Below are 55,314 nucleotides of genomic sequence, written 5' to 3'. Positions count from 1 at the left end.
TCCAGATCGGCGCCGTGATCGCCTGCCGCGCCATCGGCGTGCTGAACATGGACGACGAAGCGGGCGGCGACGCCAAGCTGCTGGCCGTGCCCACGGACAAGCTGTATCCCCTGTACCGCCATATCCAGTCCCCCGACGACCTGCAGCCTGAAGAGCTCGAGCGCATCAAGCACTTCTTCGAGCACTACAAGGACATCGAGAAGGGCAAGTGGGTCAAGGTCAAGGGCTGGGACGGCGTGGAAGCCGCCAAGAAAGAGATCATCGACGGCGCCAAACGCTTCACAGACAGCCAATCCAAATGAATACCGTCATCCCCACGCCACCCCTCGCGGCGCTGAACGTCCAGGACAGCGACCAGCTCTTTCCCGTGCGCCGCATCTACTGCGTAGGCCGCAACTACGTGGAGCATGCCCAGGAAATGGGCTTCACCGGCCGCGAAGATCCTTTCTTCTTCTGCAAGCCGGCCGACGCCATCCTGAACGTGCAGCCGGGCCAGGTCTGCGACATGCCGTATCCTTCCCGCACCCAGGACCTGCACCACGAGATCGAGCTCGTCGTGGCGCTGTCCAAGGGCGGGCGTGATCTGTCGGTGCAGCAGGCCGCGGAATGCGTGTGGGGATACGCGGTAGGTCTGGACATGACCCGTCGCGATCTGCAGGCCCAGGCCAAGAAAGCCGGCCGCCCTTGGGAAGTCGGCAAGGCCTTCGACCACTCGGCGCCCACCGGCCCACTGGTGCCGCGCAGTCGCGTCGGCGAACTGACCGCCGGCGCCATCACTCTGGACGTCAACGGCGAGCGCCGCCAGAGCGGAGACCTTTCGCAACTGATCTGGAATGTGGCCGAGTCCATCGCCTATCTGTCGGGCCTGTTCGAGTTGCAGCCCGGCGACATCATCTTCACAGGCACGCCCGCAGGCGTCGGCGCGGTCGAGCGCGGCGATGTCATGCATGGCGCCATTGAAGGGGTGGGCAGCATAGGCGTGCGCCTGGTCTGATCGCCAGTCCTCGCGCAGGTTTCGCCGTTTGTGGCGAAGCGGAGCTGCGACAAAAGCATGCTTGTATCGTGACGAGGGAACTCCGGCCGGACGGTCGGAGCTCCTTCATTCCATTCATTGGGGAAGAACCCGCCTGCCATATGGTTGCAGGCGGTTTTTTTTATGACGGCGCCAGCCCGACTCTTCGAGTCGACCATCCAGTTGCTTGATACGGTGCGTCAGGCTTTCGGCGAGCAGGCTATCGACCGCCTGATCGACATGCGCGAGCAGAAAAGCCGGGAGTGGTACTTGCGTGAGCTGAGCGACGCACCTGATCTGAAAACCCGCGTTGCGCGGCGGCCACCGCATGCCAAGGCTTCTGCCGAGCAGAGTTGGCGGTGTTTGAGCAAGTTCCGCAGGCGCGTGTGGAACGCGTCGAACACATTCTCAAACGGGCACGACGTTGCGCCTACAAGGTCACTCCTATCCTGGATCGATGAGGATGAGCGCTCACCATGCAGGAATGGTGCAAGCGCTTTTCCATCGGCCTTGGCCTATGCAAATGATCTGTGCTCGGCCTGGCGTGCAGGCAGCCTGACGAGCAGAAGCAAAGCGGCAATGGCGAGCGCCCAGGCACTATGGATGCGTCAACGGCGCATGTGTACGAAAGCCGGAAGAAGAAGGCGTCATAGCGCTTCGTCAGTTCCGTATTTCTTCCCGCGCCATGTTATTCCCTGCGGAAAATGCGTCGACCATGAAGTCGATGAATACGCGCAGCTTCGGAGCCAGGTGTTTGCTCGACGGCCACAGCAGCCGGAAGGTGCCCTGATGCTCAATGTACGCATCCAGCACCGTGACCAGCTCGCCCCGCATTATGGCCTGCCGCACCATGAAATCCGGCAGACAGGCGATGCCCAGGCCCGCCATGGCCACATCCATCAAAGCCGCCGATGTGTTGCACGCCATTGTGGCGGGCAGCGTCCATGCGGGCACCTTTTCGTCGCGCTTCAATGGCCACGGCTCGAACTTGCCCGTGCTGGGAAACTTGTGCTGCAGACAAGCGTGCTGCGCCAGGTCGGCGGGAACCTCGGGCATCCCTCGCCTGGCCAAGTAGTCCGGCGAGGCGACCAGTTGCAGCCGGTAGTTGCCGAGCGGGCGCGACATGAGGCGTGAATCGCTCGGTTCTCCGGTGCGCATCACCACATCAAAACCTTCTTCTATCACGTCTACCAGGCGATCCGAGATATCCACGTCCAGTTCGATGGCCGGATAGCGGTGCATGAAGGCGGTCAACGCGGGCATGACCAGCATCCCGACCAGGGGCAGGCTGATGCGCAGCCGGCCCCGTGGGGCCTGCAGGGTTTCGGACAGTTCCAGCTCGGCCGCCTCGACTTCGCACAGGATGCGTCGGCAGCGCTCAAGGAACAGTGCACCCTCGGCGGTCAGCGTGATGCTGCGCGTGCTTCGGTGGAACAGACGCACGCCTAGCCGTTCTTCCAGTCGAGACACGCTTTTACCCACGGCTGATGACGATACGCCAAGGTTGCGCCCAGCCTCGGAGAAGCTGCGTGTCTCCGCCGCCTGCACAAAGAACGCGATGCCGCTGAGGGATTCCATGGTGTCACCAATTAAAGAAAATTTGTCTTATATGTTCAGAACATTAGCATTATTGTCTTATATAGAGGATAAGCGCACCATGACTTCCTACGTTCAATTCGTGCCGATTCCGTGCCATATGTGCTCGCCATCGGCACCTGAAAAGGCAGATACATGGAAATTTCGACAACAACGACACTCGGAACCGGCACAAAGTCGGCGCGCCTTCCCATTGCTTCGCTTCTGGCCCTGGCGCTTGCCGGCTTCGTCACGATCCTGACTGAAGCCCTGCCAGCGGGCCTGCTGCCGCAGATCAGCGCGGGGCTGGAGGTTTCCGAGGCACTGGCCGGGCAGCTCGTTACGGTCTACGCCATTGGATCGCTGGCGGCTGCGATCCCGATGACTGCCGCCACGCAGGGGGTGCGCCGTCGCCCGCTATTGCTTGCGGCTATTGCGGGTTTCGTCCTTGCCAATACCGTGACCACGTTTTCCAGCAGCTATGGCCTGACGATGATGGCGCGTTTCCTCGCGGGCGTGTCGGCCGGTCTGCTGTGGGCGCTGCTGGCCGGCTACGCCGCGCGGATGGTGTCCGCTCACCAGAAGGGCCGGGCCATCGCCATTGCGATGGTCGGCACGCCGCTGGCGCTGTCGCTGGGCGTGCCGGCGGGCACGTTCCTTGGCAAGCTGGTCGGCTGGCGGATGTGCTTCGGCATCATGAGCGGGCTCGCGCTGCTGCTCATGGTGTGGGTGCGCGTCAAGGTTCCGGACTTTGCTGGACAGTCAGCGGGCAAGCGGCGGTCGCTGGGGCATATCTTTACCGTGGCTGGTGTGCGTCCGGTGTTGTTCGTGGTGCTGGTCTTCGTGTTGGCACACAACATTCTTTATACCTACATCACGCCGTTCCTGGCGGCGGCGGGCATGGTTGAACGGACGGATTTGGTATTGCTGGTCTTCGGCGCTACCTCGCTGATGGGTATCTGGATCATCGGCGTGCTGATCGATCGCCATCTGCGTGGGCTGACGCTTGCCAGCACGGCCTTGTTCGGCCTGTCGGCGCTGGCGCTCGGCGCGGCGGGCGACGTGCCTGCGGCGGTCTATGCGGCGGTAGCCGCCTGGGGACTGGCTTTTGGCGGCGCGGCGACGCTGTTTCAGACCGCCATCGCCAAGACGGCCGGGGATGCGGCCGATGTGGCGCAGTCGATGCTGGTCACGGCCTGGAACATGGCTATCGCGGGCGGCGGCATCATCGGCGGCGTACTGCTGGATTACTTGGGCGTCGCTGCGTTCTCCCCTGCGCTGCTGGTGCTGTTGATGGTCACGTTCGTCGTGGTATGGGCCGCGAGACAGCACGGCTTTCCAGCGGCAGGGAGCTAAGACGCGATGAAACTTGGCATTCGATGTCGCCGAAGGATCGCGCTGCGCCTTCAAGGTGGGTTGGCGCAGTCCTTCGTGTACCGCCTCATATCACTTTCCGCACCTCGGTGACGGCGGGCGGCAGCGCAGAGCCATCCTTAGCTTGCGGTTCCATATGAAGAACCGGATTGCCCGTGCGCTTGTCGATCAGCACCGAATGGCGCTCGCCGCGCTCGAACAGGTGCCGCTCGCCCCATTGGCGCAGAGCCACCACGACGGGAAACAGGCTCTCGCCCTTGGCGGTCAGGACGTACTCCTGATAAGCCGTGCCATCCGAAGCGTCTTGTGTTTTGAGAACCCCCGCATCGACCAGCTTGCGCAGTCGGTCGGAGAGGATGTTTCGCGCCACCCCCAGGCTTCGTTGGAAATCGCCGAAACGGCGCATGCCATCGAAGGCATCGCGCACGATGAGAAGCGACCATCGATCCCCGATCAGATCGACGGAGCGGGCGACAGGACAAGGTTCGTCGCTGATGGGCTTGCGGCGCGGCATGGAATGTCCTCGCTGAATGACAGGGATAAATCTTCTGGTTGCATTTTAAAACCACATGGCCTAGCATTCAACTAGTTTTCTTTTGAAACTAGATTGGGTGAGCATGGGATCATGAAGGCTTTTCTTGCACCATCGTCACAGCCAGGCGGAAACAGCGCGCCGGCACAAGCTGCGGACATGCCCCGCAGCTTGGTATGGTTGTTCGCCGTTGCCAGCGGCTTGAGCGTGGCGAATGTTTATTACGCCCAACCTTTGCTCGACGCACTGGCGCGGGACTTTGACATCGGCCATGCGGCGGTCGGCGGCGTCATCACGGCCTCGCAGATCGGTTGTGCGCTGGCCTTGCTGCTGCTGGTACCGCTTGGCGATCGCCTGGATCGCCGCCGCCTGATGGCAATGCAGCTGCTGGCGCTGGTGGCAGCGCTGGCAGCAGTGGGCATGGCGCAGTCAGTACCTGGCTTACTGGCCGGAGTGCTTGCCATCGGCTTGCTGGGTACGGCGATGACGCAGGGGCTGATCGCCTATGCGGCCAGTGCCGCCGCGGCCCATGAACAAGGGCGTGTCGTCGGAGCGGCGCAAAGCGGCGTATTCATCGGGCTTTTGCTGGCTCGGGTGTTTGCCGGAAGCATCAGCGACCTAGCCGGCTGGCGCGGCGTTTATCTTTGCGCCGCTGCGCTGATGATGGTGCTCGCGCTGCCGCTTTGGAAGCGGCTGCCAATTCTGGCCGCCATGCCGAATGCGATGAGCTATCCGCGTCTGATCGCATCCATGCTGGCGCTGCTGCGGGAAGAAAAGGCGTTGCAAGTGCGAGGTGTGCTGGCGCTGCTGATGTTCGCGGCGTTCAATATCTTCTGGAGCGCACTTGTGCTTGCGTTGAGTGCGCCGCCCTATGGCTTCTCACATACCGTCATCGGTGCTTTTGGCCTGGTCGGCGTGGTCGGTGCGCTGGCCGCCGCTCGAGCCGGACAATGGGCCGACCGCGGATATGCCCAGCGCACCAGTGCGGCGGCGCTTGTAGCGCTGCTGTTGGCTTGGTGGCCGCTGTCGCTGATGGAACGCTCGCTTGGCGCACTGGTGGTCGGCATCGTGCTGCTCGATCTGGGCGGGCAAGCGCTGCACGTCACCAACCAGAGCATGATTTTTCGCACCCGGCCCGAGTCCCATAGCCGGCTGGTCGGTCTCTACATGCTGTTCTACGCGGTCGGCAGCGGGCTGGGCGCAATCGGCACGACGGCGACCTATGCCTATGCGGGCTGGCAGGGCGTGTGTTTGCTGGGCGCAGCGGTCAGTCTGCTGGCGCTGCTGTTCTGGTGGGCGACGCGGCGAATAAGGTTCCCAGCGGCGGCTCAGGCATGAAGCAGCGATTGGGGGATCTCGAATGAGCGAACTTGAGCTATTGACCCATGCCGGTGCACGCGGCCGTCGCTACACCGAAGTCAATGGTCATCGCCGCGTGTGTTTCTTCCGGACGCAGCGATTGCCGCATTGGCGGCCTATGACGATCCACTGTCCGAGCCTGGGTCGCCCGCTGAAACCAAGTTGACCATTCCTCGAACATGCAGCCCGACGCTGTATGCTCTGCGTTCCAGACGGCAGCTGTGTGTCCGATACCTGATTTTTCTATGCATCCGGCAGTCATTCTGCCTGCATTGTGGCTGGCGTTTCACATGCTCTGGGCCTGCATCTTGCTGGTGCTGGACGGGCGGTATTGAAGCAGGGGCGGCCGCCTGGCCTGCACTAAGACACTATCAGCCAGCTCGGTTTTTGCGAATTGGAGGGGGCGGGCGGGAAGGGCAGACTATGGACTGACTTTGGGGAGATTCCTATGAGGCAGTCCAGCATGCAGCAGCGCGGCCAGGGCATGGTCGAATACCTGGTCATCGTGGCCTTGGTGGCGGTGGCCGCCATCGCGGTGTATCAATCCTTCGGGCAGGTCATACGCAACCAGACAGCGGCCATGGCCAAGGAGCTGGCCGGCGAGGACGGGTCGGAGCAGACCCGCCAGGCTCAGTCGGCTGCTGCCGCGGCCGCCGCGCAGGGCGGCTCCAAGGGGCTCAAGTCCTTCACGGGCAATGCGCAATGACGCCACCGCGCAGGGCTCAGCAGGGCGCGGCGCTGGCTTGGGGGCTGGTGTCCCTGTCTCTTCTGTCCGTGGCATGGCTCGGGTATTTTCACGTCAACCAGATCGCCGAGCAGCAGGGGCGCTTGTCGCTCGTGCTGGATGCGGCCGCCTACAGCGCGGCGACCGAGCAGGCGCGCACCCTGAACCTGCTGGCCTACATCAATCGCGCCCAGCTGGGGCATCAGCTTGCCTTGGCGCACCTGCTGACCCTGGCCACCTGGGACCGGGCGGCGCAAACCCAGTCCGGGCAGATGCGGCGCGGCAATCCGCCCGCCTATCTGATCGCCATGATGTTCGGGCCGGGCCATGGGTCCGCCTACCTGGGCGCCCGTTCAGCCGGCGATGGCCAACGCTCCCTGGAGCAGGCCTTCGAGGGCCACCAGCAGCTGATCCATCAGGTGCTGGCCAAGGCGCAGGACCAACTGGTCCAGGAGCTGCCTCAACGTCGCTCCGCCATCATTCAGGCCATCCTGGACGGCAGCCTGCCGGATTGGCCGGCTCAGAATCGGTCCTGGCAACTGGAAGGGGACGGCTGGCCCGGTTTTCTGCAGCGGCGCAGCGGCCTGGCTCAGTGGCGGCCGGCATTGATGCGCTTGACGGCCTTGTACGGCTTTCTCGGACCGCGTGATCATCTTGCCAGCTCGTTCTGGGTCGTGGACCCTCGCTGTCCGCTGTGGCGGCATCGCTTGCGCCGCTTGGGGCGTACGGACATGGACGGCCATGGCCGCTGGCATTCCAGCGATACGCAATCCTTGCATGCCGTGCGAGCCAATCGTTGGCTGGGCTGCTATTTTCGCGAATATGCCATGGCCTGGGCCTTGCAGACGTCCATGGAAACGTCCGGCATCCAGGCGCCCGCGGATTTTTCCGCGCAGAGCTTCTGGCGTTGGGCCCTGGAACAGGGCAATACATCTCTTTTTTCGGCTGACGATAACGCCGTGGCCAAGGCGTGGGCCCGGCGCGACGTCACGGATTGGAAGCAGGCGGGCTTGCCGGAGGGATATTCGATCGCCATACCGGGCTCACGCCTTGGGCTGTGCTTGCGCATGCGCGGTCAAGGCCATCTTGGGCAGGCCGTTCATGCCCATTCTTGCGCTCAAACCTTCTTTTCTCTACCGCCCGGTTCCCATGACGAGGACTCTGGTTCGTCCAGCTTGTTTCTGCCTTTTTGGCAAGCGCGGCTGAGCGGCGCCGATCAAACAACTATACGCAAGCCTCGCCGTAGCAGGCGGGGCCAGGCAAGGCCGGCTCGCTGCAATGCGCGCAGCGCCCCGGCATCGCGGCAAAGAAGCGCCGGCTGCAAGGCCAGAGTTCTATATGTCGGCGGGGAGCAGTCATGATCAGGCGCCTTTTCGCAAACAGGCAGCAAGGAGCCGTGCTTGTGGAGGCCTGCCTTCTGGGAGTGGTGTTGTGCCTGTTGATCCTGAGCGGGCGCTGGCTGATGAGCCAGCAGAATCGCCTGCAGCAGCTACAACAGTTCAGCCATGCGCAGGTGTTCGCGCATGACTCGCAAGGCGCGCCGATCAGCGAAGGCCACGGGCTGCCGGAGGAGTTCCTCGTGAGCCGACGCTTCAACATATTGCCTGGCCAGGCGGCGGAGCCCTTGAGGATAGAGTTGCTGGGCATGCGAAGCGGCGCCTGGCAGGTCCAGTCCAGCATGGGCATGGACTGGCCGGCATGGATGCCCGGCGTGCAGGCGGCGCTGACGCTGGTGCGGCAATCTCATCTGCTGGCGGGAGCGGGGCAGGCGGACGATACGCAAAGTGCGAAGGCCCGTCTTGCCGGCAGCCGCAGTGCGTGGGGGCGCGCCACCCAGGCCAGCCTGCAGGCGGCGCAGGCAAGCATGCAGGCAGCCGCACCGCTGGATTCGGCCTGGGGGCGGACGCTCCCGGACCTGGATTGGCTGGGCCCTTGGCAGGATGTCGCACCGGATCTGAGCACGCGCTTGTGCGCAGGCGACGCTGCTGATGGCGAAGCCGAGCAAGGCCGCATCAACGCGGCACTGCAGGCGCCTGCGCATTGTGGCGCAGATGCTGCGGCCGGCCTGGCGGGGTTCTCGAGCCGACTGGAGGCGCCGTGAAATCCTGGCTTGTATTTTGTCTGCTGCTCTTGTCTGGATTCTGTTTGGCTGCGGCGGTACCGCCTCCTTTGAACGACCCGGCGGTGAACTGGAGCGGGGGCCAGGGCAGTCGCACGCCTCAAGGGGTGTTGTGGTCCTGGAACATGCGGACAGATTTGCCCGCACAGGATTTGTCGGAGCGGCTCGAATCGGCTTGCGGTGCGTTCCACCGCGCCCTGCGCCTGCACAAACAATGGGTCTTCAGCGCGCAGCACGGGAACAGAAGCTGCGTGCTGTGGCTGGACGGCTTGCACGGGCCGGACTTGTCAGGTTCTTTGAGCATGTCGGAGGCGGGCCGCCCGGAGCCAATGCCGCCAGCGCCCATCCCCGGGCCTGTGTTGTGGCAACACGAACAGCAAGGGGAAGGGCGGGTCTGGCTGGTCCAGGTCCAGGATGGCTGGCGCACCCGTCTAGGCGAAGCGGGCTGGCGCCCGGCCGCCTCAGGGAGCGTCTGGAGGCGGGAGCAGTCCGTGCTTGAAGTCGTCGAGGTGGAGCATGGGCGCCTCATGTATCTGTTGGTGATCTGCAGGGGCTGTACACAGGAGTCGCCATGACTGTTTCCGACTTGTTTCGTGTTGTTCGCCATCCCAGCGTCGGATTGGGTGGAGCGGCTTTGCTGGCGGGCCTGATGGCGGCCGGGTCCATGAGCGAGTATCTTGATCAGCAGGAGCAGGCGCTGCGTCAGGCCGCAGTCCGTCCGCATGTCGAGCGCGTAGTCGCCGCCGTCGCGCTGGAAGCTGGAACGGTGTTGCAGGTTGCGCATCTGGCCGCGCGCGCCTATCCGGCGGAACTGGCGCCCAGCGACAGCCTGGACGCGTCGCGTTTCGAGGATCTGGACGGCATGGTGCTCACCCAGGCTCTGCGGGCGGGGGATCTGATCACCCGAGCGCACGTGCAGGCGCCCTCCGGGCCTTTCTCCGAACAGTTGCTGTCGGGCAGGCGCGCCGTGACGGTGCCGGTCGATGCGCTCAGTTCGGTTTCCGGCCTGATCCGCCCCGGCGACCTGATCGACATCTACGTCAGTTTCGACGATCGCCAGCGGCGCGTCACCGCTCCTTTGCTGCAGTCCGTGGCCGTGCTGGCCACGGGCCACAAGGCGCAGGGAATGGGGGGCGGCCCAGGCGCTGAAACGCAGGACTACAACACGCTGACCCTGGACGTGGGGCCGGACGAGGCCCTGAAGCTGCTGGCGGCTCGCCAGCACGGCCGCATCACGGCCTTGCTGCGCCATCCCGAGGACCAGACGCCCCATCAAGCCGCCGTGCGCGGCGAACTGGCCGATATCCTGGGCCTCGCACCGGATGGCGCTCCCGGCAAGCCCGTGGAGGTCCTGTACGGCAATCGGCCGTCGCACGATGACGGGTCGCCGGAGTTGGAAAGGCTGGGCTGGCTGGACTTGCCTGATGCCCTTCCCGTGCCAAAGGGGCGGCCATGAAAGAGACCAGGCGTCTTTGCCGGTGGCTGGGCCTGTTCATGCTGGGCTGGATGCCCGCACAGCTCTGCGCGCAGGATCTGGCTTTGCAGGTGGGCGAATTGCTGGTCCTGCCAGGCGGCCAGGTCGAACGTGTGGCGGTGGGCGACGGCGATATTGTCCATGCGGTCACCACGGATGCGCGCGAATTGATCTTGTTCGCGCGCAAGGCGGGCGCCACGTCGGTGCAGGTCTGGCGCAGTTCGGGCCAAAGCCGCTCGTACCAGGTGCAGGTCTCGCCCGAGAACCATCGCCAGACCCTGTCCGAATTGCGGGAGCTGTTGGCGCGCATTCCGCAATTGCGTATCAGCGAACTGGGCGGCAAGCTGGTGCTGGAAGGCGAAGGGCTCAGCGACCAGGACAAGGAACGCATCCAGTCCCTCAGCCAGCAGCACCCGCAGCTGCTGGACTTCACCCAGCAGGACGGCTGGGAACCCATGGTGCTGCTGGACGTGCAGGTGGTCGAGGTGCCCCGCAACAGTCTGCGCGAACTGGGCGTACGATGGGAGGGCGCTTCCCAGGGGGATTGAGCATGGGGGGAGGCTGGGACGCCGCCACGCATCAGTTCCTGGAGCGCCCCGGCGAAGCCGTGCTGCCCTTGCCCTATCCGGCGCGGCATGGCGCGGCCTTCTTCGGAGTGGGAGCGCTGATGTCGGCCCGGGTGCAGGCCATGGCTCAGGAGGGCCAGGCCGTGGTGCTGGCCCAGCCTCAGCTTCTGGCGCGCAGCGGCTCGCAGGCCGAGTTCCTTGCCGGCGGCGAATTGCCTTATACCGTGACGGACGCCAAGGGCAACAGCAACACGGCGTTCAAGCCCTACGGCGTGTCATTGCGCATCGTGCCGCGGGTGGAGCGCGGCGGTCTGGTGCGTTCGCGCATCGAGGTCGAAGTCAGCTCGGTGGATGCCAGCCTGTCGCAGCCCGCGGGACCCTCGCTCAAGACCCGCCGCGCCTCGACGGAGTTCAATGTGCGCTCCGGACAGACGCTGGTGCTGGCCGGCTTCATTTCGCGCGAGGAATCCCGCCACGTCGACCGGCTGCCGGGCCTGGCCAGCCTGCCCGTCCTGGGGGCGCTGTTCCGTTCGGAGCGCTTCGCCCGCCAGGAGACGGAGCTGGCGGTGTTCGTCACGCCCACCCTGGTGACCGCGGATCATCCGGATCTGCTCTCGCGTCAGGCGAACTCGGCCCAGTGGCTGGAACAGGCCTTCCCCGATGCGCCCAGGCTGAACACGCCGGTACGCAGCCCCGTCGCCGAGCCCGCGGCAGATTCGTTCTGGCGCGGCAGTGCATCCCAATGGCGCAATTCCGATGCCGAGGTCTACCGTGTTGAGCCTTGAAGTCTGCTCCGAGCGCGACGCTGCGCGCCGCTGTTCTCTGGCCCTGCCCGCGCTGGTGGGACGGGATCCGGGCTGCGACCTGGTCCTGCCGTCCTGGCGTATCGCCCGCCAGCATGCCAGCCTTCTGGACCGGGCGGGCGCCGTGTACGTGCAGGACCATGGCTCCCTGACCGGAGTGCTGCTCAATGGGCGGCGTGTCTACGACGACGGGCCCTTGCGCCAGGGCGACGTGCTGACTCTGGGAGGTTTTACCCTGCGGGTGCTGGGCTTGCTTCATGCGCCATCCGAAGCGGACAGGACGCGGGGAGTCGAGCCCGTCGAGCAGGCGGAACCGCTTGCATCGCCGCCCCCGCAGAGCGCGATGTTCAGGCAGGAACAACAGCGCCTGCATCAGGCCTTGCTCGATGCCCTGGAGCTGGAGCGCCGCGACCTGTCCAGGGTCAGCGATCAGCAGTTGTATCAAGAGGCCTATGAGTGCGTAGGCCGGCTCATCCAGGCCCAATGCGCCTTGCCGCCCGTCGAGCAGGCCGGCCTGCAGGCGGCGGTGTGCGCCGAAGCAGTGGGTCTGGGGCCTCTGGAACCCTTGCTGGCCGACCCCGGCGTATCGGAGATCATGGTCAATCATTACGCCAGCGTCTTCGTGGAGCAGGGCGGGCGCCTTCAGCCGCACCCGGCCTCCTTCAGCAGCGAAGCGGCCCTGAGGGCCGTCATCGATCGCATCCTGGCGCCGATCGGGCGCCGCCTGGATGTCAGCTCGCCGGCCGTGGACGGCCGGCTGTCCGACGGCTCCCGCTTCCATGCCGTGCTGGCCCCGGTCGCGGTCAAAGGCACTTGCGTGACCATACGCAAGTTTCCCGGACGCCGCCTGTCGCTGGACGATCTGCTGCGCTCAGGCAGTCTGTCCGCCGACATGGCTGCCTTCCTGCGCCAGGCCGTGGACCAGCGCTGCAATGTGCTGGTGTCCGGCGGCACCGGTACGGGCAAGACGACCTTGCTCAATGTGCTCAGCACCTGCATCGATCCCGGCGAGCGCATCGTCACGCTGGAAGATGCGGCGGAACTGCAGTTGCAGCATGCGAACTGGGTGGCGTTGGAATCGCGCCCCGCCAATGCGGAGGGGCAGGGCCAGGTGGACATACGCAGCCTGCTGCGCCAGGCCTTGCGCATGAGGCCGGACCGGATCGTGGTGGGGGAGTGCCGCGGGGCGGAGGCTTTCGACATGCTCTCGGCCATGAACACCGGTCACGAAGGATCCATGGGAACCTTGCATGCGAACAGCCCCCGCGACGCCTTGTCCCGCCTGGAGGGCATGGTCCTGATGGCGGGGCTGGACCTGCCCCTGAACGTCGTGCGCGAACATATCGCCCGGGCCCTGCATGTGCTGGTTCAACTGTGCCGCTTGCCGGACGGCCGCCGCCTGATCAGCGAGATCGTTGAAGTGACCGGCATCGAAGGGCACTGCATTCAGATGCAGACCTTGTACAGCTATCGCCCCGAGGGCGGCTTCAGCGGCAGCGGCCTGGTGTCCGAGCGCCTGGGCTTGCTCCGGAGGGAGCGGCCATGAAGCCCGTGGCGCTCATTCTTGTGCTGCTGGGCGCGTGCCTGCTGGCGCTCCTGCTGCTGCGCCTGTCCAGCGGGCTGGCCCGGTCCTATCGCCGGCACCTGCAGGCCAGTTCCAGGGACAGCCTGCAGTCTCATTTTGTCTTCGTACGCAGCCAGTACCTGGTAGCGGCCAGCGTGGCGCTGCCGCCCGTGCTTCTGGCGCTCGTCTGGTGGTTGTGGCAATCGCTCGTGCTGGCGGCGGCTTGCGCCATTGCGGGGCTGGTGCTGCCTATCCTGCTGCTGCGCGGCGTGCGGGCCCGCCGCCTGCAGCGCCTGCGCCGGCAATTGCCGGATTTTGTCCTGTCCCTGGCCCTGGCGCTGCAAGCCGGCCTGGCTCTGCAGGCCGCTTTGCAGCAATTGGCGCAATCTCTCGCGCCGCCTCTGGGGCAGGAGCTGCGCCTGCTCTTGCGTCAACAGCGGCTGGGCCTGGGACGGCAGGCCAGCTATGAGGAACTGCTGGCGCGCGCGCCCCTGGCCGAGCTGGGCATGTTTTTGAGCGTGCTGCACATGGGGCTGGGAACAGGAGCCGGCATGGCCGGCATGCTCAGGATTCTGTCGCAGACCTTGCGAAACCGCCTGGCCATGGAAGAGAAAATCCAGGCTCTGACCGCTCAGGCTCGTCTGCAGGCGCGCATCATGCTGGGATTGCCGGTGCTGCTGGCCGCTGCCCTGTACGCGCTGGATCCGGAAGGCTTTGGCCAGGCCTGGTTCAGCCGGGCCGGCGCCTGGGTGGCGGCAGGCATCCTGGCCATGCTGTCCACCGGCCTGTGGTGGATGCGCCTGATTCTGCGCGGCAAGGAGTAGGCATGCATCGAATTTCCTGGTTGCTGGCCGGTGCGAGCGCAAGCTGTTTGTTGATGGCCTTGCTGTGGGGCTGGCAGGCGCGCTGTCGGCAGTTGATGCGAGCTGGCCGGCGGCCCGCACAAGCAGCCCTGCAGGCCTGGGAGGCCCCATTTCTCAAGTTGCTGGCGATGGCGGGCTCCTTGCCTTTGATCAACGAATGGCTGTATCGCTTCGCCCAGCCGACGGCTCGGGATCCGGTCGGCGCCTTGGCCAGGACCTTGGCGCTGGCCAGTCTGCTTGCACTGGGCAGTGCGGCGGCCTTGTTGCGTCTGGGTTTTCCGTTGCGCGCCACCGCGTGGTCCTGCGCGGCCATCGTGCCGGTCAGCCTGATGCATTGGCTGCAGCAGGTGCGCATCTCCCAGCGCAAGCTGGCCGGCGTCTGTCGTCGCGACCTGCCGTTCTTTCTGGACCTGCTGGTGTTGGCGGTGGAGTCGGGGCTGGGGCTGCAGCAAGCATGGACCCAATCCCTGGAAAGTCTTCCCGATGGCGCCTTGAGGCATGTCCTGTCCATGGCGCTGGCGGACATGCGCACCGGGCGACGGCTCTCGCAGACCATGCGTTCCGCGGGTCGGCGGATCAGGCTGGCGGACCTGGAGGAACTGGCCCTGGCGCTGGAGCTGGCCCAGGAGACGGGCCTGTCCCTGGCAAGCTTGCTGCGCGCCCAATCGGAGCAGTTGCGCAACCGCTTGCACCTGGAAGCCGAGCAGCGGGCCCTGAAGCTGCCTGTCCACCTGCTTCTGCCTTTGGTGGTCTGCATCTTTCCCTGCACCTTCCTGGTCCTGGGCATGACCTTGCTGGGGCCATGGCTGTCAGCGCCTTTCTGAGGCGGCGCTCATGGACGCACGTCTGCTATGCCTGCATGATGCCCGTCACGCCTGGTCGCGGCTCCGTGGCTGGCGTGCGCTTCCGCGCGACGGCGGCCTGCACGGCATGTGGTTGCGGCCTTGCCGAGCCGTTCATACCTGGGGGCTGCGCGAGCCCTTGGATCTGTGTTTTCTGGATCGATGCGACCAAGCCTTGCGTTTTTGCTCTCATGTGCCGGTCGGTACCTGGCGCTGGTGCCCGCAAGCGTATTCCGTGCTGGAGGCGCCGGCGGGGCTCTTGTGCGGTCCCGAGGGATTCGGGCCATGGCGGGATGCCTTGCGGCAACTGCGGCAGGGCGGAGGGCGCGTCTGGGTAAGTCTGGGTAAGTCTGGGTGAAGCCGATGACAGGCTCGGTCCGCAACATCGGACCGAGCCTGTCATCGGGCCGGATCAGACGGTCGGCCTGGGGGTGGAATCCCCGAATACGCTGCGATAGGCCGGGTAGAAGCTGGCGTAGAGCACGGCGGCGATCGCCAGGTTGACGGGAGTCAGCAGCACCGTGAGCGTGCCGGGGCTCAGGCCGGCGCCCAGCATGAGCTGGCCCAGGGTCTGAAGGCCATAGAAGGCGGCGGCCCAGCACAGGCCATAGAGCAGAAAGGCCGCCTTGTTGCGCCAGCAGGCCACCATGGAAAAGAACAAGGCCTGCTTGATGGGCACGGCGTGCCAGCCCACCAGGGCGGGTGCGTGCCAGAACAGGCCCGACAAGCCGATGTACAGGATGAAGAAGGTCAGGATGGGCTTGCGGAAGGCCGACATGATTTCTTCCGGGCTGGCGGCATTGCTGTTGGCCATCAGGTCGGCCAGCTCCTGCACGAAAGGCGCGGTGGCGAGGAACCCCGCAGCCAGGCAGGCCAGCAGATAGACCAGGCCAAGCTGGATCAGGCGGGCGCGTACGTTGGAGGGCTTGACCGGCTCCAGCCACAGGCCCAGCCGCATGGTCTGGCCGGCGTCTATGCGCCGGCAGGCGTTCTGCACGATGAAGGTCATGGAAGGCACGAGCACGATCAGGATCATCTGGCCGAAGATCGGGAAGAGAGTGCTCAGATTGATCAGGATGGATGTCACCAGGCTCCAGAAGAAGAGCGCGGCGGGTTGCAGCCTGAACAGCCGCATGCCTTCCTGGATCCAGTACCAGCCATAGAGAAAGGGGAGCTTGGCAGCCTGCATGGTCGGTATCCGTGATCAGCGCGGCAAGGCGGGCGCGCCGTGGTCGCGGCGCTGGCGCAGCACGCGCTCGAAATGGCGGGGGTCGTGGGGCTTGAGCGTCTGGGCCGGACGCGGCAGGTAGAAGTCGTACAGGCGCGACACCCAGAAGCGCAGGGCGGCCGCCTGGATCAGGCGCGGCCAGGCTTGCCGTTCGGCGTCGGTGAAGGGGCGCACCTGGGCGTAGGCCTGCAGCCAGGCCTGCGCTTTCGCCAGGTCCAGGGCGCCGGTCAGGCGGTCTATGCACCAGTCGTTCACGCCCACGGCCACATCGAACAGCCAAGTGTCGCAGCCTGCGAAGTAGAAGTCGATGATGCCGCCCATCTGCGGAGAATCCGAAGTGCCGGCAAACAGCACATTGTCGCGGAACAGGTCGCAGTGGGCCGGCCCCTTGGGCAGGCTGCGGTAGCAGTCCGTGGCGGCGAAATCGGTCTGTTCCTGCAGCACGGTCTGGATCAGTTCAGCCTGGCCGGCATCCAGGAAAGGCAGCACCTGGGGTACGGTGGCCTGCCACCAGGACAGGCCGCGCAGATTGGGCTGCTCCAGCGGGAAGTCCTGCGCGGCCAGGTGCGCCCGGGCCTGGGTGGCGGCGGTCTGCCGGCAGTGTTCCACGGTGGGATCGGGCTCGTAGCCTCCGCGCAGGCGCGTGACGATGGAGCAGGGCTTGCCGTGCATGACGCCGATGCGCTTGCCGTCGCGGCGCGTCATGGGCTCGGGCACCGGCACGCCCTTGGCGGCCAGGTGATGCATCAGTTCGATGTAGAAGGGCAGTTGTTCCAGCGTCAGCACTTCGAACAGGGTCAGGACATACTCGCCTTGCGTGGTGGTCAGGAAGTAATTGGTGTTTTCAATGCCGGCGGTGATGCCGCGCAGGGAGACCAGCTCCCCGATGTTGTAGTGGTCCAGCAGTGCGCGGGCATCCAGTTCGCTGACAGAGGTAAAAACAGCCATGCTTGATTCAGTGTCCGGTTTGAAGGTGGCGGCGCGCCGGCCGGCGCGCAAAGAAGAGCCAAACGGCCGATTTTAGACCAGTGCGCGGGCTTTTTGGGGCGTGTCGCGGATTTTGGCGCAAGACCGGGCGCGCGGCGCCGGTTTTCCCCGCGGCCCTTAAGCTATTAAAATAACAGCTTGTCTCTTGCGCCCGCCCATTGCCGCGGGCCTTTACCCGAATCCATATGAATACACCCACCCTGCCTGACGGCCAGATGTGGCGCTTGAGCGTGGCGCCCATGATCGATGTGACCGACAGGCACAGCCGCTTCTTTCACCGCCTGCTGGCGCCTCGGGCGCTGCTGTTCACCGAGATGATCACCACCGGTGCGCTGATACACGGCGACCAGGCCCGCCACCTGGATTTCGACCCGGCCGAGCATCCCGTGGCCCTGCAACTGGGCGGCAGCGATCCGCAGGCGCTGGCCGCCAGCGCCCGGCTGGGCGAGCAATGGGGCTACGACGAGATCAACCTGAATTGCGGCTGTCCTTCGGAGCGCGTCCAGAAGGGGGCGTTCGGCGCCTGCCTGATGGCCGAACCGCACTTGGTCGCCGATTGCGTCAAGGCCATGCAGGACGCTGTTTCCGTACCGGTCACGGTCAAGCACCGCCTGGGCCTGGACTACAGCGAATCCTATGATTTCGTGCGCGATTTCGTGGGCATACTGTTCGAGGCCGGCTGCCGCGTGTTCACCGTGCATGCGCGCAATGCGGTGCTCAAGGGCTTGTCCCCCAAGGACAACCGCGAGATTCCTCCCTTGCGCTACGATGCGGCCCGGCAGCTCAAGGCCGATTTCCCGCAGGCGCGGTTCGTGCTCAACGGAGGCATCGTCCAGGCCGACCAGGCCGTGGAGCTGGAGCGGCAGTTCGATGGCGTCATGCTGGGCCGCGCCGCCTGGCATACGCCCGGCGTGCTCACCGACATCCATCGCCGCTTGTGGCCGTCCGAGGCCATCCCGGACGAGGACAGCGTCATCGAACGCATGCAGGCCTATGCCGCCGCGCAGGTGCGGGCGGGCGTGCCGCTGCGCATCGTGGTCAAGAGCCTGCTGGGCTGGCCGCACGGCAAGAAGGGCGCGCGCCAGTGGCGCCGCACCCTGACCGATCCCGCCTTGCTGGCCGGAAACGACGCAGGCCTGCTCGCGCAGGCCTGGCAGGAGCTCAAGCGCCAGAACGGCGCCTGAGAGCGGCGGGATCAGTTGGCCCCGGCCGATTCGGAGTCGGTGGGCCAGTCGCGGATGTAGGCCTTGAGCATCTTGTTCTCGAATTGCTGGGCGTGCACGATGGCGCGCGCCATGTCGTAGAAGGAGATGACGCCCATCAGCGTGGGGCCGTCCATGACGGGCATGTAGCGCGCGTGGTTGTCCAGCATCAGGCGCTGTACTTCATCGGCGCTGGTGTTGGGTGTGACGCTGACCGGCGCATCGTCCATGATGCTGCGCACCGTGAAGCCCGAGGCCTTGTCGCCATGAGCGTGCCAGTGGCGGATGATTTCGCGGAAGGTCAGCATGCCGACCAGCTGGCCGTGCTCCATGATGACCAGCGAGCCTATGTCCAGCTCGCTCATGCTCTGCACGGCTTTTTCGACGGTCATGTCGGGGGTGCCGGTATAAAGCGTGTCACCTTTGACACGCAGGATTTCACTGACTTTTAGCATGCTGGGTCTCCTGGCGGATATCGGAATTCTGTGGGGCTGGGCAGGCTGCAAGTACGCCGTCGGGCGATTCAAACAGGTTTTCCAGATTGGACATTCGCTGGTCGAAGAAGTGGGATAAATAGTTCAGTACATATTCTAGCGGACCCTCGTGGGCGTGGGAGCGGTCCAGGAGAAATGTCTTTATCAGCGTATTCAGGCTGACCTGGCGCAAATCGCTGCTAAGCACCCAGACTTCGTCCTCGTTCTGAAGGGTGTCGGCGATCAGGCCCATGTCCTTGAGCTTGCACATGACCTGGTTCAGCTCGTCCGGATCCCGTTCCAGCCGCAGGCTGAGCGAACTGATGCTCAGCCCGGGCAGGGGATCGAGACGGTTCAGCCAGAGCTGATGCAGGATGTTCACCGCGTCGGTGAAGGCGATGCCCGGCACGTCGAGCTTGACCCAGTTGCGCCGCCGCCAGTCGGGCAGGATGGCGACCATGGATGCGCCCAGCAGCACGATCAGCCAGGATATGTAGATCCACAGCAGGAAGATGGGCAAGGTGGCGAAGGCGCCGTAAATGATGGTGTAGGTCGGGAAACGCGTGAGGTAGAAGGCGAAGCCCGCCTTCATGACTTCAAGGGCGGCGGCGGTCGCCACTCCGCCCACCAGCGCATCGCGCCACCAGACGCGGCGGTTGGGCACGTACATGAAGAGCGCCGTGAAGCCCAGCGCGCTGAACAGGAAGGGAACATAGGACAGGGCGAAGGACACGATGTCCGACAGATCGCCGATATAGCCCAGGGATTCGCGCGCCAGCACGGCGGTGGCCCACAGGCTGGCGCCGGTCAGGATGGGGCCCAGCGAGATGATGGCCCAGTAGACCAGCAGGCGCTGGCCCAGCGGCCGCTTGACGTGAACCTGGAAGATGTCGTTGAAGGTCTCGTCTATGGTCATGATCAGCATGATGGACGTGACGATCAGAAACAGGCTGCCCACGGCGGTCAGGCCCGAGGCCTTGGCGGCAAACTGGTTCAGGTACAGCATCACGTTTTCCGACACCACTTCGGGCATCAGGTTGCGGGTCAGAAAGCCTTCCAGGGCCTGCTCGAACTCCTGGAACAGCGGGAAGGCCGTGAACAGGGCCAGCACGACGGTCAGCATGGGCACCAGGGCGAGAATGGTGGTGTAGGTCAGGCTGGAGGCCACCTTCATCAGGTCTTTCTCGGCGACGCGCTTGAACACGAAGCGCACGATGTCCAGCAGGTGCGCCAGGCCTTTGCGCGGCGGCGCGGACGTCGGCTGGCCTGTCGGAGGGGCGGCAGTGTGCGGGGAATGGGCGTCGCTGGACGGCACAGGGAGCATGTAGGAGTCCTCGTCGTTTTTCGGGGCGTGTTTCGTGCGCCGGGCGCTGCTTTTTCGACATGGTTCAGGTGATAATAACAGCATGCATGCACCATTGAACCCCATACTTCATCGCGTGGCCGCCTCGGCGCTGGTCGCCCTCATCGTCCTTTGCCTGGCCTGGGAGCTGCATTTCGCGCCCCTCAAGCCCGGCGGATCCTGGCTGGTGCTCAAGGTCGTGCCCCTGCTGTTTCCGCTGCGCGGCGTGCTCAAGGGCAATCTGTATACCTTGCAGTGGACCTCCATGATGATCCTGCTGTATTTTGCCGAGGGCGTGGTGCGGGCCTGGTCCGATCCCGTGGCCACCGTCCTGCCCTGGGCGCTGGGCGAAATCGTTCTGGCGCTCATTTTCTACTTCTGCGCCATCTTCTACCTGTGGCCGGCCAAGAAGGCCGCCAAGCAGCGCGCCAAGGCCGAAAAAGCCGCCCGGTCGGCATAACGAACGTGTCCATGATCTAAGGAGGCCTCATGTCCAGCTTGTTCGACGGCCTGACCATACGCCATACCTACGCGGATCTGCCGTCCGCCTTCCATACCGCCGTGCCGCCCCAGCCGCTGGCCAATGCGCGCCTGCTGCACGTCAACGAGGCCCTGGCGGCCCGGTTGGGGCTGGATACGGCGCGTCTGCACGAGCCCGAGTTCCTGGACGTGGTCGCGGGCCGGCAGCCCCTGCCTGGCGGGCGGACGGTGTCGGCGGTCTACAGCGGTCATCAGTTCGGCATCTGGGCCGGCCAGCTCGGCGATGGCCGCGCGCATCTGCTGGGCCAGATCGATACGCCCGACGGACCCCAGGAGCTGCAGCTCAAGGGCGCGGGCAAGACGCCGTATTCGCGCATGGGAGACGGACGCGCGGTGCTGCGCTCGAGCGTGCGCGAATACCTGGCCAGCGAAGCCATGGCCGGCCTGGGCATCGCCACCAGCCGGGCCCTGGCGCTGGTCACTTCCGACACTCCCGTGTATAGGGAAACCGTGGAGACGGGCGCCATCGTGACCCGCGTGGCGCCCAGCTTCGTGCGCTTCGGCTCCTTCGAGCACTGGTCGCACGATGCCGAGCGCCTGCGCATCCTGCTGGACTACGTGCTGCGCGAGTTCTACCCCGAACTGCGCCGGGAGTCCGACAGCGAACAGCAGCGCGTCTGCCGTTTCCTGGAAGAAGTGGCGCGGCGCAGCGCCGAGATGGTGGCGGACTGGCAGACGGTGGGCTTTTGCCACGGCGTCATGAACACCGACAATATGTCCATCCTGGGCCTGACCATAGACTACGGCCCGTACGGATTCATGGATCGTTTCCGCGTCAACCATGTGTGCAATCACAGCGACACGCAGGGACGCTACGCCTGGAACATGCAGCCGTCCATCGTGCACTGGAACCTGTACCGCCTGGCCAGCGCCTTCCTGTCGCTGGACCTGGAGGCCGATGCCCTGAAGGAAAGCCTGCAGGCCTTCGAGGGCGACTTCCTCAAGCGCTATCACGCCAATCTGCAGGCCAAGTTCGGCCTGCGCACCTGGACCGGGGAGGACGCCGGGCTGGTGGATGACTGGTGGCGGCTGCTGCACGTCAGCGGCGCGGACTTCACCCTGTCCTTCCGGGCCCTGGCTCAGGCGCCCGCCATACCCGAGGCTTTCCTGGACTTGTTCGAGCACTCCGAACAGGCCTCGTCCTGGCTGCAACGCTATCGGCAGCGTCTGGCCCAGGACGGATCGGACACGCCGCAGCGCGCCGTCGCCATGAATCGCGTCAATCCGCTCTATGTGCTGCGCAATTACCTGGCCGAGCAGGCCATACGGGCCGCGGCGCAGGATGACGCCGCCGAGATCGAAACCTTGCTGACGCTGCTGCGCGACCCTTATACCGAGCGCGCGGGGTACGAGGCCTACGCCGCAGCGCCGCCCGATTGGGGCTGCCGGCTGGAGGTCAGCTGCTCGTCCTGAACGGGCGGCCTATGGCGGGGATACGGCCGCGGGCATGTCCGGCGCGGCGAACAATGCCATAATCCAGCCTGTCCTTTCTTTATTTTTTCGCATTTCTTCGCAACGAATCCACGTATGTCCGGCAATACACTAGGCAAAAGCTTCTGCGTCACCAATTATGGTGAATCCCACGGACCGGCCATTGGCGCGGTCATCGACGGCTGCCCGCCCGGCCTGGAACTGTCCGAGCAGGACATTCAGGTCGAACTGGACCGCCGCCGCCCCGGGACCTCCCGGCACGTCACGCAGCGCCGCGAGCCTGACCAGGTCGAGATCCTGTCCGGCCTCTACGAGGGCCGCACCACGGGCACGCCCATCAGCCTGCTGATCCGCAACACCGATGCGCGCAGCAAGGACTATGGCAACCTGCTGGATACCTTCCGCCCCGGGCACGCCGACTACACCTACTGGAAAAAATTCGAGAACCGCGATCCGCGCGGGGGCGGCCGATCCTCGGCGCGCCTGACCGCACCTACGGTGGCGGCCGGCGCCATCGCCAAGAAATGGCTGGGGCAGCATTTCGGCATCCAGATCCGCGGCTACATGAGCCAGCTCGGCCCCTTGCAGATTCCTTTCAAGACCTGGGACAGCGTCAGCCAGAATCCCTTCTATGCGCCCGACCCCGACATGGTGCCGGAACTGGAAGCCTATATGGACGAACTGCGCAAGGAAGGCGACTCCATCGGCGCGCGCATCGAAGTGGTGGCCGAAGGCGTGCCGGCCGGCTGGGGCGAACCCATCTACGACCGCCTGGACGCGGCCATCGCCCATGCCATGATGGGCCTGAACGCCGTCAAGGGCGTGTCCATCGGCGCGGGCTTCGAAAGCATCGTGCAAAAGGGTTCCGAGCACGGCGACGCCCTCTACCCGGACGGCTTCAAGACCAATCACGCCGGCGGCATCCTGGGCGGCATTTCTTCCGGCCAGGCCATCACCGTGTCGCTCGCAATCAAGCCCACCTCCAGCATTCGCACCATGCGGCCCTCCGTCACCCGCGCCGGCGACCCGGTGGAGGTGCAGACGCTGGGCCGCCACGATCCCTGCGTGGGAATACGCGCCACGCCCATAGCCGAGGCCCTGCTGGCCATCGTCCTGATGGATCATTGCCTGCGCCATCAGGCGCAATGCTCCATCCGGACCTGATCCGCAAGCCGGGCGTACGTTCCTTACTTCTTCAACAGTCTGTGGAGTCGCTCATGAAACGTTCAGTCTTTGGCAAACGATTCGCCGCCGGCGCGCTGGCGCTGGCGGTGGCGGGCTGCGCCGCCGTCCAGACCACATCCAGCGGGAATGTGGGCGTGGAGCGCAAGCAGTACATGTCGGGCCTGGTCTCGGAGGCCGAGCTCAATCAGGCGGCGGCGCAGAACTACGCTCAGGTGCTGAGCCAGGCGCGGGCGCAGGGCGCGCTGGACACGGATGCGGCGCAGACCCGGCGGGTGCGCGCCATCGCCCAGCGCCTCATCGCCCAGGTCGGGGCCTTCCGGCCCGATGCCGCGGGCTGGAACTGGGAAGTGCACGTCATAGCGCAGGACGAGGTCAACGCCTGGTGCATGCCCGGCGGCAAGATTGCGGTCTACACCGGCCTGATCAAGCGCATTCAGCCCACGGACGCCGAGCTGGCCGCCATCATCGGGCACGAGATGGCGCATGCCTTGCGCGAACATTCGCGCGAGCAGGTGTCGCAGAAAATGGCCACTTCCATCGGCTTGTCCGTGCTCACGGCCATCACCGGCGTGCAGTCCGTCAGCGACCTGGGCAGCTCGCTCAGCGAAGTCATGTTCGAATTGCCCAACAGCCGCACCCATGAGACCGAGGCCGACCTGATCGGAGTCGAGCTGGCAGCGCGCGCCGGCTACGACCCGCGCGCCGCGGTCACGCTGTGGCAGAAGATGGCGGCGCTGGAGCAGGGCAGGGGACAGCCGGAGTTCCTGTCCACCCACCCCTCGTCCTCGACCCGCATCGCCGACCTGCAGGCCATTTCCGAGCGTGTCATGCCGCTCTACGAACAAGCGCGGCGCTAGTCGGCTTTTCCCAGGCGCTTCGACCGGCTGGATGCCTGCAAGGCACCCGGTTTTCTATGCTCGCGCAAGTTCAGGCTGGTACTTTCAATACTAGGATGGAAACTGGTCTTGTCCCAGTTACTGCGCCTGTCATAATGACGTAAATCACAGCAAGCGGCCCGGCTTTTTCCGGGCTCCTGTCCCAACCGGATGTTGAGAACGCAATGGCCAAGACCTTATACGATAAATTGTTCGACGAACATGTCGTGCACCAGGAAACCGACGGCACCTGTCTGATCTATATCGATCGCCACCTGCTGCACGAGGTGACCAGCCCGCAGGCCTTCGAGGGCCTGAGCATGGCCGGGCGCAAACCCTGGCGCGTCAGCGCCAACCTGGCCGTGGCCGACCATAACGTGCCCACCACCTCGCGCCAGAACGGCATCGAAGACCCGATCTCGCGCCTGCAGGTGGATACGCTGGACGCCAATTGCGAACACTTCGGCATTACCGAATTCCGCATGAACGACGTGCGCCAGGGCATCGTGCACATCGTCGGCCCCGAGCAAGGCGCGACGCTGCCCGGCATGACCGTGGTCTGCGGCGATTCGCACACCAGCACCCATGGCGCCGTGGGCGCGCTGGCGTTCGGCATCGGCACCTCGGAAGTGGAGCATACCCTGGCCACCCAGACCCTGCTCATGAAGAAAAGCAAGAGCATGCTGGTGCAGGTGGACGGCAAGCTGCCCTTCGGCTGCACGGCCAAGGACCTGATCCTGTACGTGATCGGCCAGATCGGCACGGCCGGCGGCACGGGCTACGCCATCGAGTTCGGCGGCTCGGCCATTCGCGACCTGAGCATGGAAGGGCGCATGACCATCTGCAACATGGCCATCGAGGCCGGCGCGCGCTCCGGCATGGTCGCGGTCGACGAGCAGACCATCAACTACCTGCGCGGCCGGCCCTACTCGCCCAAGGGGCCGCTGTGGGACCAGGCCGTGGAATACTGGAAGACGCTGCATTCGGACGAGGGCGCCCAGTTCGACCGCGTCGTGCGCATCGACGCCAGCCGGATCATGCCGCAGCTGACCTGGGGCACCTCGCCCGAGATGGTGCTGCCCGTGGACAGCCGCGTGCCCGACCCGGACAAGGAAAAGGACGAAGTCAAGCGCAACGGCATGGAGCGCGCCCTGGAATACATGGGCCTGACGCCCAATATGCCCCTGACCGACATACGCATCGACCGCGTGTTCATCGGCTCCTGTACGAACGCCCGCATCGAGGACCTGCGCGCTGCCGCCGCCGTGGCTCGCGGCCGCAAGGTGGCCGCCAATGTGAAGCAGGCCATGATCGTGCCCGGCTCCGGGCTGGTCAAGCGCCAGGCCGAGCAGGAAGGCCTGGACAAGATCTTCCTTGACGCCGGCTTCGAGTGGCGCGAACCGGGCTGCTCCATGTGCCTGGCCATGAACGCCGACCGCCTCGAACCAGGCGAGCGCTGCGCGTCCACGTCCAACCGCAACTTCGAAGGCCGCCAGGGCCAGGGCGGACGCACGCACCTGGTCAGCCCCGCCATGGCCGCCGCCGCCGCCATTGCCGGTCATTTCGTCGATGTGCGCTCGTTCAACTAAGGAGACCTCGCCATGCAAGCTTTCACCACTCATCAAGGCCTGGTCGCTCCCCTGGACCGGGAAAACGTCGACACCGACCTGATCATCCCCAAGCAGTTCCTGAAATCCATCAAACGCACGGGCTTCGGGCCCAACCTGTTCGACGAGCTGCGCTACCTGGACCATGGCGAGCCGGGCATGGACAATTCCAGGCGGCCGCTCAACCCGGACTTCGTGCTGAACCAGGACCGCTACCAGGGCGCCTCCATCCTGCTGGCGCGCCAGAACTTCGGCTGCGGTTCCAGCCGTGAACACGCGCCCTGGGCCCTGATGCAATACGGTTTTCGCGCCATCATCGCGCCGTCCTTCGCCGACATCTTCTTCAACAACAGCTTCAAGAACGGCCTGCTGCCCATCGTGCTCAATGAGCTGGATGTGGCTCGCCTGTTCGACGAGGTCAAGGCCTTCCCCGGCTACCAGTTGCGCATCGACCTGGAGCAGCAGCGCGTGATCACGCCGGAAGGCCGCGAATTGCCGTTCAACATCGACGCCTTCCGCAAGCACTGTCTGCTCAACGGCCTGGACGAGATCGGCCTGACCTTGCAGAAGGCCGACCTGATCCGGGAATACGAGTCGCAGCGCCTGGCCCGTCATCCCTGGCTGGTCGGCAATCCGTCCGCCTGAACACGCTCATGACAAAAGCGCTCCAGCCTGCCGGCCGGAGCGCTTTTTCCCTATCACCCGACTTTTACGCCTGAATTCATCATGACCTACAAGATTGCAGTATTGCCCGGCGACGGCATCGGCCCCGAAATCACGGAACAGGCGCAGCGCGTGCTGTCCGCCGTGGGCCTGGACCTGGACATGACGGTGGCTCCCGTGGGCGGGGCCGCCTACGACCTGCACGGCCATCCCTTGCCGCCCGAAACCCTCAAGCTGGCGCAGGAGTCCGATGCCGTGCTGTTCGGCGCCGTGGGCGACTGGAAATACGATTCGCTGGAGCGTCATTTGCGCCCCGAACAGGCCATCCTGGGCCTGCGCAAAGCCATGGGCCTGTTCGCCAACCTGCGTCCGGCCATCCTGTATCCGCAGCTGGCCAACGCCTCCACGCTCAAGCCTGAAGTCGTGTCGGGGCTGGACATCCTGATCGTGCGCGAGCTGACCGGCGACATCTATTTCGGCCAGCCGCGCGGCGTGCGCACCGTCCAGGAAGGCGCCTTTGCGGGCGAGCGCCAGGGCTTCGACACCATGCACTACGCCGAAAGCGAAGTGCGCCGCATCGCCCACGTGGGCTTTCAGGCCGCCCGGAAGCGCAACAGGCGCCTGTGCAGCGTGGACAAGTCCAACGTGCTCGAGACCTCGCAGTTCTGGCGCGACATCATGATCGATGTGGCGCGCGAGTATCCCGACGTGGCCCTGAGCCATATGTACGTGGACAATGCCGCCATGCAACTGGTGCGTGCGCCAAAAGAATTCGACGTGATCGTCACAGGCAACCTGTTTGGCGATATCCTATCGGATGAGGCCGCGATGCTGACCGGTTCCATCGGCATGCTGCCTTCGGCATCGCTCAACGCGTCGCAGCAGGGCCTGTACGAGCCCAGCCACGGCTCGGCCCCGGACATCGCCGGCCAGAACAAGGCCAATCCGCTGGCCACTATCCTGTCGGCCGCCATGCTGCTGCGCTATTCGCTCAATGCCGAGGAGCAGGCCAAGCGCATCGAGGCCGCCGTCTCCAGCGTGCTGGAGCAGGGGCTGCGCACCGGCGACATCCATGAAGCGGGCTGCGAACTCGTGTCCACCAGCGCCATGGGCGACGCGGTCCTTCAGGCTCTAAAATAGTATTCTTATAGTTTTTACATTATCGATATCCAGGTGGTATTACCATGACTCAAGCGGTAGGTTTGGTCGGCTGGCGCGGTATGGTGGGCTCCGTGCTCATGCAGCGTATGCGCGACGAAGGCGATTTTTCCCTTTTTCAGCCGGTGTTCTTCTCGACCAGCAACGCCGGCGGCGCAGCTCCCTCGTGGGCTGACGGCGCCGGCCCATTGCAGGACGCTCACGACATTGAAGCACTCAAGAAGCTGCCCATCATCGTGACCGCCCAGGGCGGGGACTACACAAGCCAGATCTATCCCAAGCTGCGCGCCGCCGGCTGGAACGGCCTGTGGATCGACGCGGCCAGCACGCTGCGCATGGACGAGAATTCCGTCATCGTGCTGGACCCCATCAACCGCAACGTCATCGACGCGGCCCTGGCCAAGGGCGGCAAGCAGTTCATCGGCGGCAACTGCACCGTGAGCTGCATGCTGATGGGCCTGGGCGGCCTGTTCAAGCATGACCTGGTCGAATGGATGACCAGCATGACCTACCAGGCCGCATCGGGCGGCGGCGCCCAGCACATGCGCGAGCTGCTCACCCAGTTCGGCCTGCTGAACCAGTCCGTGGGCGCCTTGCTGGCCGACCCCGCCTCGGCCATCCTGGATATCGACCGCGGCGTGCTGCAGGCGCAGAAGGATCCCTCCCTGCCGCAGAAGAATTTCGGCGTGCCGCTGGGCGGCAGCCTGATCCCCTGGATCGACTCCGATCTGGGCAACGGCATGACGCGCGAGGAATGGAAGGGCGGCGTGGAGACCAACAAGATCCTGGGCCGCACGGCGCAGGACAAGCAGATCCCCATCGACGGCCTGTGCGTGCGCATCGGCGCCATGCGCTGCCACAGCCAGGCGCTGACCATCAAGCTGACCCGCGACGTGCCGCTGGACGAGATCAACGACATCATCGCCCAGGGTTCGAAGTGGGCCAAGGTCATCCCCAACGAGCGCCAGGTCACGATGCAGGAACTGACCCCCGTGGCCGTGACCGGCACGCTGGACATCCCGGTGGGCCGCATGCGCAAGCTGAACATGGGGCCTGAGTACCTCAGCGCCTTTACCGTGGGCGACCAGTTGCTGTGGGGCGCGGCCGAGCCGCTGCGCCGCATGCTGCGCATCGCCCTGGGCGAGCTGTAACCATGACAGGCCGCCGGCGCGCACTGCAACTGCTGAGTCCGGCCCTGCTGTCGGCAGGCGTGCTGGCCGGCGCCGATGTCCAGGCCCTGGAGATCGGCCACAGCCGCCTGGTTTCGCGCCCGGACCAGCCCCTGCGGCTGGATGTGGGTATACGGAGCATCACGCCGGCGGAAAGCCTGTCCCTGCAGGCCGCGCCTGCGCCGCTGCCGGCCTGGCGCGCCGCCGGCCTGGTCCCGCCGGTGGACCTGGCTTCCCTGCAGGTCCGGCTGGAGCGCGACGGCCAAGGCCAGGTGCGCCGCATCGTGCTTTCGTCCGACCAGCCCTTTTCGGGCAAGGTGGCCGACATCCTGCTGCAGATCCGCAGCGACAGCGGCCAGGCTACGCATCAGGTCAGCGTGCTCGCGCCCGCGGCGGTGCGCGTGCAGCTCCCTGTGCGGCAGGCGCAGACCAGACGCGCCGCGCCGGTGTCCGTCTTGATTCCGGCGGCGCCCGCCGGCGCCGCGTCCGGACACAGCAGCGTGCAGCGCGTGCCTCAGGGCGCCATCCAGGTTCAGTCCGGCGACACGCTGCACGCCCTGGCGCGTCGCTATGCGGTGGACGGGGTGACGGCCTACCAGTGGATGCTGGCCGTCCAGCGCCTGAATCCGGACGCTTTCATCGGCCATAATCTGCATCGACTGAAGGCAGGGCAATCCCTGCAGGTGCCGGACATGGACCTGATGCTGTCGCTGGACGACGCCCAGGCCCGCCGCCTGTACGTGGACCAGGCCCGCGCCCTGCGCCAGGGCGGCCGGGTGCGCATGGGCCAGGCCGACGCCTCGCAGGGGGCCCTGCAAGTCGGCGCCGCGGTCCAAGCCGATCCCGAACAGGCCCAGGACCGTTTGCGCCTGTCCGCGCCCTCCGCGGCCGCGGACCACAAGCAGGCGGTCCAGCACCAGTTGCGCGATACCGGCGAACGGGTGTCGCAACTCGAAGAAAACGTTTCCAATCTCAGCCGCGCCCTGCAATCGCAAGGGGAGGCGGCCAAGGATCTGATCCTGGAGTCGGCCGGCGAACTGGGCCTTGCCGACACCAGCGCTGACACTCCCGCCGCCGGCCCTGAGCAGGGCGGGCAGGCGGGCGCGGCGGCGCCCCTCGCCGCTTCCGGATCCGCTTCCGTCGCACCCGGCCCTGAACAAGGCAAGATGGCGGGCGCAGTCAACAAGGCAAAGAAAACCGTGTCCTGGATACAAGAACACATGCTGGCCGTCATGGCCGTGGTCCTGGCCCTGATCGTACTGATCGTGACCTGGGTGCTCAAGCGGGCCAATTCCGCCAATCAAGACATCGACGATTCCCCGGCTCCCGTCAGCGAGGCCATGGTTCGCGAGAAGCTGGAAAAAATCAATCTGGACCTGGATCAGCCGCCTTCGGACGAGCCTCCCGTCCGTCCGTAAAGGCGGGCCAATGAGCACTCGCATCGCATTGGGCGTCTGCTACGACGGCGCGCCCTGGCTGGGCTGGCAGAGCCAGCCGGGCGGTCGCACGGTGCAGGATGTGCTGGAACAGGCCTTGAGCCGGTTCGCCGCGCATCCGGTCAGCACCATTTGCGCCGGACGCACCGACACCGGCGTGCATGCCCTGAACCAGACCGTGCATCTGGATACGACGGCCGCGCGCAGCCTGGAGTCCTGGGTGCGCGGGGTGAACGCCTTGCTGCCGGAATCCATCGCCGTCCAATGGGCGCGCGAGGTGCCGGACGATTTTCATGCCCGCTTCTCGGCACAGGGACGCCATTATGCGTATCTGGTACGCCAGCATCGGGTGCGTTCGCCCTTGACGCAGGGCAGGGCGGCCTGGGTGTTCCGGCCGCTCGAGCTGGCCCGCATGCAGGAGGCGGCCGGTCATCTGCTGGGTGAACATGATTTCAGTGCCTTCCGTTCCTCGGAATGCCAGGCGGCCAGCCCGGTGCGCACGCTGACGCGCGCACACATCGAGCAGCAGGGCGATTATTTCCTGTTCAGCTTCAGCGCCAACGCCTTCCTGCATCACATGATACGCAACCTGATGGGGGCGTTGATCTATATAGGCCAAGGCCGTCAGCCGCCATCCTGGGCGGCGCAGCTGCTGCAGCAGCGCGACCGGCGCCTGGCCGCGCCCACATTCGAAGCCAGCGGCCTGTATCTGGCCGGAGTGGATTATCCGCCCGCCTTTGGCCTGCCCGCCGCCGACCCCTATGGGCAACTGCGCGAGCTGACCGGCCTGCGCTTTGGACAAACGGGATGAAGCAAGCGATTCAATGTCCTGTTCCAAAGGGTAATTCCTTGGTTCGAGAGCCGTTCGGGCTTGCTTCAATCGTATAAAATGTGAAGCCTTTTCTTTTTGTAAGCATTCCAATCCATTTTTGGGCCGACTAACTTCCGGGTCCAGCCACAAGCTATTCCGGAACGCGACCATATCCTGAGCAAGGCCATGCAATTTTTATTACGTCTATCTAGCTTTATCGACCGCATCAATACCGCGGTCGGCAAATCGGTGACCTGGCTGACCCTGATCGTGGTCCTGGTCAGCGCCATCAACGCTGTGGTGCGCAAGGTGTTCGGGGTCAGCTCGAACGCCTGGCTGGAACTGCAGTGGTACCTGTTCGGAGCCATCTTCCTGCTGGCGGCCGGCTACACCTTCTTCGTGAACGAACACGTGCGCGTGGATGCCCTGGCCGAACGCTTCCCGCCGCGCCTGCAGGTGTGGATCGACATCATCGGCGTCATCTTCTTCCTCCTGCCCGCCGGCCTGCTGATCTTCTGGCTCTCCATCCCTTTCTTCCAGCAGTCCTACGATCTGCATGAACTGTCCTCGAACACGGGCGGCCTGATACGCTGGCCGGTCAAGCTGCTGATTCCCGTGGGCTTTGCGCTCCTGTGCCTGGCGGGCGTCTCCCACCTGATCAAGTGCATCGGCTTTCTGCGCGGCGCCTGCCCCAATCCGCTCAAGGGCTCGGGCGGCCCCAGCGCCGAAGAACAGCTGGCTGAAGAAATCCGCCAGATGGCGCAGGCCCAGCAAGCCGCAACCCCCGTTTCGAAAGGCCGGTAACGATGGAATTCTTTGTTGATAATCTGGCGCCGATCATGTTCTTCAACCTGATCGCGTTCCTGCTGCTGGGCTTTCCGGTGGCCTTCACCCTGGCCGCGATCGGCATTCTCTACGGCCTGGTGGCCATCGAACTGGGGCTGATGCAGCCCGCCCTGTTCCAGGCCTTGCCGCAGCGCGTGTTCGGCATCGTCGAGAACGATACCTTGCTGGCGGTGCCGTTCTTCACGCTGATGGGCTTGATTCTCGAGCGCTCCGGCATGGCCGAGGACCTGCTGGACACCATAGGCCAGCTGTTCGGCCCGCTGCGCGGGGGCCTGGCCATCGCCGTGGTGCTGGTGGGCGCCATGCTGGCGGCCACCACCGGCGTGGTGTCGGCCTCGGTGATCTCCATGGGCCTGATCTCCCTGCCCATCATGCTGCGCTACGGCTATGACCGCAGGCTGGCGACCGGGGTGATCGCCGCCTCCGGCACGCTGTCGCAGATCATTCCGCCGTCCATCGTGCTGATCATCCTGGCCGACCAGCTGGGCCGCTCCATCGGCGACATGTACCGCGGCGCCATGGTGCCGGGCCTGCTGCTCACCGGCGTGTACATCCTGTACATCGTGGCCATGTCCTACATCAAGCCCAAGTCCGCTCCGGCCCTGCCGCCCGAGGCGCGGGTCTACGTGGAGCCGGACGGCAGCCGCGGCCTGACGTCCCTGATCCTGCTGACGCTGCTGGCCTCGGCCGTGGCCTACTTCGGATCCCAGCATTACTTCGCCACCCACCCCAACATCCCCGTGGACGAGCATATCGTCGTGTTGCTCCTGCTGTGGGGCGTCACGGCCTGGGTCATCGCCCTGGCCAACAAGCTGCTGCGTCTGAAGCTGCTGTCGCGGATCGCCGAGCGCGTGGTGTTCGTCATGATCCCGCCGCTGTTCCTGATCTTCCTGGTCCTGGGCACCATCTTCATCGGCGTGGCCACGCCGACCGAAGGCGGCGCCATGGGCGCGGTGGGCGCCATCATCATGGCCGTCTCGCGCGGCCGGCTGTCCTGGAAGCTGCTGCGCCAGGCCATGGAATCGACGACGCGCCTGTCCTGCTTCGTGGTCTTCATCCTGGTGGGTTCCACGGTGTTCAGCCTGAGCTTTCGCGGCATCAACGGCGATCTGTGGGTGGAGCACCTGCTCATCGATATGCCCGGCGGCCAATGGGGCTTCCTGATCGTGGTCAGCGTGCTGACTTTCCTGCTCGCTTTCTTCCTGGACTTCTTCGAGCTGGCCTTCATCATCGTGCCGCTGCTCGGGCCGATCGCCGACAAGATGGGCATAGACCTGATCTGGTTCGGCGTGCTGCTGGCGGTCAATATGCAGACGTCCTTCATGCACCCGCCATTCGGCTTCGCGCTGTTCTTCCTGCGCTCGGTCGCGCCCAAGGAGGACTATACGGACAAGGTCACCGGCGAGCGCATCAGGCGCGTGGCCACCACGGATATCTATTGGGGCTCGGTTCCGTTTATCATTATCCAGTTGCTGATGGTGGCGGCGGTCATGGTCTTCCCCGGCATGGTCACCCACTACAAGCACGGCGAAGTCCTGCTGGACGATTCCCAGATCCAGTTCGGTACCGAATCCACCTATGGTTCGGACAGCTACGGGCAGGATCCCGCCGCCGTCTTTCAGTAAGACAGCATAGGTTCAACAACGGGGGCGCCAAGCCCCCGTTTTTCATTCAGGAGCAGCCATGATGCCAGCCCGTACCCGGGTCAAGATTTGCGGGTTAACCCGGGAGCAGGACATAGACGCCGCCGTCCGGGCGGGCGCCGACGCCCTTGGCTTTGTGTTCTATCCCAAGAGCCCGCGCATGCTTTCCACGGACCAGGCGGCCCGTCTGCGCAGACGCATCCCCGCCTTCGTGCAGGCCGCCGGCCTGTTCGTGAATGCGCAGGAAGCATTCGTGCGCGAGATACTGGACCAGGTCCGCCCGGACCTGCTGCAGTTCCATGGCGAAGAAAGCCCGGAGCAATGCCGGCTGTATGGCCATCCCTACATCAAGGCCTTCCGGGCCGGCGCGCCCGGCCTGGATACGGTGGAGGGCTTGTATCAGGCCTGCCTGGCGTATCCGGACGCCCGGGGCTGGCTGATGGACGGCTATCACGACGCCTACGGCGGCACCGGCACGGCCTTTGACGCCGAACTGATCCAGGGACTGCAGCAGAGGTTTGCCGGCCAGTCGCCGCTGCCGCCCTTGATTCTGGCCGGCGGCATGCGGATCGACAACGTCGCGCAACGCGTGGCCTTGCATCGGCCCTACGCCATCGATGTGAGCAGCGGCGTCGAGGACGCGCCGGGCGTCAAGAACGCCGACAAGATCGTGCAGTTCATGCAGGCGTTGGCGCAGGCCTGAGCCTGGCGGGAATCTTTACGCTTTCAAGGTGTCCATACTCCTTGACCCGGCCCGCCGTGAGCGGGTCCTGCTTTTCCGGTCTTGCCAGGAGCCGTATTCATGCAAAGCATCCAGCTCGGTCCCTTCACCTTCGCCACGTCCTTGTTCGCCTTCATGGCGGCGGCCATCGCGGCCTTGTTGCTGGCCGCGTGGCTGGACAGGCGAAGCCGGACGCGCGCGGAATCCGCGCTATGGCGCGGCTTGCTGCTGGGCCTGTTGGCCGGGCGCCTGGGCTTTCTCGTCCAGCAATGGGATTACTATCGCCACGCGCCCTTGAGCTGGATGGACCTGCGCGACGGCGGGCTGATGCTGCCGGCCGCCGCCGCGGTAGCGCTGGCCTACTGGCTGTGGCGCGGGCTGCGCGACAAGGCCATGCTGCCGGCGCTGTCGGGAGGCCTTGCGATCGGCCTGGCCGCTTTCGCCCTGATCATGAGCTGGGCGGGCGCCATGCAGACGCAAGAACCCCGGGTTTTGCCGGCGGTGGCCTTGCAACCCGTGCAGGCGCAGGCGGATTCGCCGGCGGGGCTGCAGGGCTATCAGGGCAAGCTGACCGTGGTCAACCTGTGGGCCAGCTGGTGCCCGCCGTGCCGGCGGGAGATGCCGGCCTTCAAGCAGGTGCAGTCCAGCCGCGACGATGTGCATATCGTCTTTGCCAACCAGGGCGAGGAGGCCGACGTCATCCGGCAGTACCTGGACAAGGAAAAGCTGGAGCTGGCCAATATGTGGCGCGATCCGCAGATGCAACTGGGCCAGGCTGTCCGCAGCCGCGGCCTGCCCACCACCTTGTTCCTGGACGCGCAGGGGCGGCTGTTGGACGTGCGTGCCGGGGAACTGTCGGCCGCCACGCTGAATGACCGGATCGATCGTTTGATGTAGGAGTTCAGGCTCTGGCTTGCGTCGTCCGATCGGGCAGGAACCGGCTCAGCATGAAGTCGACAGCGCGCTGATGCGTCATGGCGGTGTCCGGACGCGCGCCGCCCGCGGCCAGGGACGCCTTGCCGGCCGCATGCCGATACAGCGCCATGGGCGTGACGCCCAGTTCGCTTGCCAGACACCTCATGCTTAGCGCCGCCGTTCCTTCGTCATCCAGGATCGCCAGCGCCTGCCGTAGAATTTCGGACTGGGTTGGTCTACGGCCTAGGGCAAAAAAGGTTTTTCGAGCAATTCCGGGGAACTTCTCCGTGTTTGGCGAGCCGTTTGGGCCAAGCAGAAAGAAACTCGGATTCTCGCAAGGCAGGCCGGGGCGGGCCGGCTTGGCTGGGTCCTCCGCCCGCGCTGTGCGCGGGTTCCCTGGTCAGGATACTGGGGCGGGCGGGGCGCGAACTCGCAGGGTGATTCGTCCACTGGACGAATCACAAGCATCCTGCTCGAGCAGCACGCCCCTTGCCTCCCGCCCCCGCATCCCGCCTGCGGCGAAGGCCCTGACTCGCCCGCCGGCCCGCTCCGGCCTGCCTCGCGAGAACTGCGCCGCTGTGTTGGCCCAAACGGCGGGACGTCCGCGCGCGCCATACAACGTGTCAACCTCACATTTCGCTGAGCGTTCTGTTTGGTGAATGATGCCTGTGGCCAGGTCGATGCCATCGGCATTTTGAGCCGTTCAAGGTGCAGGAAGAGCGGACGGGGCGGGTCGGATGGTTTGCCGCAGGCGGGGTGCGGGGACGGGAGCTAAGCGTCGTTCTGTTCGACGGCGGCGCTTGTTGCTCGCCTGGGGGGCGAGCAACCCGCCGGAGTTAACGACGCGCCCGACCACGCGCCTCGACCAGGGCACCGGCGCGCTGCGACGCGCCGGCAAGCCATCAGCGCCGTCCGCTCTTCCTGCACCTTGAACGGCGTCTTCAAAAAACCAGTTCGGCATCGACCTGGCAAATTGGTTCCTGGAATTCCTCGAAGAAGCAAAAAAAAACCGCCCGGCAAGGGGCGGCAAATCAGCACAGGAACGCGGTCGGTCAGGCTTTCTGTAGCACGCCTTCTTCTTGTTCCTCGTGAGGGCGGCGGGCGTAGTGATTGGCGATCACGGCGCAGGCCATGAGCTGGATCTGGTGGAAAAGCATGATGGGCAGCAGCGCAGGGCCGATGGCGGCGCCGCTGAACAGCACCTGGGCCATGGGCACGCCGGTGGCCAGGCTCTTCTTGGAGCCGCAGAACACGATGGTGATCTCGTCTTCCTTGTTGAAGCCGAAGCGGCGCGCCATCCAGGTGGTCAGCGCCAGCACCACGGCCAGCAGCACGATGCAGACCACGGTCAGGATCAGCAGGGACATGGGCGGCACGGCCTGCCACAGCCCGCCGATGACCGAGGCGCTGAACGCGGTGTAGACGACCAGCAGGATGGATGTCTGGTCCACGTTGCGCAGCCAGGCGCGGTTGCGGTCCATCCAGCCCCCGATCCAGGGACGCATCAGGTGGCCGACCACGAAGGGCAGCAGCAGTTGCAGGCTGATCTTCTTGATGGCGTCCAGGGTGGAGGCCGCCGAGCCGGCGTCCGCATCGAGCAGCAGCTTGAGCAGCACGGGCGTGAGCACGATGCCGATCAGGCTGGAGGCCGAGGCGCTGCAGACGGCGGCGGGAATGTTGCCGCGGGCGATGGAGGTGAAGGCGATGGCCGACTGCACGGTCCCGGGCAGGGCGCACAGGTACAGGATGCCCACGAACAAGGGCATGCCCAGCAGCGGCAGCAGAACGGGCTTCAAGACCAGACCCAGCAGCGGAAACATGACGAAGGTGCAGCCGAACACCAGCAGGTGCAGGCGCCAGTGCGTGGCGCCGGCGATGATGGCTTCGCGCGAGAGCTTGGCGCCGTGCATGAAGAACAGCAGGGCGATGGCCAAGCCGGTGATCAGCTCGAAAATGACGGCGCCCTGGCCGTAGGCGGGAAACAGCGTGGCCAGGGCCACGACGCCGATCAGGATCAGGGTGAAATTGTCGAACAGCAGTCTTAGGCGTGACAACATGGCGATTTGAAAGAGTTGCGAAAAGGGACGGTTCACTTTACCGTAGACTTTCGTGGGTGTTTATCGTTAAACGGATATGGAACATCGAAAAGCGGACATTCTGGTGCATTCGGACGCCATTCCGGCAGGGTTGAGGCAATTGCGTTACCTGCCCAGGCCGCTCTACGGCCAGGAACGGGCCTTGCCCAACCAGGCGATTTCACGTCCGCACCGCCACCCCTGGGTGCAGTTTTCCTATGCGCTGACCGGAGTGATCGAGGTGCGCACCGCGGCCGGTCGCTTCATGGCGCCGCCGCAGCAGGCCGTGTGGGTGCCGGCCGGCGTGGAGCATGGCGTGCGCTGTTCGCCCGATGCGCAGATACGCAGCCTGTACATCGATGTGCAGGCCTTGCCGCGGCAGCACGAGCAGTGCCGGGTCGTGGCGGTGAACCGGCTGTTGCGGGAACTGATCCGGGAATTCAGCACCTTGCCGGTGCTCTATGACCGCGAAGGGGAACAGGGCCGACTGGTGCAGGTGCTGCTGGACCGCCTGCTGGCGGCGCCCGAAAGCGGCCTGATCCTGCCCTGGCCGGCGGATCCGCGCTTGCGCCAGGTCTGCCAGCAGTTGCAGGCCCAGCCCGCGCTGGGCTGTACCCTGGAGGAGCTGGCCGGCCAACAGGGCGTGTCGGAGAAAACATTGAGCCGGCTGTTCCGCCAGGAGACCGGGCTGACCTTCCGGGCCTGGCGGCAGCGTCTGCGCATCATGAGCGCCTTGCCCATGCTCGAGCGCCATGAGCGCGTCACCGATGTGGCGCTGGCCTGCGGCTACGACAGCATGTCGGCCTTCGTGGCGGCGTTCCGCGAGCTGATGGGCCAGACGCCCGGCGAGTTCTTCCGCCCGCCGGCCGACGAGGCCGGGCTGTAGGCCCGGACGAAGTTCCACAGCAGCCGGCGCGCTTCGGGCGTGTCCCGCACCTGATCGGCCATGGCCTGCGGGTCCCGTCCCTCGGCCTGCAGCCCCGCTTGATTGCGCAAGATACAGTAGCGCAGCAGTTCGGCGAAGAATTCCGGATGGAACTGGGCGGACCATTGCGCCGGGCCGTAGCGCAGGATCTGGTGCGGATCGTGGTCGGAGCCTGCCAGCACCTGGACGCCCGCGGGGATTTCCAGCACGCTTTGCTGGTGCGTGAGCAGGGCGTCAAAGCGCATCGGCAGGCTGGCGAGCATGCCATGTTCGCGGGATTGCGGCCGCAGCGCCACCGGCAGGCAGCCCAGTTCGCGTCCCCGCGGATGGTAGTCCACCACGCCGCCCAGGGCATGCGCCATCAGTTGATGACCGTAGCAGATTCCCAATAGGGGTGTTCCGGCTTGGCGCCGCTCGCGTATCCAGTGCGCCAACGCTTCGCTCCACCCCAGCCTGTCGGTAACCATGCACCAGGATCCGGTGATGACAACCGGCTCCGCGCAGTCGGCCTCGGGCAGGGCGGGGTCCTCGTCCACTCGCCATATCCGCAGGTCCACGGACAAGGGTTGCAAGCCGCGGCGGAACCAGTCCGCCTGGCTGCCGAAGCGCGCCTTCACGTCGGCCGGCGGGTCTCCGGCCTGCAGGATGTGCACCGCGCTCATGCCTGGCCCTTGAGCATGCTCCAGGTGGCCATGCCCAGAGCCACCATGATCAGCGAGCCGATCACGTGGATGGCCACGCCGCCCAGGGCCCAGACGTAACGCTGCTGCAGCATCAGGGTCATGATTTCCGCGGAAAACGTGGAGAAGGTGGTCAGTCCGCCCAGGAAACCGGTCATGACGAAGACCCGCCAGCCTTCGTGCGCCAGGCCCAGTCCGCTGAAGCCGGCCATGGCGATGCCCATCAGATAGCCGCCGATCAGGTTGGCGAGCAGCGTGCCGGGAGGCAGGGTGGGAAAGAGGGTATTGAGGGTCTGGCTGAGCAGCCAGCGCGAGACGGCGCCCAGAGCGCCGCCGACGGCGATGTACAACACGGCAAGAGGCATGAACCGACCTTGATGGATGATGCGGCTGTCAGCGAGCTGTCAGCCGGTCACGATATATACGATAGAGCTCATGCTCATTATGCGCCCGTATGGTTGAAAACGCGATCTTGTCCAAAAGCCGCGACCCCATTACCGTAAGGGCACGCACGACAGACGGACGGCCGGAGCCCGCCGGCACGCCCGCATCCTCTTGGAGACATCATGGCAAACATCTTTGATCAGGATCTGCCCAGGACGCCCGCCAATTACCGCGCCCTCTCGCCGCTGGATTTCATCGAGCGCAGCGCCAGCGTCTATCCCGACTATCCGGCGGTGGTCTACGGCCCGCGCGAGGGCGGCCTGCGCCTGAACTGGGCGCAACTGTATGCGCGTACGCGCCAGTTGGCCAGCGCCCTGGCCAGGGAAGGCATAGGCAAAGGCGACACCGTGGCGGTGATGCTGCCCAACACGCCCCCCATGGTCGAGGCGCATTTCGGCGTACCCATGTGCGGCGCCGTGCTCAATACCTTGAACACCCGCCTGGACGCGGCCACCATCGCCTACATGCTGGACCACGGCCAGGCCAGGGCGGTGCTGGTGGACAGCGAGTACGCCCAGGTGATGCAGCAGGCGCTGCAATTGCGTGAAAGCACGGAGCCCATTCTGGTCATCGACGTGGTGGACCCGTACTTCCAGGGGGAGGGTGGAATGATAGGCCGCCAGACCTATGCGGAATTCGTGGACGGCGGGGACGCCGGCTACGAGTGGCAGTTGCCGGCCGACGAATGGGACGCCATCGCGCTCAACTACACCAGCGGCACCACGGGCAAGCCCAAGGGCGTGGTGTACCACCATCGCGGCGCCTGTCTGAACGCCTTGTCCAACATCCTGGAATGGGACATGCCCAAGCATGCCGTCTACTTGTGGACGCTGCCCATGTTCCACTGCAATGGCTGGTGCTTTCCCTGGGTGGTGGCGGCGCGCGCCGGGGTCAACGTCTGCCTGCGCAAGGTGGAGGTCCAGGCCATGGCGCAGGCCATCATCGAGCACGGCGTCACCCATTATTGCGGCGCGCCCATCGTGCACTCCATGCTGGTCAATGCCGACGAGGACCTGAAGGCGAAGCTGCCGCGCGGCGTGTGCGCCATGGTGGCGGGCGCCGCGCCGCCGGCCGCCATGATTGAAGGCATGGAACGGATGGGCTTTGCGCTGACGCACGTGTACGGCCTGACCGAGACCTACGGCCCGGCGGCCGTCTGCGCCCAGCATGCGCCCTGGCAGGACCTGGACATCCAGGAACGCGCGCAGCGCAATGCCCGCCAGGGCGTGCGCTATCACTTGCAGGGAGGCGTACAGGTGATCGATCCGCAGACCATGCGTCCCGTGCCGCCCGATGGGCAGACCATGGGCGAGATCATGTTCCGCGGCAACATCACCATGAAGGGCTATCTGAAGAACGCCAGGGCGACCGAGGAGTCCCTGGCGGGCGGCTGGTTCCACACGGGCGACCTGGCCGTATGCGAGCCGGACGGCTATGTTCGCATCAAGGACCGCAGCAAGGACATCATCATCTCGGGGGGCGAGAACATCTCGTCCATCGAGATCGAGGACGTGCTTTACCGTCATCCGGCCGTACAGGCCGCGGCCGTGGTGGCCCGGCCCGACGAGCGCTGGGGCGAGGCCCCTCACGCCTACGTGGAGCTGCGGCCCGGCGCCCAGGCCAGCGCCGAGGAACTGGCCGCGCATTGCCGACAGTATCTGGCGGGCTTTAAAATACCCCGGTATTTCAGCTTCACGGAGCTGCCCAAGACCTCGACGGGCAAAATACAGAAATTCGCCCTGCGCCAGCAGGCCCGCGAGGCGGCTGCGGACTGACCGCGGCGGCCCCCAACGCCCAGGCTGACCATGGTCCGGCCTGGGCCTCAAATCAAGTACAGGATTCTAGGAATGCCATCTTTTGACGTTGTATCCGAAGTCAACGCCCACGAACTGCGCAACGCAGTCGACCAGGCCAGCCGCGAGCTGGGCACGCGCTTCGACTTCAAGGGTACGGATGCCAAATTCGAACTGGAAGACGAGAACACCATTCTGCAGTCGGCGCCCAGCGTGTTCCAGCTGGAGCAGATGATGCAGATCCTGCGCGGCCGGGTGTCGGCGCGCGGCATCGACGTGCGCTGCCTGGATGCCGAGAAACCGCTGGAGAACGTGGCCGGCGCCCGCCAGAAGGTCAAGGTGCGCCAGGGCCTGGACCAGCCCACCGCCAAGAAGCTGGTGGCCGCCATCAAGGGCGCCAAGCTCAAGGTGGAGGCCCAGATCCAGGGCGACAAGCTGCGCGTCACGGGCAAGAAGCGCGACGATCTGCAGGCCGCCATCGCGCTGCTCAAGCAGACTGAGGTCGATCTGCCCCTGCAGTACCAGAATTTCCGCGATTGATTTTTCTCCGGCGGCCCGTGGCGGCCGCCGGCGCCGGTTTATGACCCTACGAATTGAACTCATGCGCGAGGACGATATTGATCACGTCCTGGTGGCGCAGGCCGATGTCTACGACCCCGACATCCTGGAAGAACGCAGCTTTTACCAAAACCGCCTGGACCTGTCTCCGAACAGCTGCTGGGTGGCGCGCGACAAGATGGGCGAGCTGCAGGGCTACCTGATCTCCTATCCCTGGGCCGGCGAGCTGCCGCCCGCCCTGGGCCATGCCTTGCCGGCCTTGCCCGACGATCCGGACCAGTGGTTCATCCATGATTGCGCGGTGTTGCGCCGCGCCCAGGGGCGCGGCGTGGCGGCGGCCTTGCTGCGGGCCGGCAGGCGCTACGCCTGGCATGCCGGGCTGCGGCGCTGCAGCCTGGTGTCCCTGGGCCCGGCGGTAGGCTACTGGGAGCGCTACGGATACCGGCCCGTCCAGGGCGTGGCGCCCGACGTGCTGGCCCGCAAGCTGGCGCAGTACGGCGAGCAGGCCTGCTTCATGGACTGCCCCGTGGACTCGCCCCCCTGAATCGCGGGCCTTCGGGCCCAGCAACTTGGACAGGCGCTAGGGCCGCAGGCGGTAGCCCGTGCGGAATATCCAGCTGACCAGCGCCAGGAAGACGGCCAGGAAGACCAGCGTCATGCCCAGGCTCAGCCAGACGTTCACGTCGGCCAGGTTGAAGAAGCTCCAGCGAAATCCGCTGATCAGGTAGAGCACGGGATTGAACAGCGTGACCTTCTGCCAGAACTCGGGCAGCATGTCGATGGAGTAGAAGGTCCCGCCCAGGAAAGTCAGCGGCGTGATGATCAGCATGGGCACGAACTGCAGTTTTTCGAAGTTGTCCGCCCATATGCCGATGATGAAGCCCAGCAGGCTGAAGGTCAGCGCGGTCAGTGCCAGGAAGGCCAGCATCCAGATCGGGTGGGCGATTTCGTAGGGCACGAAGCAGCGCGCCGTCAGCAGGATGATGGCGGCCAGGATCAGCGACTTGCTGGCCGCCGCGCCCACGAAGGCCAGCGTGACCTCGAAGTGCGAGATGGGGGCGGACAGGATTTCGTAGATATTGCGCGTGAAGCGCGGGAAATAGATCCCGAAGGCCGCGTTCGAGACGCTGTGGGTCAGCACCGAGAGCATGGTCAGGCCGGGCACGATGAAGGCGCCGTAGGACACGCTGCCGATCTCGTTGATGCGGTGGCCTATGGCCGCGCCGAAGACCACGAAGTAGAGCGCCGTGGAGATCACCGGCGCGACGATGCTTTGCAACAGGGTGCGGCGCGTGCGCGCCATTTCATAACCGTATATGGCCAGGACGGCGTGCCAGTTCATGCCTGCGCTCCCACGAATTCCACGAAGATGTCCTCCAGGCTGCGTTCGCGCGTCTGGATGTCGGTAATGCCCAGGCCGGCTTGCCCTATGGCCGCCAGCAGGGCGCTGAAGTCGTGCTCTTGTTCCCGGTCATTGAAGGGGTACAGCAGCTGCAGCCCGTCGGGGGAGAGCTGCAGTCCCAGCGCGACCAGCTGGCCGGGCAGGGCGTCCACCGGCTGGGCCAGGCTCAGGCTCAGGGTCTTGCCGCCCAGGCGGCGCATCAGGTCCTGCTTGGTCTCCACCAGTTGCAGCTTGCCCTTGTTGATGAAGCCGATGCGGTCGGCCATGTCTTCGGCCTCTTCAATGTAGTGCGTGGTCAGGATGATGGTCACGCCCTGGCTGCGCAGCTTCTTGACCAGGCTCCACATGCCCTGGCGCAGCGCCACGTCGACGCCCGCGGTGGGCTCGTCCAGGAACAGGATCTCCGGCTCGTGGGACAGCGCCTTGGCGATCAGCACGCGCCGCTTCATGCCGCCCGACAGGGTGATGAGGGGGTTGTCCTTCTTGTCCCATAGGGACAGGTCCTTGAGGATCTGCTCGATCAGCGGCGGATTCGGGGACTTGCCGAACAGGCCGCGGCTGAAGCGCACCGTGTTCCAGACCGTCTCGAAGGAGTCGGCGCTGAGTTCCTGGGGCACCAGGCCTATCTTCCGGCGCGCCAGCTTGTACTGGTCCACATTGTCCGCGCCGTCCACCGTCACGGTGCCGCTGCTGCGATTGACCAGGCCGCAGATGATGCTGATCAGCGTGGTCTTGCCCGCGCCGTTCGGACCCAGCAGGGCGAAGATCTCTCCGCGCTTGATGTCCAGGTCCAGGGGGTGCAAGGCATGGTGGCCATTGGCGTATTGCTTGCTCAAGCCGCGCACGCGCAAAATGGCGTGGGAATCAGGAGTGTTCTGCATGGGCAGGAAGGTTACACTTGCGGGTTGCTGACAGGGTAAGAATGATCGCATGGATTTGAAGTCAACAAGCTTAACACCGGATCCCCATAGGGATGTTCTGAGCGATGCGCAGGCCATGGCGCTGGCGCTGGAGCAGGCCGGACGCGCCGCCCGCATGGGCGAGGTGCCGGTGGGCGCGGTCCTGCTCGATGCGGACGGGCGTCTGCTGTCGGTGGGCGCGAACCGCACCATCTGCGACCAGGACCCCACCCAGCACGCCGAAATCGTGGCCTTGCGCGGCGCCACGCGGCAGGCCGGCAACTACCGCCTGCCCGGCGCCAGCCTGTTCGTCACGCTGGAGCCGTGCATGATGTGCCTGGGCGCCATGCTGCACGCGCGCCTGGCGCGCGTGGTCTGGGGCGCCGCCGATCCCAAGACCGGCGTGTGCGGCGGCGTGGAGTCTCTGCACCTGCACCCGACCCTGAACCATCACACCCGCGTCAGCGGCGGCCTGATGGCCGAGGAATGCGCGCAGGTGCTGCGCGACTTTTTCCGCGAGCGCCGCGCCCAGCAGAAAGCCGCGCGCCAGGCGCCGGCGCAAGGGCGGGATCAGTCCGGCTAGATTTGTCTTGGTACGGCCCTGCGTTAGAAAAATGCCTCCACGCTGCGATAGAATACCGGCACCCTCATCTACAAGGCCCACCATGAACATCCCCGAGCACGATCACCATCATCAGCACGACCACGGCCAGTGCGGCCATCTGGATCACTCGGGAATCTATCTGTTTTCGCCCTCCGGCCAGGTCCTGGAGCCGGAACGCCTGACGCTGGCGCAGCAGCGCCTGCGCGACATGGGGTTCACCGTGGATGCGGATGCGGACGCGCTGGCCGTGCACGAGCGCTTTGCCGGCACGGACGAACAGCGCCTGGCCGCCGTCCAGCGCTCCCTGGCCCAGCCTCATCCCATCGTCATGGCCACGCGCGGCGGATACGGGCTCAGCCGTCTGCTCGATCAAATCGACTGGCGAGCCGTGGCCGACAGCGGCAAGCATTTCGTGGGCATGTCGGACTTCACCGCCTTCAACCTGGCCCTGCTGGCCAGGACCGGCGCGATCAGCTTCTCCGGGCCGACCGCCATCGCGGACTTCGGCTGTCCGGAACCTGACGACCTGACCACGGAGCTGTTCGCCGAACTGATGCGCGGCGAGCTGGAGCTGTTCAGCTTCGAGTCCGAGGACTCGGACGCCGTGGACGGGCGGGGCGTGCTGTGGGGCGGCAACCTGGCCGTGATGTGTTCGCTGCTGGGTACGCCGTATTTCCCACAAGTCGATGGCGGCATCCTGTTCCTGGAGGATGTAGGCGAGCACCCTTACCGCGTCGAGCGCATGTTGACGCAGCTCTGGCATGCCGGCGTGCTGAACCGCCAGCTTGCCGTGGTGCTCGGGCGTTTCACGGAATACCGCCAGGGCCCCAACGACAATGGCTTCGGCATGGATTCGGTCGTGCGCTGGCTGCGCGAGACCGTCAAGGTGCCCGTGGTCACGGGCCTGCCGTACGGCCACGTGGAGGTCAAGGTCACGCTGCCGGTGGGCAAGCAGGTCGGCCTGGCCACCGAGGACGGCATGGCCTATCTGGTCCTGGACGAACACGAACACTGACGACGGGCACTAACGGATTTCGCGGGCGCTTGCTACACTAGCGGGTTGAATCCAACCTTTTGCAAAGTGCTTTTACGTGATCTCCACCGCTAATCTAACGATCCAGTTCGGCGCCAAGCCCCTGTTTGAAAACGTCAGCGTCAAGTTCGGCGAAGGCAACCGCTACGGCCTGATCGGAGCCAACGGATCGGGCAAGTCCACCTTCATGAAAATCATCGGGGGCGACCTGGAAGCCAGCGCCGGCAATGTTTCGCTGGATCCGGGCGTGCGCCTGGGCAAGCTGCGCCAGGACCAGTTCGCCTACGAAGACATGCGCGTGCTGGACGTGGTCATGATGGGCCACACGGAAATGTGGAGCACCATGCAGGAGCGGGATGCGATCTACGCCAATCCCGATGCCACTGAAGAAGACTACATGAAGGCCGCCGAGCTGGAGGCCCGTTTTTCCGAGTACGACGGCTACACCGCCGAATCGCGCGCCGGCGAGCTGCTGATGGGCCTGGAAATCCCGGTCGAGCAGCACAACCTGCCCATGAGCGAGGTGGCCCCAGGCTGGAAGCTGCGCGTGCTGCTGGCCCAGGCGCTGTTCTCCAATCCCGACGTGCTGCTGCTGGACGAGCCCACCAACAACCTGGACATCAACACCATCCGCTGGCTGGAGGACGTGCTCAACAGCTACCAGAGCACCATGGTCATCATCAGCCACGATCGCCACTTCCTGAACCAGGTCTGCACCCATATGGCCGACCTGGACTACGGCGAACTGCGCGTCTACCCCGGCAACTACGACGACTACATGCTGGCTTCGGTGCAGTCGCGCGAACGCGTGCTGGCGGCCAACTCCAAGGCCAAGGAGCGCATCAGCGAACTGCAGGACTTCGTGCGCCGCTTCGCCGCCAACAAGTCCAAGTCCCGCCAGGCCACCTCGCGTCTGAAGCAGATCGGCCGCCTGAAGGCCGACACCATCGAGGTCAAGCCGTCCTCGCGCCAGAATCCCTTCATGCGCTTCGAGCAGAAGAAGGTGCTGCACCGCCTGGCCGTCACGGTGGAAGGGCTGGGCAAGTCCTACGATCGCCCCGTCATCGGCAATTTCTCGGCCATGATCGAGGCCGGCGAGAAGATCGCCATCGTGGGCGCCAACGGCGTGGGCAAGACCACGCTGCTGCGCCTGCTGGCCGGCGACCTGGAGCCCGACCGCGGTTCGGTGACCTGGTCCGAGAACGCCGACATCGGCTACATGGCCCAGGACGTGTCGGACGAATTCGAAACCCAGGACAATCTCTTCGACTGGATCAGCCGGTTCCGCCAGGCGGGCGACGACGACCAGTCGCTGCGCTCGGTGCTGGGCCGCATGCTGTTCTCGGCGGACGACATCATCAAGCCCGTCAAGGTGCTCTCGGGCGGGGAAAAGAACCGCATGACCTTCTCGCGCCTGATGCTGGGCCGACACAACGTCATGCTGCTGGACGAACCCACCAACCACCTGGACATGGAGTCCATCGAGTCCCTGCAGCTGGCCCTGGAGAAGTTCGCCGGCACCCTGATCTTCGTCTCCCACGATCGCGAGTTCGTCTCGGGCGTGGCCACGCGCATCATCGAAGTGCTGCCCGACGGCAAACTGGTGGACTATCACGGCGGTTACGAAGACTACCTGGCTGCGCGCGAGCAGGCCTGAGGCCGCCGATGGCCTTGTTCACCCTGCTGGAGCCGGCCCGTTTCGAAGAGGACATCAAGAAAAGCCGCTTCCTGGCGCTGGCCGCCCCGGTGGACGGCGCCGCCCAGGCCCTGCAGTTCTTTCAGGAGAACAGCGTCCCGGACGCCACGCACAATTGCTGGGCCTACAAGATCGGCGCGGAGTACCGCTTCAACGATGACGGCGAGCCGGGCGGCACGGCCGGCCGCCCCATCTTGCAGGCCATCGAAGGGCAGAATTGCGATCGGGTGGCCGTGCTGGTGGTGCGCTGGTTCGGCGGCGTCAAGCTGGGCACGGGCGGGCTGATGCGCGCCTATGGCGGCGCGGCCGCCCAATGTCTGCGGCTGGCCGGCAAGCGCGAACTGATTCCCATGTCGCGGTTGCGCTGCCGCTGCTCGTTCAGCGATCTGGCGCTGGTCCAGTCCCGCTTCGAGTCCTTCGGCGTCCAGATCCAGGACGAGCAGTTCGACGGGGAGGGCGTCTCCTGGGTCCTGGCCTTGCCGGCGGACAAGCGCGCCGGTTTCCAACAGGCCTTCGTCAACATGACCCGCGGGCAGGGCGAGTGCGCGCCCCTCCAGGCGGAGTGACCGCGCGCCTTTGCCCCGAACGGAAATTCTCGGTCACACCTGTTTCCCTGCCGGTATTTCTGCTGCTAAGGTAGGGGCAATGAATTCCTTGCCTTCTTCCTGCCTGGCTGATCAGCTATCACGCATCCAGCGTGTGTTGCGCCATCGCCTTCCCGCCGGCCTGCTGGCCTTGTATTTGTACGGCTCCGCCGTGCAGAGCCGTTTGCAGCCCTACAGCGACATCGATCTCCTGGCGGTGGTGGATGCGTCTTTGCCGGCGGCTGCGCGCCTGGCCCTGATGCGGGACCTGCTCTCGGTCTCGGCCTGGCCCGGCAGCGATCCGCATTGCCGAGCGGTGGAATTGACCGTGCTGGTTCGTGCCGATGTCGTGCCCTGGCGTTTTCCTCCTCGGCGCGAACTGCAATTCGGCGAATGGCTGCGCGAGGCGCTGCAGGCCGGCCAGGCGCCGCAGCCGGAACCCGATCCGGACCTGGCCATTCTCCTGACCCAGCTTCGTCAGCACAGCGTGGCCTTGCTGGGACCGCCGGCCGAGGACTGCTTCGTACCGGTTCCCGTCCAGGATCTGAACGCCGCCATGCATCGCGCCGCGGCGCAATGGGAAAAACCTGCCGATTGGGCCGGGGATGAGCGCAATGTGCTCCTGGCCCTGGCGCGCATCTAGTTCAGCTTGTGCACGGGTGACATCGTCTCCAAGGACGCGGCGGCCGCCTGGGCTGCCGAGCGGCTACCCCAGCCCTGCAAAGGGGTGATGGAGCATGCCCGCGACGCTTATCTGGGCCTGGCGTCCGACCGGCTGGACCGGCAGCCGGAGCAGGTCCAGGCCTGCATTGCGCGCATCAAGAGCCGGCTTCCCGCCTGACCTCCTGGAAGACAGCCTCGCTCCAGGGGAAAATGGGCCAGGCGTCCTGCCTGGACGAAAAGGCATGTTTTACGTACGAATCGGCGCGGTCGTAACGTGTTCCTTCGTCATAATGGCTGCATCCGAGTCGTCGTCCAGCCCCAGGCGCCATGCAGCACAGCCGGGTCGGGCGCGGCCTGTTCCCGGGGGTGAACGCCATGTCCTACGAGATCGATGCCAGCGAGTGGCTCAACACGGAAGCGCCGCTCAGCCTGCGGGCCTTGCGCGGCCGGGTGGTGGTCGTCACGGTGTTCCAGATGCTGTGTCCAGGCTGCGTGCGCAACAGCCTGCCGCAGGCCAAAGGACTGGATGCGCTCTTCCCGCGCGAGGACCTGGCGGTCATCGGTCTGCACAGCGTGTTCGAGCACCATCACGTCATGACGCCGGCCGCCCTGCGCGTCTTTGCCGGTGAATACCGGCTGGGCTTTCCCATCGCCATCGACAGGCCGTTGGAGTCGGGCGTCATGCCGGCGACCATGAAGCAATGGGGTCTGGGCGGCACGCCCACCCTGCTGGTGTTTGATCGGCAAGGCGAACTGGCCTTGCGGCACCTGGGGCATCTGGACGATTTGCGGCTGGGAGCTTTCGTGGGCCAGCTCATCGCCCAGCGCAGGCCCCGGGAGGCGGGCCTGGAACCCGCGGATCAGAGGGATGGCGGCCCGGCATGCACGCCGTGAATTTTCCACTTGGCAAGGATACGTGATGAAAATTGCTGTTTTCGATACCTACGTGGTGCGTCCCGATGGACGCCGCATGCATTTCGATATTCTGGTGCATGACCAGGACGATGCCAAGGCGCCGGACGTGGTGCTGGATCATGGCCGGCGCTATCTGAGCGCCAAGGGCGTACCGGCTGATACCCTGAGTGCGCGCGAGTGCCGCTTTTGCCATACGGAGATCGCCTCGCCCGCAGTCGAGAACGAGATCAAGCGCATCGGCTTTGCCATCATCGAGCTGGAGCATTGCGACTAGGCGCATACGCCACGAAAAAACGCCAGGCACACAGCCTGGCGTTTTTGCTTGCGGCGCAGCCGTGCTCCAGCAGGCAAGCGCCTGTTCAGCGCAGGCTTTACCTGGATGCCGGAATCAGTTCTGGGTCTTGCCCTGCGATTCCTGGGCGGCGATCTCGGCGTGAACCTTTTCCATGTCCACCGCCTTGACCTGCTCCACCAGTTCGTTGAGCTGCGAAGCCGACAGGGCGCCGGCCTGGGAGAACAGCAGGACGCGTTCGCGGAAAACCATCAGCGTGGGAATGGAGCGGATGCGCAGGGCCGCGGCAAGCTCCTGTTCGTCCTCGGTGTTCACTTTGGCGAAGGTGACGTCCTGGTGCTCGGCGGCAGCGGCTTCGAACACGGGAGCGAATTGGCGACACGGACCGCACCAGGGGGCCCAGAAGTCGATGATGAGGGGTTTGCCGTCTTCGACGGCAGCCTGGAAGGTGGCCTCGTTCAGTTCGATGGTGCTCATGGGGAGAGCCTCCGCATTAAAAAATACCCCCACGCTGCGCCTTTGGCTTGCTGCCCCCCAAGGGGGGATTTTGACCTTAGGACGGCCTGGCGGTAAAAAAAAGCGGCTGGTGGACAGCCGCTCTGTTAGTCGTGCGTTCAGTGTAACCGCTTTTCCAGCGACGCCAAAGCGGCGCCCCGTTCGGCGGCAGGGTTATTCATTCCGCATAGACGCCGTACTTGATGATGAACAGGATGGCCACGATCAGGGTGGCGGGGTGGATGTCGCGCCAGCGTCCGGTGGTCAGCTTGATGACCACGTAGCTGATGAAGCCGAAGGCCAGGCCGTTGGCGATCGAGTAGGTGAAAGGCATGGCGAAGGCGGCCAGGGCGGCCGGCACGGCTTCGGTCATGTCTTCCCACTTGACCTCGGTGATCTCGCGCATCATCAGGCAGGCGACATAGAGCAGGGCGGGCGCGGTTGCGTAGCCCGGAACGGTGGCGGCCAGGGGCGAGAAGAACAGGGCCAGCAGGAACAGCACCCCCACGGTCAGGGCGGTCAGGCCGGTGCGCCCGCCCGCCTGCACGCCGGAGGCGCTTTCGACATAGGCGGTGGTGCTGCTGGTGCCCAGCATGGAGCCGGCCACGATGGCGGTGCTGTCGGCCAGCAGGGCGCGGCCCAGGCGGTTGGGGCGGCCTTCCTCGATCAGGCGGGCGCGCTTGGCCACGCCTATCATGGTGCCGGTGGCGTCGAAGACCTCGACCAGCACCAGCACCAGAATCACGTGGATGAAGCCGGTGTGCAGGGCGCCCAGGATGTCCAGCTGCATGAAGGTGGGCATCAGCGACGGGGGCATGGAGACCACGCCGCCGAACTGGCTGTAGCCGGTTGCGATGGACAGGAGGGTGATGGCCAGGATGCCGATCAGGATGGCGCCGCGCACCCTCAGGGCGTCCAGGGCGGCGATGATGAAAAAGCCCAGGATGGCGAACATGGCCCCGGGCTTGGTCAGGTCGCCCAGGCCGATCTTGGTGGCGGGGTTGGCCACGACGATCTCCGAGGTCATCAGCGCGATCAGGCCCAGGAACATGCCTATGCCGGCGGCGATGGCGCTTTGCAGGGACTTGGGTATGCCGCGTATCAGCCAGCCGCGTATGCCGGTGACGGTCAGCAGCAGGAAGATCACGCCGGAGATGAAGACCGCGCCCAGCGCCTGCTGCCAGGTGTAGCCCAGCGTGGCGACCACGGTGAAGGCGAAGAAGGCATTCAGCCCCATGCCCGGCGCCATGCCGATGGGCCAGTTGGCCAGGAAGGCCATGATGAAGGTGCCCAGCGCGGCGGCCAGGCAGGTGGCCACGAAGACCGCGTTGCGATCCATGCCCGTGGAGGACAGGATGTCCGGATTGACGAAAATGATGTAGGACATGGTCAGGAAGGTGGTGATGCCTGCCAGGACCTCGGTGCGGAAATTGGTGCCATGCTCAGAGAGTTTGAATAAGCGTTCAAACATGGTCTTCCCCTCGTGGTTGATATGCTGTCGGAATCCCTTGGAGCGTGTGCAGGCTCCAAGATGGATGACGGATTTTAACCGTCACGGACACACTGTGTTGCACTCTTTATGCCTGCACAATGGACCTTTAAGAGAAGCTTGGCAAGAGGTGGCGCACGGGCAACAATTTGCCGACCTCGCCATGGCGGCGGGGTAAAATAATCGAATGAATATTCTTGGATTTGAAAGTTCCTGCGACGAGACCGGCGTGGCGCTGGTCAGCACGGAACGGGGCCTGTTGGCTCATGCCCTGCACAGCCAGATCGCCATGCACCGCGATTACGGCGGCGTCGTGCCGGAGCTGGCTTCGCGCGACCACATCCGGCGCGTGCTGCCCCTGACCCGCCAGGTGCTGTCGCAAGCAGGCCTGGCGCTGGACGAGGTGGACGCCATCGCCTATACGGCCGGTCCCGGGCTGGCCGGAGCCTTGCTGGTAGGCGCCAGCGTCGCGCAGGCCATAGCCTGGTCGCTGGGCAAGCCCACCATCGCGGTGCATCACCTGGAAGGGCACCTGCTCTCGCCGTTGCTGGCCGAGCCCCGTCCTGAGTTCCCTTTTGTGGCGCTGCTGGTGTCGGGCGGCCACACGCAGATCATGCGGGTGGACGGCGTGGGCCGGTACGAATTGCTGGGCGAGACCCTGGACGATGCGGCCGGCGAAGCCTTCGACAAAAGCGCCAAGCTGATGGGGCTGGGCTATCCCGGCGGACCGGCCCTGTCGCGTCTGGCCGAGCAGGGCGACCCGACGGTGTACGATTTGCCCCGCCCCATGCTGCACAGCAAGGACCTGGATTTCAGTTTCAGCGGCCTGAAGACCGCGGTGCTGACGCGCCTGCGCAAACTGGAACAGGAAGAGGGCGGTGTGTCGCCGCAGCAGCGCGCCGATCTGGCCGCCGCCACGGAAAGCGCCATTGTCGACGTGCTGGCGGCCAAGGCTGTCAAGGCCTTGAAGCAAAGCGGGCTGAAGCGCCTGGTGGTGGCCGGCGGCGTGGGCGCCAACCGGCATCTGCGCGCCCAGCTGCAGCAGGCGATGCGCAAGCTGCGCGGCGAGGTCTTCTTTCCGCCGCTGGAATTCTGTACCGACAATGGCGCCATGATCGCGTTTGCGGCGGCCATGCGGCTGCGGCATGGCCTGGCGGAACTGGATGCGTCGCAGCACGGGTTCGCGATCCGGCCGCGCTGGGACCTGGCCAGCGTCAACGAGCCGCTGGCGCAGGCCGGAGCCTAGGCTTTATTTTTTCTGGCCGGCGCCGATCTTGCTTTCCTTGCCGGTCATGAGGCGGCGGATGTTTTCCTGGTGGCGCCACAGCAGCAGGGCGGCGATGGCGATCAGGGCGGCGGCGGTCGCGCCGCTCATGGGCCAGGCCACCTTGGCCCCCAGCAGGTAATAGAAGGGCACGAATACGGCGCTGACGATGGCGGCCAGCGAGGAGTACCGGCTGACCCAGGCGATGATCAGCCAGGTGGCCAGCGTGGCCAGCGCCAGCCAGGGCTCCAGGGCCAGAATCACGCCGATGGCGGTGGCCACGCCCTTGCCGCCCTTGAAGCCCAGGAACAGCGGGAACAGATGGCCCAGGAAGGCGAACAGGGCGCTGATGGCGGCCAGCGCCGGCGCCCAGCCCCAGGCGGCGATGGCCTGCTGGGTCAGGAACACCGCCAGCCAGCCTTTGAACGCATCGCCCAGCAAGGTCAGAACGGCGGCCTTCCTGTTTCCGGTGCGCAACACGTTGGTGGCGCCCGGGTTCTTGGAGCCAAAGGTGCGCGGGTCCTGCAAGCCCATGATCTTGCTGACGATCACGGCAAAGGGCAGTGAGCCCAGCAGGTAGGAAACCAGGGCCGTGAGCAAGGCGGCCGCAGCGAAGGGAAGGGCATTCATGGGATCGGAGCTCCACAATAATAGTTGCGCGGATTCTACCGGCCTTGCAGCAAAATACCAAAACCAGCGGGTACAATTCGCTACCCCTGTTAGATTTTTAACGGAAGTGAACGATGCGTATTCTGGTGTCCAATGATGATGGCTACAATGCGGCCGGGATCGAGGCGCTGCATCAGGCCCTGCAGGGCCTGGGCGAACTGACCGTCATTGCACCCGAGACCAATTGCAGCGGGGCCAGCAACTCCTTGACGCTGAACCGCCCCCTGTCGGTGCGCCAGGCCGCCAATGGCTTCTATTACGTCAATGGTACACCGTCGGACTGCGTGCACGTTGCCCTGACCGGGCTGCTGGACTTCCGCCCCGACCTGGTGGTCTCGGGCATCAATAATGGCGCCAACATGGGCGACGATACGCTGTATTCGGGCACGGTCGCGGCCGCCATGGAAGGGCACCTGTTCGGCATACCCGCCATCGCTTTTTCGCTGATCGAGCGCGGCTGGCCCCATCTGGACAGCGCCGCGCGCATCGCGCGCGAGGTCGTGGAACGCTGCCGCCGCCAGCCCCTGGCGCCCAACACCCTGCTCAACGTCAACATTCCGGCCGTGCCTTACGATGCGCTCAAGGGCCTGCGCGTCACGCGCCTGGGCAAGCGTCATCCTTCCGAGCCCGTCATCCAGAGCCGCACGCCCTATGGCGAGCCGGTCTACTGGATAGGCCCGGTCGGCCGGGTGTCCGACAGCGCGGACGACACGGATTTCGGCGCGGTCGAGCAACTGGCCGTATCGGTCACGCCGTTGCGCGTGGACCTGACCAATTACGAACAACTGGCCGGCATACGGGCCTGGGCGGAGTAGCCATGCGCAAGCCGGTCAACCGTTTTCCTTTTGCCGACGGCACGACGAATCGATTCGGCAAGTCCCGGCTGGGCAGCGGGCTGTCCGCCAGCAACAGCAACACGCGCATCGTGCAGCGCGGCCAGCTGCAGCCCGCGCCGGCCGGGGCGGTGTCACAGCAAGTGTCAACAAGTGTCAATCTTGGTTTGAACTCGGAACGCTCGCGTGGCATGATGGTCGAGCGCCTGCGCAGGCAGGGCATCGTGGACGAACGCGTGCTGGCCGCCATGCAGGCCGTGCCCCGCCACCTGTTCGTCGACGAAGGCCTGGCCAGCCGCGCCTACGAGGACGACGCCCTGCCCATCGGCTTTGCCCAGACCATATCCCAGCCCTGGGTGGTCGCGCACATGATCTCCCTGGTGTGCGACCAGAAAATACCTAACAAAGTACTTGAAGTTGGCGCCGGATGTGGTTATCAGGCTGCAGTTTTGGCACAATTGGTCAAAGAAGTTTACGCCATCGAGCGCATCAAGGGGCTGTACGAGGCGGCTCGCGACCGCATGAGGCAATTAGGCCTGTCGCAACGCGTTCGGGTGCTGTTTGGTGACGGAATGCAAGGTTACGTCGCCGCCGCTCCCTATGATGCTATCGTTGTGGCGGCAGCCGGTCCGGTCATTCCCCGAACCTTGCTGGAGCAATTGGCCGTCGGCGGGCGATTGATCGCCCCCGAAGGCACGACGCAGCAGCGCCTGGTCCTGGTGGAGCGCACCGGACAGGCCGGCTGGCGTCGCGAAGAACTTGAAGCGGTCCGCTTCGTGCCGATGCGGTCCGGAACCCAGATTTAGTAAGACATTCTCAGGAGATTCATATGCAGCATGCAGTCAGGTTACCGTTAACCGCTGCTCCCACCAACATTCTGTGGTCCTTGAAGCCACGTCATTGCCTGGTGGTGGCTGTGGTCGCCAGTACCCTGTTGGCGGGCTGCGGGAGCCGTTCGGCCC

The 55,314-nt window shown here is 65.2% G+C and carries 55 protein-coding genes and 2 pseudogenes (2 of these 57 running past the window's edge); 42 read left to right on the top strand and 15 right to left on the bottom strand.

The genetic code is table 11. From position 1 onward, the window contains the following. Positions 1–302 carry the 3' portion of an inorganic diphosphatase gene (gene ppa, locus ACF3ND_RS10230; RefSeq protein WP_394060086.1) on the top strand. The gene continues 235 nt to the left of window position 1, outside the view, so only the last 302 of its 537 coding nucleotides appear in the window; the start codon falls outside the window, past its left edge; its stop codon occupies positions 300–302. Further along, positions 299–994 (top strand): fumarylacetoacetate hydrolase family protein, encoded by a 696-nt coding sequence (locus tag ACF3ND_RS10225; protein ID WP_394060084.1) that lies wholly within the window; start codon positions 299–301, stop codon positions 992–994. The genes ppa and ACF3ND_RS10225 overlap by 4 nt, the downstream gene beginning before the upstream one ends. Positions 995–1,672: 678 nt before the next feature. Here ACF3ND_RS10225 and ACF3ND_RS10220 read toward each other — a convergent pair. After that, positions 1,673–2,590, bottom strand: coding sequence for a LysR family transcriptional regulator (locus ACF3ND_RS10220; RefSeq protein ID WP_394060083.1), 918 nt, complete (start codon positions 2,588–2,590; stop codon positions 1,673–1,675). 153 nt (positions 2,591–2,743) lie between these two features. On the opposite strand from ACF3ND_RS10220, the gene ACF3ND_RS10215 reads away from it, so the two are divergent. Continuing rightward, positions 2,744–3,943 carry an MFS transporter gene (locus ACF3ND_RS10215; protein WP_394060081.1) on the top strand — a complete coding sequence of 400 codons (1,200 nt, stop codon included), beginning with the start codon at positions 2,744–2,746 and terminating at the stop codon, positions 3,941–3,943. 85 nt (positions 3,944–4,028) lie between these two features. Here ACF3ND_RS10215 and ACF3ND_RS10210 read toward each other — a convergent pair whose 3' ends face one another. Next, complete coding sequence (locus ACF3ND_RS10210; protein WP_394060079.1) at positions 4,029–4,475, bottom strand: winged helix-turn-helix transcriptional regulator; 447 nt, start codon at positions 4,473–4,475, stop codon at positions 4,029–4,031. A gap of 177 nt (positions 4,476–4,652) precedes the next feature. Here ACF3ND_RS10210 and ACF3ND_RS10205 point away from each other — a divergent pair, with 177 nt between their 5' ends. The 9 genes and pseudogenes from ACF3ND_RS10205 to ACF3ND_RS10165 all read left to right on the top strand — a co-directional run bounded on the left by ACF3ND_RS10205 (position 4,653) and on the right by ACF3ND_RS10165 (position 14,789). Then, the gene (locus ACF3ND_RS10205) at positions 4,653–5,831 is read left to right on the top strand and encodes an MFS transporter (protein ID WP_394065818.1); all 1,179 of its coding nucleotides are present in this window, start codon (positions 4,653–4,655) and stop codon (positions 5,829–5,831) included. A gap of 469 nt (positions 5,832–6,300) precedes the next feature. Then, positions 6,301–6,558 carry a hypothetical protein gene (locus ACF3ND_RS10200; protein ID WP_394060077.1) on the top strand — a complete coding sequence of 86 codons (258 nt, stop codon included), beginning with the start codon at positions 6,301–6,303 and terminating at the stop codon, positions 6,556–6,558. Further along, complete coding sequence (locus ACF3ND_RS10195) at positions 6,555–7,937, top strand: hypothetical protein (protein WP_394060075.1); 1,383 nt, start codon at positions 6,555–6,557, stop codon at positions 7,935–7,937. The genes ACF3ND_RS10200 and ACF3ND_RS10195 overlap by 4 nt, the downstream gene beginning before the upstream one ends. Before the next feature lie 41 nt (positions 7,938–7,978). Further along, complete coding sequence (locus ACF3ND_RS10190) at positions 7,979–8,677, top strand: pilus assembly protein TadE (protein ID WP_394060073.1); 699 nt, start codon at positions 7,979–7,981, stop codon at positions 8,675–8,677. A 589-nt stretch (positions 8,678–9,266) separates the two neighbouring features. After that, a complete protein-coding gene (gene cpaB, locus ACF3ND_RS10185) occupies positions 9,267–10,151 on the top strand; it encodes a Flp pilus assembly protein CpaB (RefSeq protein ID WP_394060071.1) in 885 nt (294 codons plus the stop codon). 38 nt (positions 10,152–10,189) lie between these two features. Continuing rightward, a pseudogene (locus tag ACF3ND_RS10180) lies at positions 10,190–11,520 on the top strand (type II and III secretion system protein family protein). After that, positions 11,507–13,084 (top strand): ATPase, T2SS/T4P/T4SS family, encoded by a 1,578-nt coding sequence (locus tag ACF3ND_RS10175; protein WP_394060069.1) that lies wholly within the window; start codon positions 11,507–11,509, stop codon positions 13,082–13,084. Before ACF3ND_RS10180 ends, ACF3ND_RS10175 begins: the two are co-directional and overlap by 14 nt. After that, a complete protein-coding gene (locus tag ACF3ND_RS10170; protein ID WP_394060067.1) occupies positions 13,081–13,926 on the top strand; it encodes a type II secretion system F family protein in 846 nt (281 codons plus the stop codon). Before ACF3ND_RS10175 ends, ACF3ND_RS10170 begins: the two co-directional genes overlap by 4 nt. Positions 13,927–13,928: 2 nt before the next feature. After that, positions 13,929–14,789, top strand: coding sequence for a type II secretion system F family protein (locus ACF3ND_RS10165; RefSeq protein WP_394060065.1), 861 nt, complete (start codon positions 13,929–13,931; stop codon positions 14,787–14,789). Positions 14,790–15,219: 430 nt separating this feature from the next. Here ACF3ND_RS10165 and ACF3ND_RS10160 read toward each other — a convergent pair whose 3' ends face one another. Then, positions 15,220–15,996 (bottom strand): BPSS1780 family membrane protein, encoded by a 777-nt coding sequence (locus ACF3ND_RS10160; RefSeq protein ID WP_394060063.1) that lies wholly within the window; start codon positions 15,994–15,996, stop codon positions 15,220–15,222. Between the two features lie 15 nt (positions 15,997–16,011). Then, the gene (locus ACF3ND_RS10155; RefSeq protein WP_394060061.1) at positions 16,012–16,983 is read right to left on the bottom strand and encodes a homoserine kinase; all 972 of its coding nucleotides are present in this window, start codon (positions 16,981–16,983) and stop codon (positions 16,012–16,014) included. A 224-nt stretch (positions 16,984–17,207) separates the two neighbouring features. Here ACF3ND_RS10155 and dusA point away from each other — a divergent pair, with 224 nt between their 5' ends. Next, positions 17,208–18,206: a tRNA dihydrouridine(20/20a) synthase DusA gene (gene dusA / locus ACF3ND_RS10150; protein ID WP_394060059.1), complete on the top strand. Its 999-nt coding sequence runs from the start codon at positions 17,208–17,210 to the stop codon at positions 18,204–18,206. 11 nt (positions 18,207–18,217) lie between these two features. Here dusA and ACF3ND_RS10145 read toward each other — a convergent pair whose 3' ends face one another. After that, positions 18,218–18,679 carry a CBS domain-containing protein gene (locus ACF3ND_RS10145; protein ID WP_394060057.1) on the bottom strand — a complete coding sequence of 154 codons (462 nt, stop codon included), beginning with the start codon at positions 18,677–18,679 and terminating at the stop codon, positions 18,218–18,220. Then, positions 18,663–20,021, bottom strand: a complete 1,359-nt coding sequence (locus tag ACF3ND_RS10140) for a YihY family inner membrane protein (protein WP_394060055.1) — start codon at positions 20,019–20,021, stop codon at positions 18,663–18,665. Before ACF3ND_RS10140 ends, ACF3ND_RS10145 begins: the two co-directional genes overlap by 17 nt. Before the next feature lie 82 nt (positions 20,022–20,103). Here ACF3ND_RS10140 and ACF3ND_RS10135 point away from each other — a divergent pair, with 82 nt between their 5' ends. The 14 genes from ACF3ND_RS10135 to ACF3ND_RS10070 all read left to right on the top strand — a co-directional run bounded on the left by ACF3ND_RS10135 (position 20,104) and on the right by ACF3ND_RS10070 (position 35,021). Further along, on the top strand, positions 20,104–20,499 hold the full coding sequence (locus ACF3ND_RS10135) for a DUF2069 domain-containing protein (protein ID WP_394060053.1): 396 nt from the start codon (positions 20,104–20,106) through the stop codon (positions 20,497–20,499). Between the two features lie 29 nt (positions 20,500–20,528). Further along, on the top strand, positions 20,529–21,992 hold the full coding sequence (locus ACF3ND_RS10130) for a YdiU family protein (RefSeq protein ID WP_394060051.1): 1,464 nt from the start codon (positions 20,529–20,531) through the stop codon (positions 21,990–21,992). Between the two features lie 114 nt (positions 21,993–22,106). Further along, a complete protein-coding gene (gene aroC / locus ACF3ND_RS10125) occupies positions 22,107–23,174 on the top strand; it encodes a chorismate synthase (RefSeq protein WP_394060049.1) in 1,068 nt (355 codons plus the stop codon). A gap of 53 nt (positions 23,175–23,227) precedes the next feature. Next, complete coding sequence (locus ACF3ND_RS10120) at positions 23,228–24,052, top strand: M48 family metallopeptidase (RefSeq protein ID WP_394060047.1); 825 nt, start codon at positions 23,228–23,230, stop codon at positions 24,050–24,052. 203 nt (positions 24,053–24,255) lie between these two features. Next, positions 24,256–25,659, top strand: coding sequence for a 3-isopropylmalate dehydratase large subunit (leuC, locus tag ACF3ND_RS10115; RefSeq protein WP_394060045.1), 1,404 nt, complete (start codon positions 24,256–24,258; stop codon positions 25,657–25,659). Positions 25,660–25,671: 12 nt separating this feature from the next. After that, on the top strand, positions 25,672–26,322 hold the full coding sequence (gene leuD / locus ACF3ND_RS10110) for a 3-isopropylmalate dehydratase small subunit (RefSeq protein ID WP_394060043.1): 651 nt from the start codon (positions 25,672–25,674) through the stop codon (positions 26,320–26,322). Between the two features lie 81 nt (positions 26,323–26,403). After that, positions 26,404–27,480 carry a 3-isopropylmalate dehydrogenase gene (gene leuB, locus ACF3ND_RS10105; RefSeq protein WP_394060041.1) on the top strand — a complete coding sequence of 359 codons (1,077 nt, stop codon included), beginning with the start codon at positions 26,404–26,406 and terminating at the stop codon, positions 27,478–27,480. Between the two features lie 44 nt (positions 27,481–27,524). After that, entirely contained in the window at positions 27,525–28,649 is a 1,125-nt protein-coding gene (asd, locus tag ACF3ND_RS10100; protein WP_394060039.1) for an aspartate-semialdehyde dehydrogenase, read from the top strand. Between the two features lie 2 nt (positions 28,650–28,651). Further along, a complete protein-coding gene (locus tag ACF3ND_RS10095; RefSeq protein WP_394060037.1) occupies positions 28,652–30,085 on the top strand; it encodes a FimV family protein in 1,434 nt (477 codons plus the stop codon). Between the two features lie 10 nt (positions 30,086–30,095). Beyond that, positions 30,096–30,914 (top strand): tRNA pseudouridine(38-40) synthase TruA, encoded by an 819-nt coding sequence (truA, locus tag ACF3ND_RS10090; protein WP_394060035.1) that lies wholly within the window; start codon positions 30,096–30,098, stop codon positions 30,912–30,914. A gap of 186 nt (positions 30,915–31,100) precedes the next feature. Beyond that, positions 31,101–31,718: a TRAP transporter small permease subunit gene (locus ACF3ND_RS10085; RefSeq protein ID WP_394060033.1), complete on the top strand. Its 618-nt coding sequence runs from the start codon at positions 31,101–31,103 to the stop codon at positions 31,716–31,718. A 2-nt stretch (positions 31,719–31,720) separates the two neighbouring features. Next, positions 31,721–33,385, top strand: coding sequence for a TRAP transporter large permease subunit (locus ACF3ND_RS10080; RefSeq protein ID WP_394060031.1), 1,665 nt, complete (start codon positions 31,721–31,723; stop codon positions 33,383–33,385). A gap of 61 nt (positions 33,386–33,446) precedes the next feature. Next, a complete protein-coding gene (locus ACF3ND_RS10075; protein WP_394065817.1) occupies positions 33,447–34,106 on the top strand; it encodes a phosphoribosylanthranilate isomerase in 660 nt (219 codons plus the stop codon). A gap of 99 nt (positions 34,107–34,205) precedes the next feature. Next, the gene (locus tag ACF3ND_RS10070) at positions 34,206–35,021 is read left to right on the top strand and encodes a TlpA family protein disulfide reductase (protein ID WP_394060029.1); all 816 of its coding nucleotides are present in this window, start codon (positions 34,206–34,208) and stop codon (positions 35,019–35,021) included. Between the two features lie 4 nt (positions 35,022–35,025). Here the strand turns inward: ACF3ND_RS10070 and ACF3ND_RS10065 are convergent, their stop codons facing one another. Further along, positions 35,026–35,259 (bottom strand): TetR family transcriptional regulator, encoded by a 234-nt coding sequence (locus ACF3ND_RS10065; protein ID WP_394065816.1) that lies wholly within the window; start codon positions 35,257–35,259, stop codon positions 35,026–35,028. An 832-nt stretch (positions 35,260–36,091) separates the two neighbouring features. Beyond that, positions 36,092–37,096 (bottom strand): bile acid:sodium symporter family protein, encoded by a 1,005-nt coding sequence (locus tag ACF3ND_RS10060; RefSeq protein ID WP_394060027.1) that lies wholly within the window; start codon positions 37,094–37,096, stop codon positions 36,092–36,094. Between the two features lie 76 nt (positions 37,097–37,172). Between ACF3ND_RS10060 and ACF3ND_RS10055 the strand changes: the two genes are divergently transcribed. Further along, positions 37,173–38,000 carry an AraC family transcriptional regulator gene (locus ACF3ND_RS10055; RefSeq protein WP_394060025.1) on the top strand — a complete coding sequence of 276 codons (828 nt, stop codon included), beginning with the start codon at positions 37,173–37,175 and terminating at the stop codon, positions 37,998–38,000. Here the strand turns inward: ACF3ND_RS10055 and ACF3ND_RS10050 are convergent. Then, a complete protein-coding gene (locus ACF3ND_RS10050; RefSeq protein ID WP_394060023.1) occupies positions 37,901–38,701 on the bottom strand; it encodes a glutamine amidotransferase in 801 nt (266 codons plus the stop codon). The two genes, ACF3ND_RS10055 and ACF3ND_RS10050, sit on opposite strands and share 100 nt — an antisense overlap. Then, complete coding sequence (gene crcB / locus ACF3ND_RS10045) at positions 38,698–39,084, bottom strand: fluoride efflux transporter CrcB (protein WP_394060021.1); 387 nt, start codon at positions 39,082–39,084, stop codon at positions 38,698–38,700. The genes ACF3ND_RS10050 and crcB overlap by 4 nt, the downstream gene beginning before the upstream one ends. 201 nt (positions 39,085–39,285) lie before the next feature. On the opposite strand from crcB, the gene ACF3ND_RS10040 reads away from it, so the two are divergent. The 3 genes from ACF3ND_RS10040 (at position 39,286) to ACF3ND_RS10030 (ending at position 42,058) form a co-directional block, all read left to right on the top strand. Beyond that, on the top strand, positions 39,286–40,938 hold the full coding sequence (locus tag ACF3ND_RS10040) for an acyl-CoA synthetase (RefSeq protein ID WP_394060019.1): 1,653 nt from the start codon (positions 39,286–39,288) through the stop codon (positions 40,936–40,938). A gap of 72 nt (positions 40,939–41,010) precedes the next feature. Next, a complete protein-coding gene (locus ACF3ND_RS10035; RefSeq protein WP_394060017.1) occupies positions 41,011–41,496 on the top strand; it encodes a YajQ family cyclic di-GMP-binding protein in 486 nt (161 codons plus the stop codon). A 40-nt stretch (positions 41,497–41,536) separates the two neighbouring features. Then, positions 41,537–42,058: a GNAT family N-acetyltransferase gene (locus tag ACF3ND_RS10030; RefSeq protein ID WP_394060015.1), complete on the top strand. Its 522-nt coding sequence runs from the start codon at positions 41,537–41,539 to the stop codon at positions 42,056–42,058. A gap of 36 nt (positions 42,059–42,094) precedes the next feature. Here ACF3ND_RS10030 and ACF3ND_RS10025 read toward each other — a convergent pair whose 3' ends face one another. Continuing rightward, a complete protein-coding gene (locus ACF3ND_RS10025) occupies positions 42,095–42,856 on the bottom strand; it encodes an ABC transporter permease (RefSeq protein ID WP_394060013.1) in 762 nt (253 codons plus the stop codon). Further along, positions 42,853–43,797 carry an ABC transporter ATP-binding protein gene (locus ACF3ND_RS10020; protein WP_394060011.1) on the bottom strand — a complete coding sequence of 315 codons (945 nt, stop codon included), beginning with the start codon at positions 43,795–43,797 and terminating at the stop codon, positions 42,853–42,855. Before ACF3ND_RS10020 ends, ACF3ND_RS10025 begins: the two co-directional genes overlap by 4 nt. 49 nt (positions 43,798–43,846) lie before the next feature. Here ACF3ND_RS10020 and tadA point away from each other — a divergent pair, with 49 nt between their 5' ends. The 7 genes and pseudogenes from tadA (at position 43,847) to ACF3ND_RS09985 (ending at position 49,584) form a co-directional block, all read left to right on the top strand. Next, positions 43,847–44,398, top strand: a complete 552-nt coding sequence (gene tadA, locus ACF3ND_RS10015; protein WP_394060009.1) for a tRNA adenosine(34) deaminase TadA — start codon at positions 43,847–43,849, stop codon at positions 44,396–44,398. Between the two features lie 82 nt (positions 44,399–44,480). Beyond that, entirely contained in the window at positions 44,481–45,434 is a 954-nt protein-coding gene (locus ACF3ND_RS10010) for an LD-carboxypeptidase (RefSeq protein ID WP_394060007.1), read from the top strand. 76 nt (positions 45,435–45,510) lie between these two features. After that, positions 45,511–47,109: an ABC-F family ATPase gene (locus tag ACF3ND_RS10005; protein WP_394060005.1), complete on the top strand. Its 1,599-nt coding sequence runs from the start codon at positions 45,511–45,513 to the stop codon at positions 47,107–47,109. Between the two features lie 8 nt (positions 47,110–47,117). After that, entirely contained in the window at positions 47,118–47,714 is a 597-nt protein-coding gene (locus ACF3ND_RS10000; protein WP_394060003.1) for an IMPACT family protein, read from the top strand. 79 nt (positions 47,715–47,793) lie between these two features. Beyond that, positions 47,794–48,573, top strand: a pseudogene (locus tag ACF3ND_RS09995) (aminoglycoside adenylyltransferase family protein). Between the two features lie 149 nt (positions 48,574–48,722). After that, the gene (locus ACF3ND_RS09990) at positions 48,723–49,289 is read left to right on the top strand and encodes a redoxin family protein (RefSeq protein WP_394060001.1); all 567 of its coding nucleotides are present in this window, start codon (positions 48,723–48,725) and stop codon (positions 49,287–49,289) included. A gap of 25 nt (positions 49,290–49,314) precedes the next feature. Next, positions 49,315–49,584 (top strand): DUF2024 family protein, encoded by a 270-nt coding sequence (locus tag ACF3ND_RS09985; protein WP_394059999.1) that lies wholly within the window; start codon positions 49,315–49,317, stop codon positions 49,582–49,584. Between the two features lie 114 nt (positions 49,585–49,698). Here ACF3ND_RS09985 and trxA read toward each other — a convergent pair whose 3' ends face one another. Next, positions 49,699–50,079 carry a thioredoxin gene (gene trxA, locus ACF3ND_RS09980; RefSeq protein WP_394059997.1) on the bottom strand — a complete coding sequence of 127 codons (381 nt, stop codon included), beginning with the start codon at positions 50,077–50,079 and terminating at the stop codon, positions 49,699–49,701. Positions 50,080–50,275: 196 nt separating this feature from the next. Continuing rightward, positions 50,276–51,568, bottom strand: a complete 1,293-nt coding sequence (locus tag ACF3ND_RS09975) for an NCS2 family permease (protein ID WP_394059995.1) — start codon at positions 51,566–51,568, stop codon at positions 50,276–50,278. Between the two features lie 205 nt (positions 51,569–51,773). On the opposite strand from ACF3ND_RS09975, the gene tsaD reads away from it, so the two are divergent. Then, positions 51,774–52,832, top strand: coding sequence for a tRNA (adenosine(37)-N6)-threonylcarbamoyltransferase complex transferase subunit TsaD (gene tsaD, locus ACF3ND_RS09970; RefSeq protein ID WP_394059994.1), 1,059 nt, complete (start codon positions 51,774–51,776; stop codon positions 52,830–52,832). Positions 52,833–52,835: 3 nt separating this feature from the next. Here tsaD and plsY read toward each other — a convergent pair whose 3' ends face one another. Further along, complete coding sequence (gene plsY / locus ACF3ND_RS09965) at positions 52,836–53,480, bottom strand: glycerol-3-phosphate 1-O-acyltransferase PlsY (RefSeq protein ID WP_394059992.1); 645 nt, start codon at positions 53,478–53,480, stop codon at positions 52,836–52,838. A 113-nt stretch (positions 53,481–53,593) separates the two neighbouring features. On the opposite strand from plsY, the gene surE reads away from it, so the two are divergent. The 3 genes in view from surE to ACF3ND_RS09950 are tightly spaced (at most 23 nt apart) and all read left to right on the top strand, a layout consistent with a single transcriptional unit that may run on beyond the window. After that, positions 53,594–54,334, top strand: a complete 741-nt coding sequence (gene surE, locus ACF3ND_RS09960) for a 5'/3'-nucleotidase SurE (protein ID WP_394059990.1) — start codon at positions 53,594–53,596, stop codon at positions 54,332–54,334. A gap of 2 nt (positions 54,335–54,336) precedes the next feature. Beyond that, positions 54,337–55,158 carry a protein-L-isoaspartate(D-aspartate) O-methyltransferase gene (locus tag ACF3ND_RS09955; protein WP_394059988.1) on the top strand — a complete coding sequence of 274 codons (822 nt, stop codon included), beginning with the start codon at positions 54,337–54,339 and terminating at the stop codon, positions 55,156–55,158. Positions 55,159–55,181: 23 nt separating this feature from the next. Continuing rightward, positions 55,182–55,314, top strand: partial view of a peptidoglycan DD-metalloendopeptidase family protein gene (locus tag ACF3ND_RS09950; RefSeq protein WP_394059986.1) — the start only. The gene runs 689 nt beyond the window's last position; 133 of the gene's 822 nt are visible here — the first part of the coding sequence; the start codon lies at positions 55,182–55,184; its stop codon lies beyond the right edge, outside the window.

The sequence above is a fragment of the Alcaligenes sp. WGS1538 genome, assembly GCF_043187505.1.
GTDB lineage: Bacteria > Pseudomonadota > Gammaproteobacteria > Burkholderiales > Burkholderiaceae_B > Alcaligenes.
The sequence above is the reverse complement of the archived record's forward strand: the minus strand, read 5'-3'. Positions and strand labels throughout refer to the sequence as shown.

Bases quoted from the DNA above. Each gene is read 5' to 3' on its own strand.
- ACF3ND_RS10225 (WP_394060084.1), top strand. From the start codon at position 299: ATGAATACCGTCATCCCCACGCCACCCCTCGCGGCGCTGAACGTCCAG.
- asd (WP_394060039.1), top strand. From the start codon at position 27,525: ATGACTCAAGCGGTAGGTTTGGTCGGCTGGCGCGGTATGGTGGGCTCC.
- trxA (WP_394059997.1), bottom strand. From the start codon at position 50,079: ATGAGCACCATCGAACTGAACGAGGCCACCTTCCAGGCTGCCGTCGAA.
- ACF3ND_RS10195 (WP_394060075.1), top strand. From the start codon at position 6,555: ATGACGCCACCGCGCAGGGCTCAGCAGGGCGCGGCGCTGGCTTGGGGG.
- ACF3ND_RS10030 (WP_394060015.1), top strand. From the start codon at position 41,537: ATGACCCTACGAATTGAACTCATGCGCGAGGACGATATTGATCACGTC.
- tadA (WP_394060009.1), top strand. From the start codon at position 43,847: ATGGATTTGAAGTCAACAAGCTTAACACCGGATCCCCATAGGGATGTT.
- ACF3ND_RS10200 (WP_394060077.1), top strand. From the start codon at position 6,301: ATGAGGCAGTCCAGCATGCAGCAGCGCGGCCAGGGCATGGTCGAATAC.
- ACF3ND_RS10160 (WP_394060063.1), bottom strand. From the start codon at position 15,996: ATGCAGGCTGCCAAGCTCCCCTTTCTCTATGGCTGGTACTGGATCCAG.
- ACF3ND_RS10215 (WP_394060081.1), top strand. From the start codon at position 2,744: ATGGAAATTTCGACAACAACGACACTCGGAACCGGCACAAAGTCGGCG.
- aroC (WP_394060049.1), top strand. From the start codon at position 22,107: ATGTCCGGCAATACACTAGGCAAAAGCTTCTGCGTCACCAATTATGGT.
- ACF3ND_RS10135 (WP_394060053.1), top strand. From the start codon at position 20,104: ATGCATGCACCATTGAACCCCATACTTCATCGCGTGGCCGCCTCGGCG.
- ACF3ND_RS10080 (WP_394060031.1), top strand. From the start codon at position 31,721: ATGGAATTCTTTGTTGATAATCTGGCGCCGATCATGTTCTTCAACCTG.
- crcB (WP_394060021.1), bottom strand. From the start codon at position 39,084: ATGCCTCTTGCCGTGTTGTACATCGCCGTCGGCGGCGCTCTGGGCGCC.
- plsY (WP_394059992.1), bottom strand. From the start codon at position 53,480: ATGAATGCCCTTCCCTTCGCTGCGGCCGCCTTGCTCACGGCCCTGGTT.
- leuB (WP_394060041.1), top strand. From the start codon at position 26,404: ATGACCTACAAGATTGCAGTATTGCCCGGCGACGGCATCGGCCCCGAA.
- ACF3ND_RS10170 (WP_394060067.1), top strand. From the start codon at position 13,081: ATGAAGCCCGTGGCGCTCATTCTTGTGCTGCTGGGCGCGTGCCTGCTG.
- ACF3ND_RS10220 (WP_394060083.1), bottom strand. From the start codon at position 2,590: ATGGAATCCCTCAGCGGCATCGCGTTCTTTGTGCAGGCGGCGGAGACA.
- truA (WP_394060035.1), top strand. From the start codon at position 30,096: ATGAGCACTCGCATCGCATTGGGCGTCTGCTACGACGGCGCGCCCTGG.
- ACF3ND_RS10155 (WP_394060061.1), bottom strand. From the start codon at position 16,983: ATGGCTGTTTTTACCTCTGTCAGCGAACTGGATGCCCGCGCACTGCTG.
- cpaB (WP_394060071.1), top strand. From the start codon at position 9,267: ATGACTGTTTCCGACTTGTTTCGTGTTGTTCGCCATCCCAGCGTCGGA.
- tsaD (WP_394059994.1), top strand. From the start codon at position 51,774: ATGAATATTCTTGGATTTGAAAGTTCCTGCGACGAGACCGGCGTGGCG.
- ACF3ND_RS10140 (WP_394060055.1), bottom strand. From the start codon at position 20,021: ATGCTCCCTGTGCCGTCCAGCGACGCCCATTCCCCGCACACTGCCGCC.
- ACF3ND_RS09985 (WP_394059999.1), top strand. From the start codon at position 49,315: ATGAAAATTGCTGTTTTCGATACCTACGTGGTGCGTCCCGATGGACGC.
- ACF3ND_RS10130 (WP_394060051.1), top strand. From the start codon at position 20,529: ATGTCCAGCTTGTTCGACGGCCTGACCATACGCCATACCTACGCGGAT.
- ACF3ND_RS09975 (WP_394059995.1), bottom strand. From the start codon at position 51,568: ATGTTTGAACGCTTATTCAAACTCTCTGAGCATGGCACCAATTTCCGC.
- ACF3ND_RS10145 (WP_394060057.1), bottom strand. From the start codon at position 18,679: ATGCTAAAAGTCAGTGAAATCCTGCGTGTCAAAGGTGACACGCTTTAT.
- ACF3ND_RS10020 (WP_394060011.1), bottom strand. From the start codon at position 43,797: ATGCAGAACACTCCTGATTCCCACGCCATTTTGCGCGTGCGCGGCTTG.
- dusA (WP_394060059.1), top strand. From the start codon at position 17,208: ATGAATACACCCACCCTGCCTGACGGCCAGATGTGGCGCTTGAGCGTG.
- ACF3ND_RS10085 (WP_394060033.1), top strand. From the start codon at position 31,101: ATGCAATTTTTATTACGTCTATCTAGCTTTATCGACCGCATCAATACC.
- ACF3ND_RS10035 (WP_394060017.1), top strand. From the start codon at position 41,011: ATGCCATCTTTTGACGTTGTATCCGAAGTCAACGCCCACGAACTGCGC.
- ACF3ND_RS10095 (WP_394060037.1), top strand. From the start codon at position 28,652: ATGACAGGCCGCCGGCGCGCACTGCAACTGCTGAGTCCGGCCCTGCTG.
- ACF3ND_RS10120 (WP_394060047.1), top strand. From the start codon at position 23,228: ATGAAACGTTCAGTCTTTGGCAAACGATTCGCCGCCGGCGCGCTGGCG.
- ACF3ND_RS10075 (WP_394065817.1), top strand. From the start codon at position 33,447: ATGCCAGCCCGTACCCGGGTCAAGATTTGCGGGTTAACCCGGGAGCAG.
- ACF3ND_RS10070 (WP_394060029.1), top strand. From the start codon at position 34,206: ATGCAAAGCATCCAGCTCGGTCCCTTCACCTTCGCCACGTCCTTGTTC.
- ACF3ND_RS10205 (WP_394065818.1), top strand. From the start codon at position 4,653: ATGCCCCGCAGCTTGGTATGGTTGTTCGCCGTTGCCAGCGGCTTGAGC.
- surE (WP_394059990.1), top strand. From the start codon at position 53,594: ATGCGTATTCTGGTGTCCAATGATGATGGCTACAATGCGGCCGGGATC.
- ACF3ND_RS09955 (WP_394059988.1), top strand. From the start codon at position 54,337: ATGCGCAAGCCGGTCAACCGTTTTCCTTTTGCCGACGGCACGACGAAT.
- ACF3ND_RS09990 (WP_394060001.1), top strand. From the start codon at position 48,723: ATGCAGCACAGCCGGGTCGGGCGCGGCCTGTTCCCGGGGGTGAACGCC.
- ACF3ND_RS10055 (WP_394060025.1), top strand. From the start codon at position 37,173: ATGGAACATCGAAAAGCGGACATTCTGGTGCATTCGGACGCCATTCCG.
- ACF3ND_RS10060 (WP_394060027.1), bottom strand. From the start codon at position 37,096: ATGTTGTCACGCCTAAGACTGCTGTTCGACAATTTCACCCTGATCCTG.
- ACF3ND_RS10050 (WP_394060023.1), bottom strand. From the start codon at position 38,701: ATGAGCGCGGTGCACATCCTGCAGGCCGGAGACCCGCCGGCCGACGTG.
- leuC (WP_394060045.1), top strand. From the start codon at position 24,256: ATGGCCAAGACCTTATACGATAAATTGTTCGACGAACATGTCGTGCAC.
- ACF3ND_RS10010 (WP_394060007.1), top strand. From the start codon at position 44,481: ATGAACATCCCCGAGCACGATCACCATCATCAGCACGACCACGGCCAG.
- ACF3ND_RS10210 (WP_394060079.1), bottom strand. From the start codon at position 4,475: ATGCCGCGCCGCAAGCCCATCAGCGACGAACCTTGTCCTGTCGCCCGC.
- leuD (WP_394060043.1), top strand. From the start codon at position 25,672: ATGCAAGCTTTCACCACTCATCAAGGCCTGGTCGCTCCCCTGGACCGG.
- ACF3ND_RS10165 (WP_394060065.1), top strand. From the start codon at position 13,929: ATGCATCGAATTTCCTGGTTGCTGGCCGGTGCGAGCGCAAGCTGTTTG.
- ACF3ND_RS10040 (WP_394060019.1), top strand. From the start codon at position 39,286: ATGGCAAACATCTTTGATCAGGATCTGCCCAGGACGCCCGCCAATTAC.
- ACF3ND_RS10025 (WP_394060013.1), bottom strand. From the start codon at position 42,856: ATGAACTGGCACGCCGTCCTGGCCATATACGGTTATGAAATGGCGCGC.
- ACF3ND_RS10000 (WP_394060003.1), top strand. From the start codon at position 47,118: ATGGCCTTGTTCACCCTGCTGGAGCCGGCCCGTTTCGAAGAGGACATC.